This window comes from Prevotella sp. oral taxon 317 str. F0108 (assembly GCF_000162415.1).
GTDB classification, from domain to species: Bacteria; Bacteroidota; Bacteroidia; order Bacteroidales; family Bacteroidaceae; genus Prevotella; species Prevotella conceptionensis.
Window position 1 is genome coordinate 78630 of the sequence record NZ_GG740073.1, and the last position, 57671, is coordinate 136300.

31 protein-coding genes and 2 pseudogenes (1 of these 33 only partly in view) are annotated in these 57671 nt (G+C 48.5%); 19 read left to right on the top strand and 14 right to left on the bottom strand.

All coding sequences use genetic code 11. The annotated features are described in order from the left end of the window. The 7 genes and pseudogenes from HMPREF0670_RS07205 to HMPREF0670_RS07230 all read right to left on the bottom strand — a co-directional run. A partial coding sequence (locus HMPREF0670_RS07205; RefSeq protein ID WP_009230491.1) for an N-acetylneuraminate synthase family protein occupies positions 1-198 on the bottom strand: 198 nt, incomplete at its 3' end. Between the two features lie 10 nt (positions 199-208). Next, positions 209-853, bottom strand: a complete 645-nt coding sequence (locus tag HMPREF0670_RS07210) for an acetyltransferase (RefSeq protein ID WP_009230492.1) — start codon at positions 851-853, stop codon at positions 209-211. Positions 854-2966: 2113 nt separating this feature from the next. Continuing rightward, on the bottom strand, positions 2967-3983 hold the full coding sequence (locus HMPREF0670_RS07215; RefSeq protein WP_044077941.1) for an Acg family FMN-binding oxidoreductase: 1017 nt from the start codon (positions 3981-3983) through the stop codon (positions 2967-2969). 129 nt (positions 3984-4112) lie between these two features. Next, complete coding sequence (locus HMPREF0670_RS07220) at positions 4113-4715, bottom strand: TetR/AcrR family transcriptional regulator (protein WP_009230494.1); 603 nt, start codon at positions 4713-4715, stop codon at positions 4113-4115. Positions 4716-5125: 410 nt separating this feature from the next. Beyond that, a pseudogene (locus HMPREF0670_RS17525) lies at positions 5126-5326 on the bottom strand (AMP-binding enzyme); the annotation flags it as partial. A 222-nt stretch (positions 5327-5548) separates the two neighbouring features. Beyond that, a pseudogene (locus HMPREF0670_RS07225) lies at positions 5549-6451 on the bottom strand (AMP-binding protein); the annotation flags it as partial. Next, entirely contained in the window at positions 6438-6665 is a 228-nt protein-coding gene (locus HMPREF0670_RS07230) for an acyl carrier protein (RefSeq protein WP_009230496.1), read from the bottom strand. The pseudogene HMPREF0670_RS07225 and the gene HMPREF0670_RS07230, both read right to left, overlap by 14 nt. Before the next feature lie 468 nt (positions 6666-7133). Between HMPREF0670_RS07230 and topA the strand changes: the two genes are divergently transcribed. The 11 genes from topA to HMPREF0670_RS07290 all read left to right on the top strand — a co-directional run bounded on the left by topA (position 7134) and on the right by HMPREF0670_RS07290 (position 29599). Next, on the top strand, positions 7134-9488 hold the full coding sequence (gene topA, locus HMPREF0670_RS07235; protein WP_009230497.1) for a type I DNA topoisomerase: 2355 nt from the start codon (positions 7134-7136) through the stop codon (positions 9486-9488). Between the two features lie 46 nt (positions 9489-9534). Further along, positions 9535-10113: a shikimate kinase gene (locus tag HMPREF0670_RS07240; protein WP_044077943.1), complete on the top strand. Its 579-nt coding sequence runs from the start codon at positions 9535-9537 to the stop codon at positions 10111-10113. Between the two features lie 258 nt (positions 10114-10371). Continuing rightward, positions 10372-12264 carry a biosynthetic arginine decarboxylase gene (gene speA / locus HMPREF0670_RS07245; RefSeq protein ID WP_009230499.1) on the top strand — a complete coding sequence of 631 codons (1893 nt, stop codon included), beginning with the start codon at positions 10372-10374 and terminating at the stop codon, positions 12262-12264. 1900 nt (positions 12265-14164) lie between these two features. Further along, positions 14165-16975, top strand: coding sequence for a TonB-dependent receptor domain-containing protein (locus HMPREF0670_RS07255; protein WP_044077945.1), 2811 nt, complete (start codon positions 14165-14167; stop codon positions 16973-16975). 266 nt (positions 16976-17241) lie between these two features. Beyond that, positions 17242-18498, top strand: coding sequence for a hypothetical protein (locus HMPREF0670_RS07260; RefSeq protein WP_044077946.1), 1257 nt, complete (start codon positions 17242-17244; stop codon positions 18496-18498). 874 nt (positions 18499-19372) lie between these two features. Continuing rightward, entirely contained in the window at positions 19373-22468 is a 3096-nt protein-coding gene (locus HMPREF0670_RS07265; RefSeq protein ID WP_009230504.1) for a SusC/RagA family TonB-linked outer membrane protein, read from the top strand. Between the two features lie 44 nt (positions 22469-22512). Continuing rightward, entirely contained in the window at positions 22513-24060 is a 1548-nt protein-coding gene (locus HMPREF0670_RS07270; protein ID WP_009230505.1) for a SusD/RagB family nutrient-binding outer membrane lipoprotein, read from the top strand. A 194-nt stretch (positions 24061-24254) separates the two neighbouring features. Further along, complete coding sequence (locus HMPREF0670_RS07275) at positions 24255-25358, top strand: glycoside hydrolase family 18 (RefSeq protein WP_157579589.1); 1104 nt, start codon at positions 24255-24257, stop codon at positions 25356-25358. A gap of 25 nt (positions 25359-25383) precedes the next feature. Then, positions 25384-26547 (top strand): DUF1735 and LamG domain-containing protein, encoded by a 1164-nt coding sequence (locus HMPREF0670_RS07280; protein ID WP_009230507.1) that lies wholly within the window; start codon positions 25384-25386, stop codon positions 26545-26547. A 297-nt stretch (positions 26548-26844) separates the two neighbouring features. Continuing rightward, complete coding sequence (locus HMPREF0670_RS07285; protein WP_009230508.1) at positions 26845-27831, top strand: discoidin domain-containing protein; 987 nt, start codon at positions 26845-26847, stop codon at positions 27829-27831. A 397-nt stretch (positions 27832-28228) separates the two neighbouring features. Next, positions 28229-29599: a THUMP-like domain-containing protein gene (locus tag HMPREF0670_RS07290; RefSeq protein ID WP_044077947.1), complete on the top strand. Its 1371-nt coding sequence runs from the start codon at positions 28229-28231 to the stop codon at positions 29597-29599. A 241-nt stretch (positions 29600-29840) separates the two neighbouring features. Here HMPREF0670_RS07290 and HMPREF0670_RS07295 read toward each other — a convergent pair whose 3' ends face one another. Beyond that, entirely contained in the window at positions 29841-30149 is a 309-nt protein-coding gene (locus HMPREF0670_RS07295; RefSeq protein WP_009230510.1) for a helix-turn-helix domain-containing protein, read from the bottom strand. A 761-nt stretch (positions 30150-30910) separates the two neighbouring features. On the opposite strand from HMPREF0670_RS07295, the gene HMPREF0670_RS07300 reads away from it, so the two are divergent. From HMPREF0670_RS07300 to HMPREF0670_RS07310, 3 genes are all read left to right on the top strand, one after another. Further along, the gene (locus HMPREF0670_RS07300) at positions 30911-32116 is read left to right on the top strand and encodes a PDZ domain-containing protein (RefSeq protein WP_009230511.1); all 1206 of its coding nucleotides are present in this window, start codon (positions 30911-30913) and stop codon (positions 32114-32116) included. Positions 32117-32160: 44 nt separating this feature from the next. Beyond that, positions 32161-33360, top strand: coding sequence for a PDZ domain-containing protein (locus HMPREF0670_RS07305; RefSeq protein ID WP_009230512.1), 1200 nt, complete (start codon positions 32161-32163; stop codon positions 33358-33360). 348 nt (positions 33361-33708) lie between these two features. Then, on the top strand, positions 33709-35802 hold the full coding sequence (locus HMPREF0670_RS07310; RefSeq protein WP_009230513.1) for a TonB-dependent receptor: 2094 nt from the start codon (positions 33709-33711) through the stop codon (positions 35800-35802). 143 nt (positions 35803-35945) lie between these two features. On the opposite strand, the gene HMPREF0670_RS07315 is transcribed toward HMPREF0670_RS07310, so the two are convergent. Both HMPREF0670_RS07315 and ruvB read right to left on the bottom strand, forming a co-directional pair. Further along, positions 35946-36716 (bottom strand): class I SAM-dependent methyltransferase, encoded by a 771-nt coding sequence (locus HMPREF0670_RS07315; protein WP_009230514.1) that lies wholly within the window; start codon positions 36714-36716, stop codon positions 35946-35948. 1634 nt (positions 36717-38350) lie between these two features. After that, positions 38351-39385, bottom strand: coding sequence for a Holliday junction branch migration DNA helicase RuvB (ruvB, locus tag HMPREF0670_RS07325; RefSeq protein WP_009230515.1), 1035 nt, complete (start codon positions 39383-39385; stop codon positions 38351-38353). Between the two features lie 284 nt (positions 39386-39669). On the opposite strand from ruvB, the gene HMPREF0670_RS07330 reads away from it, so the two are divergent. Beyond that, the gene (locus HMPREF0670_RS07330) at positions 39670-41574 is read left to right on the top strand and encodes a heavy metal translocating P-type ATPase (protein ID WP_009230516.1); all 1905 of its coding nucleotides are present in this window, start codon (positions 39670-39672) and stop codon (positions 41572-41574) included. Between the two features lie 188 nt (positions 41575-41762). Here the strand turns inward: HMPREF0670_RS07330 and HMPREF0670_RS07335 are convergent, their stop codons facing one another. The 4 genes from HMPREF0670_RS07335 to HMPREF0670_RS07350 form a co-directional block, all read right to left on the bottom strand. After that, positions 41763-43877, bottom strand: a complete 2115-nt coding sequence (locus HMPREF0670_RS07335; protein WP_009230517.1) for a S46 family peptidase — start codon at positions 43875-43877, stop codon at positions 41763-41765. 164 nt (positions 43878-44041) lie between these two features. Further along, the gene (locus HMPREF0670_RS07340) at positions 44042-45508 is read right to left on the bottom strand and encodes a lipopolysaccharide biosynthesis protein (protein ID WP_009230518.1); all 1467 of its coding nucleotides are present in this window, start codon (positions 45506-45508) and stop codon (positions 44042-44044) included. 36 nt (positions 45509-45544) lie between these two features. Continuing rightward, positions 45545-46774 (bottom strand): nucleoside recognition domain-containing protein, encoded by a 1230-nt coding sequence (locus tag HMPREF0670_RS07345; protein WP_009230519.1) that lies wholly within the window; start codon positions 46772-46774, stop codon positions 45545-45547. 362 nt (positions 46775-47136) lie between these two features. Next, on the bottom strand, positions 47137-49653 hold the full coding sequence (locus tag HMPREF0670_RS07350) for a zinc-dependent metalloprotease (protein ID WP_009230521.1): 2517 nt from the start codon (positions 49651-49653) through the stop codon (positions 47137-47139). Positions 49654-52604: 2951 nt separating this feature from the next. On the opposite strand from HMPREF0670_RS07350, the gene coaD reads away from it, so the two are divergent. From coaD to mnmG, 4 genes are all read left to right on the top strand, one after another. Then, on the top strand, positions 52605-53060 hold the full coding sequence (gene coaD, locus HMPREF0670_RS07360) for a pantetheine-phosphate adenylyltransferase (protein WP_019187781.1): 456 nt from the start codon (positions 52605-52607) through the stop codon (positions 53058-53060). Positions 53061-53087: 27 nt separating this feature from the next. Next, positions 53088-53510: an rRNA maturation RNase YbeY gene (gene ybeY, locus HMPREF0670_RS07365; RefSeq protein WP_009230523.1), complete on the top strand. Its 423-nt coding sequence runs from the start codon at positions 53088-53090 to the stop codon at positions 53508-53510. Between the two features lie 248 nt (positions 53511-53758). Continuing rightward, a complete protein-coding gene (locus HMPREF0670_RS07370; RefSeq protein ID WP_232213882.1) occupies positions 53759-55825 on the top strand; it encodes a M48 family metalloprotease in 2067 nt (688 codons plus the stop codon). Positions 55826-56334: 509 nt separating this feature from the next. Then, positions 56335-57671 carry the 5' portion of a tRNA uridine-5-carboxymethylaminomethyl(34) synthesis enzyme MnmG gene (gene mnmG, locus HMPREF0670_RS07375; protein WP_009230525.1) on the top strand. 535 nt of this gene lie beyond the right edge of the window, so the window shows 1337 of its 1872 coding nt (coding positions 1-1337); its start codon is at positions 56335-56337; the stop codon falls past the right edge of the window.

Consider the following 57671-nt stretch of genomic DNA (forward strand, 5'->3'; position numbering starts at 1 on the left):
GTTCTCATTCTCACCAGTAGTTTTTTTCTGATAATCTGCCTTCGGAGCATACTTTGAAATCAGTGCAGAAGCCTTGAACGTCTGAAATTTCACCGCATCTACACCGCACGCTTTGGCCTTTTTAACCATTTCTTTTGCAATGGTTGCATCACCACAATGGTTGCAACCTATCTCAGCAATAATATAAACGTGTTCCATTAATCTAATTTTATAAAGAATTGTACTTGACACTATTCGAGGGAATTTCCTTTGCAGGGACACCGACAACTGTCGTATTCGGTCTAACATCACGAATAACTACCGTTCCAGAACCAACTAAAGCCCACGTCCCTATTCTAAGTTGTCCATTAATTATCGCTCCACTACCAACAAAGCCACCTTCTTCAACTATTACATCACCATTAAGCGTTGAATTAGTTGATAAATTAACATGGTCTTGAATGTTACAACCATGCTCAACCAAAGCCCTTGTGTTAACAACACAGTTGTTACCAACACAACATCCATGATTAAGGATTGCAAGCTTACCAACAAAGCAACCTTCTCCCATTGTCGCATGTCTAGAGATAATGGCAGAACTATCTATAACATTAATTAGCGATAAACCATACTGTTTCAATTTATCGAACCATAATTTCCGCTTGGCATTATTTCCTATTGCTACAAAGAAAACGCAATTTTTATAATGTCCTATGTCTTCTACTTTGTTTCCTATTATAGGATATCCCAAGTGCTCTGACCCAATAGGCTTTATGTCATCAAGGAAACCTTCCATTTTAAAGTTCATATAATCTAGAGAGTCTAAAACGGATTTGGCATATCCTCCTGCACCAACAATGATTAAACTTTTCATTAATTTAAATGCTAATATAATTAATATTCAACAAGAACCATGCACTCTATAACAATTAACACCATTCGTATTATGTAAAACAAGACCCATACCCTGGTGATCCTTTTGTTTCTCACAATATGCAAAAGATACAGTTAGTCCATCACCACTCTATTCCCAAAAAAGATTATCTTTTACCTAGACACTTTACTTAATTTCACGACTTTGTTATTGAGCTGCATTATCCATCTCATCATTGTCATAAAAAACGTTCAACGTATAATGAGTTGCAAAATACCACATACTTGGACTTTACACGTCTAGTAATGTGGCTACTGTGACAGGGGGGCTACTTGTCTATGTAAGATATAAACCAATGCAATAACTTTACCCTCAGCTATCAGAAAATCTTATTGCAAAGAGTATTCCCCTCACACAGATCTAGGAGATGTATACACACCTTATCCTCCCTATCCCACAATTAAGGAGTATTGGGACAAGTACTTTTTTCCAACTCTTCTGCAACTACAAAACTCACTTCAGAACACCATTTGTCCGCAAGTTCTCCTTTGTGCATGCTATTTCAACATGCAAAACTATATATTTTTTTTTAAAGGTGCAAATATATCTTGAAATGAGTTATTGGAGAAGAAACAGAAATGAACATTTTCAAGAGGCTTTGGAATACCTTTTCCATCACCTCCTCATCGATTAGCTTTTACAGGCTTTCACTCTGTGGCATACACCTTTACACGTCCAGGACAACAGAACATGGCAAGCGCATATAACTCTCGGAGTATACCTTCGCTTTTATATTCCCAGCCATTCAATTGTTTTCTTGGCCAAATAACGTATTATACCACCTACCAAAAGGCTTATTACCAACAGCAAGACATCTAAGGCCATAGAAAAAGGAACTGAGTGTATTCGACAAAATGCCCTGCAACCGCTCGCACTGGCGGTAGCAAGCTTACATGTTTTCCGTGTCGATACTTATAAACGCGTACACGGCATAATCGCTTTTGTATGGTTTTCAGCAAGAATTTTAACATTATGAATGCCGTTTTTGTTCGCCAAGTGCTCACCGTGTCGCAAAAAATCGATTCTCGCGGTGGTTGGTTTTGATGCAAAAAGGGGGTTGTTGTAAATGCTGGCAAAATGAATTTTTATTTAAAAACACCACCATTTGCACCTCTTTTTGGGCTATTTGTGGCAAAATATAGTGCAATATGCCGCTAAATACAGTGCGTTTTGGTGCAAAATGCAGTGCGTTTTGATGCTAAATGCAGTGCGTTTTGGTGCTAAACGCAAGGTAAAATGGTGCTAAATGCAGTGTTTTTTACCGCTGAATGCAAGGCGAAAAGCATAAATATGCGCTGCGATTGTATAATTAATACCTTCCGTTGCCATGAAAAATATGGCTAAAAGGAGCGAAATGGCCGTTAAAAAGTGGGTTTTTAGGGGCTAAAAGTGGGTTTTTAGGGGCTGAAAGAGGGTTTTGGGGGACGAAAAGATTGTGAGTTGGCGACCATCTAGAAAGGCAAAATGGTGCAAAATGCAGGTTTTGTTCCTGAAAACAGACAAGACAAAAGACGTGAAAGGCAAAAAATAGTGGCTTTTTACCTTCTTTAGAACCTATATTTTCGCTAGAATGGAGTGAAAATTAGAGCGGTATTGTAAAATAAAGAATAACATTTTAAGTTTTTAAGTTGGTGAGTTGATGAGTTGATGAGCTGAGGGGTTAACAAGTTGATAAGTTGACTGGTTAACAAGTTAACCAGTTGACAAGTTAACCAATTTGCAAGTCAACCAGTTGACAAGTTAACCAGTTGGCAAGTTAACCGATTGACAAGTTAACCGATTGACAAGTTAACCAGTTGACAAGCAGATGAGTTGTCGGTTCACAAGTTGACAGGTTCGCAAGTTGACAAGTTAATGAGTTGACAAGTTAATGAGTTAATGAGCGAACGGTCGGACTAATTGCCGCGTTTACTTAATCCATTTCTGATTATCAACTTGCTAGCTAAGTTCTCATTAACTCGTAAACTTGCCAACTAAAACATCGTCGATTCGCCTACTTGTTAACTCGTAAACTTGTCAACTGGTTAACTCGTCAACTCGTCAACTCTTAACATCACATCCTTTCCACCTTTGCCTCTCTTCGCTGCGAATACGGCATCTTCTTGCCATAGCCAATGCGGATTAAGATGGTGGGGCGTTCGTTGGTTAGCCCCAATTTCTGTGCAAGTTCCACAGCCAATGTGGGTTCTTCGTTGGGTTGGTTAAGGTAAGCGTGCGCAATTCCCATCTGCGTAGATCTTAAAAGGATGCGTTCAAGGGTTCGTCCCAAGTTCACCCATTGTTCAATCGTGTTGTCTCGGCTGGTCAGCAACACAAGGTGAGAGGCGGATGCCATGTTCTTGGCGTCGCTCTTGTTCTGCTTTTTCTCGTTGATGGCATTGGCCATTATCGGTTTGGCGATAAACTTGGGAACGTTTGGTGCACCGAATACGGCATAGCTTAACCCGTCTTTCGTTGCATTTTGGTGTTTCTTATTATACCGCATCCACTGCTGCAACTCCGTCTTAAAAGCCTTATTGTGCATTTGCAGTCGGTTGCCGGCATACACCATTTCGGTAATCGTGGTGTATTCTGCCGAACCATTTTTATAGTAATGCACGCCAATGGAAGGCTCTGCGCCGATGTTCTTTAACGAAACAATGCTGTCTTCGGGAACAATTCTGCCATCATAGCGGCTCCTATTGGTCTGCCGTAGGGCAATTTGGGCAAACAAGGGACTTTCCATGTGATGGTTTTGCTTAGTGAGAAACACTTTTATCACGCCTTCGTGGGTAACAGTCACTCTTGTTTCGTAGCCCTTATGGGCGGCTGCAATGCAAAGATTTTCGGCAGCACAGCCAAGACTCACGAACAATTCGCGGTGGTTTGGGTCTACAACTGGCAGCGACTTGGTGAAGTCGGGCAGAATATCTATCTCTCCGTCTGCTATCTTAAACAACCACGGTTGTGTGTTATGGCCCGATGGGGCCTTAACTGCCTGAGCTATCATAAACAGATAGTCGGGTTCTTGGGCAAATACATTACTCATCATTCCTATAAATAAGATAAGTGTTACAAATATTTTTTTCATCGCTGGATAAGTTAATGAGGTTACAAGCTTACAAGTTGACGAGTTAACGAGGGTTTAGGTGGACAGTTTACGAGTTTACCAGTGGATGCGTTGCAAGTTTACGAGTGCACTCGCCCTCTTATCCACTTGTTAACCCGTCAACTGGTTAACTTGCTTTATCCATAAATCAATCATTAAGTCTAGCCCTTTAACAACCTGCTCCCAACCTTCGTTGCTCCGTAAGTTGATGCCGTTATACGTGGGGCTTTGCTCCTCTATCAGCACCAAATAGCTGATAGAGGCAGAGAGGATGGTGGCCAAGGCTGCAACTTCGGTGTGGTGAGAATGGGTAAAACCGCTCACCGCCTTTATCAATTCGCAGCCATTTCGTTCCCTACGGTCGCGCAACAGCTGAATGTTCTCATTGTCGGTGGTAAGTTCCCAACGGCACAATCGCCTCAACGTAACGTCGTTTCGTAGCCGTATTATTTGCTCGCGAAACATCCGTTTAAGGCTTCCTGCAACATCAGCCCCGTCGATAGCGTGTATATCCGTGTTGGCCCAATAGTCTTTGCTCAGCAAGTATTGGGCAATCAAATCGTCTAATCCGCCAAAATAGCGGTATATAAGCATCTTTGAAACGCCTGCTTTTTGGGCTATGACATTGACGCCAAGTCGTTCGAAACCATCGTTGGCAATGATGTCGTCAACCGCTTGGAGTATCTTCTGTTGTGTTAGTTCCCTATCTTTCATTCCGTTTACCTTTTATCATGTTACCAATAAGTAACTACAAAATTAGGTTACTCGTTGGTAACATGCGATAAAGAACTGTTAATTCTTTCGCTTTTACACAAAGTTTAACGGATGAAAGAGGGGTTGACAGACCTCTTTACGCACAAGAAAGCTAGGAAGAGCCGATGTTCGGCGGGCTATTAAATGGCCAATAGCGCATTAAAGCACGTTAACAAAGGTAACGCGCCCACAAGATAACCATCCCTCTGCAAAGGGATAGGGGTAAAGAAGATGTGTTTACTTCGGAAAAGCGTAGGAAGTATGGGTGAGGTTGACTTCACCCCTGCCCTCTCCTAAGCCTATTATGTCTTTCTTAAAGCATGTTCTAAAAATGCCACTTTTATTTCTTTTCTCCTTTTAAAGTTCGCCCTTCACTGTCTTAAAAGATACCGTTTTCGGTCTATCTTTCCGTTAGGGGTTAGTGCTAAGGACTCTACCTGCTCGTAGAAAAGCGGCACTTGGTGGGGTTCAAGCTGTTCTTTCAGTCGGCGTGCCAAGTCTTTGGCGTTAATTTCAACATCACCATCGGCAACAACAAGCAACTTTAACGCTTGGCCCAAAATAGGATGAGGTGTGGCAATGCAAATACAAGCCTTTACTTCGGCCAAGCTGTTGGCCGCGGCCTCCACTTCTTGCGGACTAACCTTAAAGCCGCCTGTATTGATGATGTCGCTGTCCCTACATTTAAATTGCAGACGGCCTTGCTCGTCTATCTCGCCGCAGTCGCAAGTGGTAAAACTCTTCTCCGTCAGCGGCTCATAAGTTGTTTGGTCGCCCATGCGCAGGTATCCGTTCATCAGCGTATCGCCTGCACAACGGATATGGCCTTCGGGCGTAATGTCGAAACGCGCGTTAGGCAAAGCATAGCCCACGCAGCCTGCCAGCTGATGGTGCGTAAACTCGAAGGTTGCCACCACGCCCGTCTCGGTAGAGGCGTAGGTGTTGAATAGGCGTGTATGGGGCAGTTGTTGGTGCAACTCCGCCATTGTGGGCGTGTCTAACGCATCGCCACCTGTCTCGATAAAGGCCAGCTTAATGGCCGCGTCTTCCATTTGCTTACCGCCAAACTTGGTAAGCATACGTATGCACGACGGCACGAGGAAGGCTCCCACGCTCATTTCTTTGCAAGATGCAAGCAGGGAGAAGAACTCGTTGAAGTCGAACTTGGGCATCAGGCAGCACGTTGCCCCCGCTAACATGGTGGCCCAGACCTTAGACAGACAGCCCAAATGGTTGAGTTGGCCCGGCACAACAAACCTAATGTCGTGGCGATAGGCTTGTCCATGCACGATGTTCTCGGCACTGGCAACAATGGCTCGCGTGCCAATAACCACCCCTTTGGGTGCGCCCGTGGTGCCAGTAGTGAAAAGTACATCGGCCGAACCCTCTGGAAAGTAAAACCCTTGCAAGGCTTTCTCCATCCGCACAGTTTGTTCGGGCGTGGCGGCGGCAGGCAAAAGCACGGCCACTGCCCCCGCAACATGCATGGCAAAGTAGCTGATCAGGAAGTCGGCATCGCAACTTGCCCTTAGCACCACGCCTTTTCGCTGCATGCCTTGGTAGTGTTGGGTGCGCAACATCGTGCGTTGGCGAAGTTCTGCATAGGTAAGCTCTTCGCCATTCAGCACCATCGCCACCCTTTCGGGGGCGTTCTGCGCGTGTCTGTCTATGTGCTGTTCAATGCTAAGCATCGGCATTTTGCTTTCGTCTAACCATCTCGGCCAAGGTGTCTAGGCTCTTAAAGTTGGCTGGCGTGGCATCGGTGGCATCCACGTCAATGCCAAAGTTGTCGGCCAAGAGCATCATAATCGTTGTTACGTCCAACGAATCCAGTTCGGCCATCAAGAACTGCGAGTCGAGATCTACCAGTGGTAGTGCCCCTCCAAGTATGTTTCTTATTTTTTCTTTCATTGCTTATGGGTGGTTTAGCATTTGTTGCTTGTACCTTGCGCGAGCGCATAGCCGCTAGGCAAAGTAAAGCACACACAAAATTAATAACAATCGTCCAAACAGCAAGCTTTTTGTTGGGAAAATCCTTCAAGGCATGTTCTAACACACCATGTTGTTGCGCATTTCCAGCCCTTATATCAGCGAACGCGCGAGGTTACTTTACACATGGTGCCTCTGCATGTCGTGTTGTATTGGCCGCCAATTCCTCAATAAGTAAGAAAAGCTGGTCAACGTTTACATCCAACCAATGCCATCCCACAAAAGCTACACGGCCGCTAAGCAAGTCGTTACTCATTAAAAAACGTTAAAGCCTTTATATATAATAAGGTGTATGCAAAAGTTTTATTTACTTTTGCGCGGCAAATGGCATGTGCGCCGTTGGGGTGTACGCCCCTTAGCCGCATGCACAGAACTTAAAATAACAACACCATGCAACAAAACTTAGTGATTGTAGAGAGCCCCGCAAAGGCCAAAACCATAGAAAAGTTCCTTGGAGAAGACTTCAAGGTAATGTCGAGCTACGGACATATCCGTGACTTGAAAAAGACTGGATTGAGCGTAGACCTCGACACCTTTGAGCCTTTCTACGAGATTTCGGACGATAAGAAAAAGGTGGTGACCGACCTGCAAAAGGCTGCGAAAAGCGCCAAGCGCGTGTGGTTGGCAAGTGATGAGGACCGCGAAGGAGAGGCCATTTCATGGCACTTGTGCGAGGTTTTGGGTCTAGACGAAGACAAAACCAACCGCATCGTGTTCCACGAGATTACGAAACCGGCCATTCTTCGTGCCATTGAAGAGCCGCGCCGCGTTGACATGAACCTCGTAGATGCGCAACAAGCACGCCGCGTACTCGACCGAATGGTGGGTTTTATGCTCTCGCCCATACTCTGGCGCAAGGTAAAACCATCGCTCTCGGCTGGTAGAGTGCAGAGTGTTGCCGTGAGATTGGTGGTAGACCGCGAGCGCGAGATTAACGCTTTCAAGCCCGAAACCTTCTATCGCATCGTTGCCATCTTCGCCATTACCAACGACGAGGGCGGCATGACCGAGGTAGATGCCGAACTAGACACGCGATTTAAAACCCACGAAGAGGCGCTGGCTTTCCTCGAAAAGTGCAAAAACGCCGAATTTACCGTCGAAAGTGTCAGCAAAAAGCCCTTGAAACGTTCGCCCGCTCCGCCTTTCACCACCTCTACCCTGCAACAAGAGGCGGCCCGAAAACTGGGGTTCAGCGTGTCGCAAACCATGATGGTGGCCCAACGACTGTACGAAAACGGACGAATTACCTACATGCGTACCGACAGCGTTAACCTCTCTGCACTTTGCATCAATGCCACGAAGGAAGAGGTTACCCGCCTATGGGGCGAGCAATATAGCCTGCCGCGCAACTTCCATACACACGCTAAGGGGGCGCAAGAGGCACACGAGGCCATACGCCCAACCTATATGAACGTCACCAAGATAGACGGAACGCAACAAGAAAAAAAACTGTACGACCTGATTTGGAAACGTACCGCCGCCTCGCAGATGGCCGAAGCGCAACTCGAAAAGACGCGCGTTAACATCAACATATCGGGAACTAGCGAACATTTCGTTGCAACAGGCGAGGTTTTGACCTTCGACGGATTCTTGAAAGTGTACCGCGAATCTACCGACGATGAGGACGAAAACCAGTCAGACTCTTCGCGAATGCTGCCCCCCATCAACGAGGGCGACAAGCTAGAACGCCGAGAAATAACCTCGATAGAACGTTTTACGCAAGGTCCTGCACGCTATACCGAGGCTAGCCTTGTGCATAAGATGGAGGAATTGGGCATCGGTCGTCCGTCTACATACGCCCCAACCATCAGCACCATCCAACATCGCGAGTATGTAACAAGGGGCGACAGCAAGGGCAAAGAACGCCAATACCTGGTAGATACGCTTAAAGGCATCGTGATAACGACTAAGAATAAGAAGGAGAACGTTGGCGGCGACAAGGGCAAACTGTTGCCTACCGACGTAGGCATCGTGGTGAACGACTTCTTGATGGATAGTTTCCCCACCATCATGGACTATAACTTTACGGCGCATGTTGAAGAAGATTTCGACCGCATTGCCGAAGGACAAGAGGAGTGGAAGGCCATGATGAAAGCCTTTTATGCCGACTTCGGCCCTACGGTAGACACGGTGATGAACGCTCGTTCGGAGCATAAGGCCGGCGAACGCGTATTGGGCGAAGACCCAACAACAGGCAAACAGGTGCTTGTAAAGATTGGCCGATTCGGTCCGGTGGCGCAGATTGGCGTTGCAAGCGACGACGAAAAGCCGCGTTTCGCCAACCTCACCGCTGGTTTGAGCATCGAAACCATCACGCTTGAAGAGGCTCTCGAACTGTTTAAGCTGCCTCGTACGGTGGGTGAATTCGAAGGTAAGCCCGTGGTAATTGGCTCGGGAAGGTTCGGCCCGTACATCTTGCACGACAAGAAATACACTTCGTTGCCCAAAACCGAAGACCCACACTCGGTTACACTCGAAACTTCGGTGGCACTTATCGAGCAAAAGCGCATGCAGGAAAAGCAAAAGCACTTGAAATCGTTTGCCGAAGACCCGAAACTAGAAGTGATAAACGGTAAGTTCGGCCCATACCTGGCTTACGACGGCAAGAACTACAAATTGCCCAAAGAGTTGCACGACAAGGCTAGCGAACTTACCTACGAGCAATGTATGGAATTAGTGAAGGCGGCACCCACAAAAGCCAAACGCACCACCAAGGCATCTGCGGCTAGCAAAGCCAAGAAATAAAATTAAAGCCTGCAAAGGCTCCACTAAACAACGCGTTCAGGATAATATGCAAAACGGCTTGCCAAGCACCGCAAGCCCCAATAAGGGCAAAGGCGTGTGCCATCGCATCATACTCATTGGCTATATGGGGGCTGGAAAAACCACCATAGGCAAGGCCTTGGCCGCCGAGTTGGGCCTGCGTTTCTACGACCTGGACTGGTATATCGAGTCGCGCATGCGCAAAACTGTGGCTCAATTGTTTGCCGAAATGGGCGAAGAGGGGTTCCGTCGCATCGAACGAAACATGTTGCACGAGGTAGCCGAGTTCGAAGACGTACTCATTAGCTGTGGTGGTGGCACGCCATGTTTCTTCGACAACATGCAGTACATCAACCAACAAGGCCATACGCTATACCTTAAAGCCTCGCCCGATGTGCTATACAAGCACTTAAAGATGGGCAAGTCGGTGCGTCCCTTGTTGCTGAACAAAACGCCCTACGAGGTGAAAGCCTTCATCAGCGAGCAACTTGCCGCGCGCGAACCCTTCTACCTACTTGCTCATCACACCCTCGACGTAAGTCTGATGGACAACTTCGAGAAGATTAAGCTGTCCGTGACACAAGCAAAAGAGGTGTTGGGCGTGTAGTTAGTGGATTAGTTAACGAGTTGACAAGTTGACGAGATGGTGAGTTGACCAGTTGACTAGTCAATGAGTTAACGAGGTGACGAGTAGACAAGATGGTGGGTTGACGAGAGGACAAGTTGATGGGCGCAGCCATCTTTTCACCTTTTCACCCTTTCACCTTTTCACTTTTAAATGCCTTTTCACCTTTAAATGCCTTTCCGCCTTTAACTCGCCTTTCCAGGTAACAAACATTAATATAAAGAACCCAATATAGCAGAAATGAAGAAATGGACTATTGAAGATTCGAAGGAACTGTACAACATCAACGGTTGGGGCACTTCGTTTTTTGGCGTTAACGATAAGGGCGACATTTATGTGTCGCCATGTAAGGACAACACCGAGATTGACTTGCGCGACGTGATGGACGAGCTGGCTCTGCGCGACGTTACGTCGCCAGTACTGCTGCGCTTTCCCGACATCCTCGACAGTCGAATCGAGAAAACAGCCAGCTGTTTTAGGCAGGCAGCCGAGGAATACGGTTACAAAGGCGAAAACTTTGTTATCTATCCCATCAAGGTTAACCAAATGCAACCCGTGGTAGAAGAGATTATCTCGCACGGCCGCAAGTTTAACCTGGGGCTTGAGGCAGGCTCCAAACCCGAACTGCACGCCGTTATCGCCGTGCAATGCCAAAGCGATTCGCTCATCATCTGCAACGGATATAAAGACCAAAGCTACATCGAACTGGCCCTATTGGCACAAAAGATGGGCAAGCGCATATTCCTTGTTATCGAAAAACTGAACGAGTTGGAACTCATCGCTCGTGCTGCGAAGAAACTAAATGTGCGCCCAAACTTGGGCATTCGCATTAAGTTGGCCTCGTCGGGTTCGGGTAAATGGGAAGAAAGTGGCGGCGATGCAAGCAAGTTTGGCCTAACAAGTAGCGAACTGTTACAGGCGCTCGAACTGCTCGACCAAAAGGGATTGCGCGACTGCCTGAAACTGATACACTTCCACATCGGCTCGCAAATAACCAAGATACGCCGCATACAAACCGCCCTACGCGAGGCATCGCAATTCTATGTGCAGCTGCATAAGATGGGCTACGACGTAGATTTCGTGGATTGCGGTGGCGGACTGGGCGTGGACTACGACGGAACGCGTTCGCCAAGCAGCGAAAGTTCGGTAAACTACTCGATACAAGAATACGTTAACGACTGTATCTACACCTTTGTAGATGCAGCCAACAAGAACGGCATCGAGCACCCCAACATCATTACCGAAAGCGGACGCTCGCTAACGGCTCACCATAGTGTGCTGGTTATCGACGTGTTGGAAACGGCCACGCTACCCGAAATGAAGGAAGAATTTGAGCCTTCGGAAAACGAACACCAACTGGTAAAAGACCTCTACGACATTTGGGACAACATCAACTCGCGCTCGATGTTAGAAGATTGGCACGATGCAGAGCAAATTCGCGAAGAGGCCCTCGACCTCTTTGCGCACGGCCTGGTCGACCTACGTACGCGGGCAGAAATAGAAAGCATGTATTGGAGTGTGTGCCGAGAAATCAACACCATAGCCAAAGGCTTAAAACATGTTCCTGAAGAATTACGAAACATGGACAAGCTATTGGCCGACAAATACTTCTGCAACTTCTCGCTTTTCCAATCGCTGCCCGACAGCTGGGCTATCGACCAGCTTTTCCCCATCGTTCCCATACAAAGGCTAGACGAAAGACCCACACGCAACGCCACGTTGCAAGACATTACGTGCGACAGCGACGGCAAAATCGCCAACTTTGTTACTAATCGCCACATCTCGCATGTGTTGCCTGTGCACACGCTACGCAAAAACGAACCATATTATTTAGGTGTTTTCCTCGTTGGCGCTTATCAAGAGATACTGGGAGATATGCACAACCTGTTTGGCGATACCAACGCCGTGCACGTGTCGGTTAAGGATGGCAAGTACCACATCGACCAAATCTTCGATGGCGAAACGGTTGAAGAGGTTCTCGACTATGTGCAATATAACCCCAAGAAACTGGTTCGACAACTCGAAATTTGGGTTACTAAGAGCGTTAAGCAAGGCAAAATCTCGCTCGAAGAGGGTAAAGAGTTCCTCTCAAATTACCGCTCTGGGTTGTACGGATATACATATTTGGAGTAAACTATTGAGGGGGATGCGCATACATCCCCCCAACTTTTTTGTTTGAATGTTGGGATGTCCCCCGAAATCGCCCGCCAAGGTTCGGTCGGCATGCTCGGCCGACCTCGTCTTAACCCCAATCGGTTCATTAGAGCCGCTTAGATTTCGTTTAGTTGCTAACCATATTATCTGGCTTATTCTTGAAGGAGCAGCATACTACGTCGAAAGAATAAGACACACAAGATGCCGACAAGCAAACGAAAGACGAGCAGAAAGCGATGGAAACAACCTGAAATAATTGATAAGCGGTATAACCACCGATTGGGATTTAACGCTTTACCTACAAGTTGAAAACTGGCTGCTAATGGCAGATGGTTCCTGTATTTCCAGCAGATGATTTCGGAGTTTCCAGCAGATGGTTTCGGTGTTTCCAGCAGATGATTTCGGTGTTTCCAGCAGATGGTTTCGGTGTTTCCATGATGCTGTCTTCGTTAGCCGCGAACAGCATGCCCTTCAACCGCTCGCACTGGTGTTCGTAAGCGTACGTGTTTTATGCGCCATTGCCCATACACGCGTACGCACCACAATCGCCATTGTCCAGTTTTCGGCAAGAATTTTAACACACTGACTGCCCTTTTTGCGCACCAACCGCCCGCCTCGCCGCAAATAATCGATTCTCGCGAAGGTTGGTTTTGATGCCAAAAGGGCTTAGTTTTAAATGCCACCAAAATGTATTTTTATTTAAAAGCACCGCAATTTGCACCAGTTTTTGGGCTATTTGTAGCAAAATGCAGTGCAATATGCGGCAAAACGCAGTGCATTTTGGTGCTAAATACCAGGTAAAATGCCGCAAAACGCAGTGCGTTTTGATGCTAAATGCAGTGTGTTTTGATGCTAAACGCAAGGCAAAATGCTGCAAAATACAAAACGACAAGCATAAAAATACGCTGCAATGGTATAAACATAACCTTTTAGAACCACAAGAAACACGGCTAGAATGGGCAAAATAACCCTCAAAATGTGGGATTTTGGGGGTAAAAAGTGCGTATTTGGACCCGAGAAATGATGGGTTGGCAACCAAAATAGAAAGGCTAAATGGTGCAAAATGCAGGTTATACTCTTAAAAACAGACAAAACAAAAGACGTGAAAGGTTAAAAACAGTAGTGGTTTGCCTACTTTTAGGCCAACATTCTTGCTAGAACGGAGTGGAAAATAGCGAGCTGTTGTAAAGATTTAAGTCGGCAAGTTTGTCCGTTGATGAGTGGATGAGTGGGTAAGTTGGCGAGCCTGTGAGTTGAGAAGTTGGCGGATGTGAGCTGAGAAGTTGGCGAGGTTTTGAGTTGACGAGTTGGTGAGTTGGTGGGGTTTTAAGTTTGTGAGTTGATACGTTTATGAATGGTTAAGTTTGTGAGTTTGTGAGTTGATGCGTTTGTGCGTTGATAGAGCCAGCATGCAACCAGACAAGAAACGATACGAATACTTGCAGCCAAAGGCCAGTTTTACACCCTTCGCGGCATGCCCAGATACAGACAACGGAAGAAACAACGAGGGAGCAGAAACCTTATATGGCATGTGCTAAATAATCGCCTTTATCTCGTTTTTAGCGTAGAGCTAAGCAGATTTGGCTTACTTCTTGAAGGGACATAGTGGACTATACGACTGAAAGGGTAAGCCAAAGATGCCAGACAAAAGCAAAAAAGGGGGTGAAGAGCGAAACAAGGAACAACCAATGAACCTTAGCGGCCATTTATTTTAAACAAGCCACACATCATGCTGCTGCGCTGCGCCTGCACCCATCGGCAGCACCGCCCCCACACCAGCGCGCACAGATAACGGCATTTACTTATTTCTAGGTATTGCCGAGGGTTAACAATTGTTTTAACTTTGCAGACGTTTTTAAAAATCACATTATTCGTATTCATGATAACTTTCAAAAGAGTTCTTTTGCTCTGTACCCTTTCAGCCGCATGTGGCGGGGCGTTTGCGCAAAAGGTGGCGTCGGGCGTGGTGCTAGATGCCGAAACAAAAGAACCCCTCATTGGCGCCGTGGTGTGCACATCCAATGGACAGAAGGTGGTTTCCGACCTGAACGGAGAGTTTAACATCAGTGTAAATCCAGGCGAACGGCTCAGCGTTTCGTATGTTGGCTATGAAAACAAGCAACTGCCCATAGCCGACACTCAACAGCGAACGGTGGTGAAACTGAACCGCGGGCTAACCCTTCAAGAGGTGAACGTGGTGGCCAGTATTGCCAGTGCGCGCAACAAGAAGGCCGTGGGAGCCGACGTTGCCCACCTGGATGCCGCCAAACTGCTGGCCAAAGGGCAAGCCGCGAACCTGAGCGACCTGCTGGACGGCCGTGTTAGCGGCATGCAAATGTTTCAAAGCAACGGCAAGGTGGGCATGCCCATCCGCTTTAACATGCGCAGCGGAGCCACACTCAGCATGGACCGCGACCCCATCATCTACATCGACGGCGTGCGCTACAACAACTCGCACACGTCGGACATCAACACCTCGCAAGACGCACTGAGCGCACTGAACGACCTACCGATGGACGACATTGCCTCGATAGACGTTATTAAAGGACCTGCCGCTGCTGCATCGTATGGCGCAGAAGCCGCCAACGGGGTTATCGTCATCACCACCAAGCGCCAAAGCGGCTCCACACTTGAACGTGGAAAGCTTGCTGCAACAGCGAAAATATCGGCGGGATGGAGCAACAAGGCTAGGGAATACACCCAGTTTGTTAACAACACCGACATCAACAATTTCTTCGTTACAGGGCATAACGTCAGCGCATACGCCAGTTTCACAAAGAATTTCACCCCCGGCAACCAACTCTTTTTCTCGTTCAACGAAAGCCACAACGGCGGTATCGTGCCCGGGAACAAAGACGTGCGCCACTCGCTGCGCGCCGCCTACGACATGAAACAAGGCCCATTTACGCTGAATTTCACCGTGGGATACGTCAACGGCGACATCAGCATACCGCAAACGGCACAAGGAAGAAATGATGCCATCTGGAACCTTATGCGTGCCCAAAAGCCGTGGGAATATGTTTCGGAACGTACCTGGCGCGCCATGAAGTGGAAATACGACAACGACCGACTAACCGCCGCCTTGCGCATGGCCTACGTTCTGCCCTACGACATTAAGTTGGAAACACAACTGGGCTTGGACCTCAACCACATCGACGGACTTTACACCCTGCCCTACGGCTACCTGCTGGGCACTAACGACGAGGGCGAGAAAAGCATCTCGAACCGCCGCAACCAAAACCTTACCTGGGACTGGAAAGCCAGTAGGCGGTTCGACCTTGGCCACAAGCTGCACCTAACAGGCACGCTGCTCTCGCAAATCGTGCAACGCCGCGAGACGATGGATAAGACCTCAGCCTCGATATTCCCCGCCGATGTAGACAACATTGCGGCAGCTGCCCAACGATCGGTGCTGGAAACGAGTTTTGAACAACGCACGTGGGGGCTTTATGGCGAGGCCTTTCTCAACTACGACAACCGCCTTTTCGTTAACGCAGGCCTACGCCGCGATGCCTCAAACCTTATCGGCCGAAACGTGGCCAGCATCTATTACCCCTCGCTAAGCGTGGCTTACAACATGGAGAAGGCCAAACTACGCGCGGCTTATGGCGAGTCGGGCAGGCTGCCTTACCCCACCGATGCCTTCACTTACTACGAGGTGAAGGGTATGTCGGCCTATGGGCCGCTGCTTGTTCCTGGGAAGAAAGGCAACGACAACATCCGCCCCGAACGCATGCGCGAGATAGAAGCAGGACTTGACTGGACTCCGGCGCGCCACCAAATAGGCCTTACCGCCTACGCACAGTTCACCACTGATGCCATCATCTATACGCCCCTACTGAGCAGCAACGGATGGGTGGGCGACGAACCGCACAACGTGGGTCGCGTTAATGGCTGGGGCGTGGAACTTAGTTGGAACTGGAAAGCATGGCAAAACCCAGCCCGCACGGCCGACCTTAACCTCTTTGTAACGGCCAACTATCAGGGCAACCGCGTGATAGATACGGGCGGCGCAGACATCGAAAACCTGCCCAACGTGCTTAAAGAGGGGCAACCGGCCTACGCCTTCTATTATAAAGAGGTGACGGGGGCAAACTACGATGCCACAGGCAAATATCTTGGAGCGAAAGAAACCGACGAATATCACTATCTAGGCAAACCCTTCCCCGACTTCAACGGTGCCTTCGGGTTCGACCTCCGCCTGCTGTCCAACCTCACGCTTAGCACCAAATTCAACTGGGCCGTTGGGGCTTCGGTCTACAACCAAAGTTTCTACAACGTGGCCGGACTGGGCGACAACCTTAAGAAACGCGAAGAACTACGCGCACAACTGGCTGCCGAAACGGTGGGGACAGATGCTTACCGCAACGTGGCCGAGAAACTGGCGCGCACCGAACGCAACCGCGCCAACTACATCGAGAAGGCCGACTTCCTCAGGCTCTCGTCCATCTCGTTGGGCTACGATGCCAGTTCTTTTGCCAAGCGGCTCACATCGGACGTGTTGAAAGGTGCCCGACTGATGCTCACCGCCCAGAACCTGTTTCTTGTTACCAATTATAGCGGCATCGAACCGCAAGTTGAGGCCAACGGCGGAACACGGCAAACACGTGGCATGGGCAGCCTTTCGCGCGACATCACCAATGCTCCCTCGGCCCGAACATTTACAGCAACGTTGGCGGTAGAATTTTAGAAATGGGAAAGAAGCCTCACCCCCATCCCCTCTCCAAAGGGCGAGGGGAGTGATTAGCTTTATGAGTTGACAAGTTGACGAGATGACGAGTTAACAAGGTAAGTAGCCACCAGGTAACAAAAGCATACGGCTTAACTCCATAACTCCTTAACTTCATAACTCCTTAACTCCTTACTCCTTTACAGCAACCCTATCAATTAACAAGGCCATTCACTCCCCTCGCCCTTTGGAGAGGGGTTGGGGGTGAGGCCATTTTTAAAATGAAAATGAAATCAAAACATATATCAATAGCCGTGTTGGCCGTGGCCACTGCCCTATCATCGTGCGACGGTTGGATAGACAATGCCAAGACACCTAACAACATGCTCACCACCGAACAGATAACAACACCGAGCATGTTGGCCACCATTCGCACAGAAAACATAAAAGACGGGGCGATGATTGCCAATGTAAAGACCTTGGCCGGTGTGGCAGCCTCGGCCGCCTTCCTTACATCGGGCGCAATGACAGACGAGGTTGAACCGACAGCCAAACCCAATTTCCTTATCTATAAGCAGCTTAAAAGCGACGACGTTAAACCCAACAGCGATGTGGCCGACACATGGAACAAGCTGCAAAACTTTCGTGCAAGAGCCGAAGAGGTGCTACAAGTGGAGGCGAAACTAAGCAACGACGGCACGGAAAACTTTGATGCCGTACGCGCATACGCCCGCTACACTGGGCACCTGTACGCTGGTTTGGCCTATCAGCTGCTTGGAAAGATGTTCTCGAAAAGCACAGAGAGTGCCGAGGGCGTGCGCGTAAACAACCAAATGGTAAGCAACGAAGAACTGCTAGACAAGGCCCAACAACACTATTCGCAGGCCTTAGACGAGGCTAAGGGCAAACTCCTGGCCAATAAGAAGGGCGTGTTTGTGGCCACAACAGCCGTTAAGCAGGTGCGCATGGTCATGGTGAAGCTTGCCATGCAAAGGCAACGATATGCAGAAGCCGCTGCCCTGTGGAACGATGCCTATGCCAACAACATGCAGGTGGATGTGGTTTACAACATCAATGGCAACGCCAACCCCTTGTATTCGGCCGTAGGACTGCCTGCGATTAATGTACAGGTGGATGCCTCGTTGGTGGCTTCGCTTAAAGGGACGGCAGAGCAAAAGGCCATCAACACGGCTATAAACAAGGATGGACACCGATACCTAACGTGGCTGGAAAAATACGCCCCACTGGTTATCATCGACGAAAAGGAGATGAAACTTATCCAGGCCGAACTCATTGTGAGGGGCTTGATGCAGGGCGATGCCGCGCAATGTGTCAATGAGGTGCTTGCCCTTTATTCCACAGGGCAGACAATAACCGCCGCGCCAACGCTTAAAGAGTTGGCACATCTTCGGCACGTGTTCCTCTTCTTACATGGTTGTCGCATCGACGACCTGCGCCGGGCAATGGTAGATGGAGAGCCACAAGCCGCATGGAACGCCCGAAAGGTTAAGTACATACCCATGCCTGAGTCTGAATACAAGTAACAGGCGCATTCTTTTTCCGCAGACCCATTGAGGTTCGTTTACAATAGCCGCTATATGCAAAGCTTTTGTAAATGAACCTCAATGCTTTTTGGCAGAGCAAAAACTGAACTTCACTTCACAAAACGCTTATACGCAAAAGCACTGGTCTCAACACTTCTTTGCCATAATCAAGTTTGCACATATCTGCATTAGAAACCATCATCAGGCACTGATACCTGCACGCATCTCACCCAATCAAACACCATAATAAAAGTTAATTTATCGCTAAAAATTGTTTTATATCAAGGATAACTATAACTTTGCACTCGAAAAAAGGTAAAAGCATAGCTGAGAATGCCACTGCGACAACACTGCAAACAGCGTGTTCGTAGAAGGCAATAACTTTACTGACGGCCTAACCGCCCCCCAATTTACTTAACAAATGAACTAAAAATAAGGTTAAGGCCACTATATATTAGGTCGAATTATCTGCTTAACATCTCTGCCGAAGGACTTTTCTACAAGCCTCAACGCAATTAATTCAATTTGGAACTCGTGTTTTCTAACATTAGGAACAAACAGCAAAACAAGACAGACCAGCTAGCACTGAGCCACACTACGTTGCTCGGCCAACTAGGCACACCCTAGCCTTTGCTAAAAGCAAGTAAGTTCTCTCCCCCGCAAATGGGGCGGGAGAAACACTTTGCGCCTACGCCAATAAAGCAGGGTGCAATGCCTTACGTGCTTACACAAGGCAAGCAGTTACCTAGTCTGCACATGCGCTTACGCATTGCGCAACAAATAGGCGGCTACCGCTATTCGCACCCCAACCCAAAGGTGCTTGCCCCCACAACAAAGAAACATCAATTTTCAAAAGTCATTCAAAATAACATCTATGAACAAGGAAAGAATCCTATCAACGGCAGTCTTTCTTGTCGGCATCGGCACTGGCGTAATGGCCAGCAATGCCTATCCCAACAACAACGGGACGGCACTTGCCAAACAGCTTACAGAAAGGACTGGGGCCTCAACGCCCAACAATCTACAACAAAAGCACAACGAGGTGAAGGTTACGGGAACAGTGTTCGACAGCATGAACGAACCCGTTATCGGCGCCACCGTGCGCGTTAAGGGCGAACAAACAGCCACCGTTACCGACATCGACGGTAACTTTACGCTTAACGCCCATGCTGGCGCAACACTCGTTATTAGCTACTTGGGCCACCAGACACAAGAAGTGGCCGTGCCTGCGAATGGCAATGTAACGGTTACATTGAAGTCGGAATCGCGACAAATCGACGAGGTTGTGGTTACGGCCTTGGGTATTCGCCGTTCTGAAAAGGCACTGAGCTACAACGTACAGAAGGTGGGAACAGACGAACTGACCACGGTGAAGAACACCAACTTCATGAACTCGCTCAACGGTAAGGTGGCCGGTATCAACATCAACGCCTCTTCGGCGGGTATGGGTGGTGCAACGCGCGTGGTGATGCGCGGTCCTAAGAGTATCTCGCAAAGCAACCAGGCACTGTATGTAATAGACGGTGTGCCAATTACCAACACCTCGCATGGCGAAACGGGCAGCATGTACTCGTCGCAACCCGGTTCGGAAGGCATTGCCGACATCAACCCCGAAGACATCGAAAGCATCTCGGTGCTTAGCGGTCCTGCCGCCGCTGCCCTTTATGGTTCGGCTGCCGCACAAGGCGTTGTGATGATTACCACGAAGAAAGGTAAGGAAGGCAAGGTTAGCGTTACCGTTAGCCACAGCACGCAGTTTGCAAACCCCTTCATCATGCCCGAGTTCCAAAACGAGTATGTTAACAAACCCGGAAGTGTTGCCAGCTGGGGCGAGAAAAAGCCGTCGGCGTATGGCAACTACGAGCCCAAGAACTTCTTCAACACGGGTACGAACATACAAAACAACGTAGCCCTTACCGCTGGTAACGACAAGAACCAAACCTACTTGTCGCTGGGTACTACCAATGCAGCCGGCATCTTGCCCAACAACAAGTACAACCGTTACAACTTGACGTTCAGAAACACAACGAACATGCTCGGCGACAAGCTGACACTAGACTTCGGACTGAACTACATTCTTGAAAACGACCGCAACCTTACCGCACAAGGACAATGGTTTAACCCCCTAACGGCCGTTTACCTATTCCCCCGCGGCGAAAGTTTCGATGCCGTTCGCACCTACGAGATATTCGACCCCAACCGCAATGTGTATGTACAGAACTGGAATTATGGCGACGCGCTGAAAATGCAAAACCCCTATTGGGTTACAAACCGCATGGTTCGCGAAAACCACCGCAGCCGTTACATGCTTAGCGGAAGCCTTAAATACAAGATTACCGACTGGCTAGACGTTACGGGAAGATTGCGCTGGGACGATGCTGCCGTTAAACAAGAAGACAAACGCTACGCTTCTACCATCGACCTCTTCGCACATTCGAAGTACGGGTACTACGGACATGCTAAGATTAACGACCAATCGCTATACGGCGACTTGATGGCTAACGTAAACAAGTCGTTCGAAAACTTCTCCATCGGCGCCAACGTGGGCGGTTCGTTCTCGCGAACAAAATACGACAACGAAGGTCATCAGGGCGGTTTGAAGGCGCCATCGAACATCTTCACTCCCAACGCCATCGACTATTCGCTGGTTACAAACGACAACCGCCCCATCTACGACCTGCACAAACACGCCGTGAACTCGCTCTTTGCCAACGTTGAATTGGGATGGAAGAGCATGGTTTACCTAACCCTTACGGGACGTAACGACTGGGATTCGGCACTCGACGGCACCAGCAACGAGTCGTTCTTCTATCCCTCGGTGGGTATGTCGGGCGTTATTTCGCAAATGGTTAAGCTGCCTAAGTTCATCAATTACATGAAGGTTCGCGCCTCGTGGGCATCGGTAGGTAGTGCCATTTCGCCCAACATCACCTCGCGCTGGCGTTACGAATACGTTCCAGCATCGGGCACCTACCGCACCGTTACCTATCGTTTCCCCAAGACATTCTATCCAGAACGCACCGACTCGTGGGAGGCAGGTCTTACCGCGCGTTTCCTTAACAATGCGCTAACGCTCGACCTGACGCTCTACCAGAGCAACACGCGCAAGCAAACCTTCCTGCGCGACGTAACGGCAGGAGGATACGACAAGGAGTATATCCAGCTGGGTAACGTGCGCAACAGGGGTATAGAACTGTCGCTTGGCTACAATCACCGCTTTGGCGACTTGGATTGGAACTCCTCGTTCACGTTCAGCTCCAACCAAAACAAGATTGTTAAGCTGTTCGACGACGACAGAGAAGTGTCGAAGAAGGGCGGACTTAGCGGCGCAGAAATCATCTTGAAGAAGGGTGGCACGATGGGCGACATCTACATGTCTACCGACTTCCTTCGCGATAACGAAGGCAACATCGCTACCGACAACACGGGCAGCGTGCTGCAACGCAACCTAGACAACCCCGAATACCGCGGTTCGGTATTGCCTAAGGCCAACATCGGTTTCTCTAACGAGTTCGCTTGGAAGGGTTTCAACTTCGGTTTCCTCATCACAGCTCGCTTTGGCGGCATCGTTCTATCGCAAACGCAAGCCATTCTCGACGCGTGGGGTGTTTCGAAAGCATCGGCAGACGCTCGCAACAACGGCGGCATCAACCTCAATGGCGGTAAGATTAGTGCCGAGAACTACTACCGCATCGTAGGTGGCGACAACCCCATTTGGAGCGAATACATTTACAGTGCCACCAATGCACGCGTACAAGAGGCGCATTTGGGCTATACGCTGCCCAAGAAGTGGCTCAAAGGTATGGAACTGTCGCTGGGACTAACTGCGAACAACCTATTCTTCATTTACAACAAGGCTCCATTCGACCCCGAAGCCGTTGCCTCGACAGGTACCTACTATCAGGGTTTCGACTACTTTATGCAGCCTAGCTTGCGCTCGTTGGGTTTCAACGTAAAACTGAAATTCTAACGCACAAGCATACATTTTATATATTCAACACAAAGAATACAACGATGAATAACAAACATATATTGAAGTCGATGGCATTGGGAGCCCTGCTAGTAGGCGGCTTAGCCATGCAAACGGCTTGCACCGCTGGTTTCGAAGAGGCCAACCGCCCCGGCCATAAGGTATCGGCAGATGAGCTGGACCGCGACAACTACTCCACCAGTTCGTTCCTTACCCAATTGGTAAACGAGGCTTTCCCCGAACAAGAGAACACGTATCAGATGACCGAAGACCTCATCGGCAACTATCTGGGCCGCTATATGACCTACGCCAACAATGGTTTCAGCGACAAGAACTTCGCCCGTTTCAATGCGCCCAATGGCTGGGTGAGCTGGCCATTCAACAATTCACTGCCCAAAGCAACGTCGGCTTTCAAAGCCATCGCTGCCAAAACGGGTCGCGAAGGCGTGCTCTACGCTCAGGCCTTGGTACTCCGTGCACAGGTTTACCAACGCTATGTTGACATGTATGGCGCATTGCCCGTGGGATTGGAGCAAGACGACGACGCTGCCTACTCTTCGCAAGAAGACGTGTATAAGCTGCTCGTTGCCAACCTAGACACGGCCGCATTGCTGCTTAAACCTTTCAACAGCTCAACGGTAAACGACGAGAACGACAAGGTTTATGAGGGCAAAGTGTCTAAATGGTATAAGTTGGCCAACTCCTTAAAGTTGAGAATGGCCATACGTATGCGCTATGCCGACCCCGCATTCGCAAAGAAAACGGGTGAGGCAGCCGTTGCTGCTGGCGTCATTACGAGCAACGACGACAATTGCGCCGTTACCTATGTACCCAACGGACAATATAAAACTTCTATTGAATGGGGCGACAGCCGCGCTTGTGCCGACTTGGAATGTTTCCTCACGGGTTATGCCGACCCACGCCTTAGAACGTACTTCAAGCCTGCACAAAAAACATCGGGACGTGCCATCGTGGGCTGTCTGGCTGGTGCAAAGATTGAGAATAAGAAGAAAGCCAACGAGATTTATTCGGCTGCCAACGTGGGTCAGAACACTCGTGGCGTGTGGCTAACTGCCGCTGAAATGGCTTTCTGCCGCGCAGAAGGCGTGCTAGCCGGTTGGAGCGGCATGGGTGGAACGGCCAAAGACCTGTACGAAGAGGGCGTAAAACTATCGTTCGAACAATGGGGAGCAGGCAGTGCTGCAAGCTATCTCGAAAACAGCACGGCCAAACAAGCCGACTATACTGATGCCGAAGGAGGTTTCGGACAGTCGCAAGCTGCCGTTAGCACCATCACCATCAAATGGAATGACGGCGCAACGGCCGAGGAAAAGCTCGAACGACTGATGACACAAAAGTGGATTGCACTCTTCCCCGATGGACAAGAGGCTTGGAGCGAGCTGCGCCGAACGGGTTATCCCAAAGTGTTCCCCGTGGCTCAAAGCACATCTGGATACAGCTTAAAGGTGCCCAACCGCATTCCTTTCGCCGTAGACGAACTTACTAAAAACCCCACCAACTATCGCAAAGCGGTGCAACTTATCGGCGGTACCGACGATTACGCAACGAAGATGTGGTGGCAAAAGAAGTAAAGGAATAAATGCTAAGGAGTAAAGGAGTGAAGGGATAAAGAGGAGTTATGGAGTTGCGCCCAGCCGCGATACGGCTATGGCTAATGGCTTTTAAGCCCACCAACTCCACCTCTCCTTGTTAACTGGTAAACTTGTTAACGACCCAACTAGTAAACTAGTAACTCGTTAACCCAACATTATAAAATTAGATTTCGATGAATATTAAGAATAAAACCCTGCTGTGGCTTGCGGCTGCTACGATGTCGCTCACGGCATGCAGCGACTGGACCGAGACGGAAATAAAGAACCCAACCGACTTGACCACCACTAACAAAAGCGAAGCCTATTATGCCAAGCTGCGCGAATACAAGAACAGCGACCATCCCAAAGCGTTCGGATGGTTTGGCAACTGGACTGGCGATGCAGCCATGCTCAACAACTCGATCAAAGGTCTTCCCGACAGTGTAGACTTCGTTTCGCTTTGGGGAAACTGGAGAAACCTAAACGACAAACAAAAGAGAGACCTGCAATTTGTTCAGCAGGTAAAAGGAACGAAGGTGCTGATGTGCTTTATCGTGATGGACATTGGCGACCAAATGACGCCGCCTTTACCCGCAGACAAGGCCAAAGCCGGAACCACGTGGAAAGAATGGAGGAAGGAATTCTGGGGCTGGGGCGACTCTAATGAGTCGAGAATTGCCGCAGCCCAGAAGTATGCCAACGCCATTTGCGACAGCATCGACAAGTACGGCTACGACGGATTCGACATCGATGCCGAACCCAACTTCGCACAACCTTTCGCTACCGACAAGGAGATGTGGAACGAACAGGGCGTGATGACGGCTTTCGTTCAAACCCTAAGCAAGCGTATCGGCCCCAAATCGGGTACCAATAAGATGCTCGTTGTTGACGGTGAGCCCGATGCACTACCCGAATCGCTGGGCGACCACTTCGACTACTTCATCCTGCAAGCCTACAACACCAGCAGCGACGAACAGCTAAACAGCCGTTTGAGAACGCAAATTGAACACTTCAAGAATACACTCACCCCCGAACAGGTGGCAAAGAAAATCATCGTTTGCGAAAACTTTGAGAACTATGCCGCAATGGGTGGCGTAGACTTCCGCACAAAACAGGGCAATGTTATACCCTCGCTCCTCGGCATGGCCTACTGGCAACCCACCTATAACGGACAAACCTTCCAGAAGGGTGGCGTAGGTTCGTATCACATGGAGTACGAATACGGGCAGTCTTCGGCGCAAACCACATACCCCTGGTTGCGCAAGGCCATACAGATTATGAACCCTTCTTTGAAGTAAAACCACACTTAATCATTACGCAAAAATGAAAAGATACAGCATAACCATTAAGGCTGCTGCAATGGCCATTGCAGCCCTTTCGTTGGCCGCATGCAACAATGCCGAATATAGCGAACTCGCCAATCAGGCCTATTTCGAGCAAACGCGCACCAACGCCAACACATCTATGAAGATTACGGTGGGCGAAGACAACGTGCAACAGAACTTCTACGTTAGGCTATCATCGCCTGCCGAGCAAGCCAGCACTTTCGAAGTGTCGGTAGACGAGGCTGCCCTGAACGAGTATAACGCACGCAATGCCACCCACTACGTGGCCTTGCCCACTAGCGAATACGAGCTTACCAACACCGAAGCCACGGTTAACGTTGGCGGCGTAAGCTCTACACCTGTGCAACTTACGGTGAAACCGCTATCCAACGAGGTGAAAAACTCGGGTAAGAAGTATGCCGTGGCCTTAAAGTTGAAAAGCAAAAACGGCGTAAACGACGTGCTCGAACCTGGCAGTAAGCTTGTGTGCATCATCGATCAAGTTGTTCGTCAAGACGTTCCCGTCATCAATTCGGCCGCACGCATCACCTTCAACATGCGCCAAGAGTATGCACTAACGGCATGGACGGTAGAAATGAACGTTAACATCGACAGGCTTGGCAAGGCCATCGGCGAACTAAACAACCAGATGCTCTTCGGTGCATGGGCACCTTCGGGCAAGGACGGCGAGATATACACGCGCTTTGGCGACGCTCCCATCGAAGGAAACCGCTTGCAAATCAAGACCCAAGGCTCGCAACTTAACAGCAACCAACTCTTCGAGGCTGGCAAGTGGTACCACTTGGCCTTTGTTTGCGAAGGCACAAAGCTATCGCTCTACGTTAACGGAAAACTCGATTCGCAGATGGATTTGCCCGGAAAGGTTGTCAACCTAGGCAACACCATGCTCTTTGGAGCCACCGATTACCTCAAAGCTAACGTACAAGTGAGCGAGCTGCGTTTCTGGACTAAGGCTCGTACGCAAAACGAAGTGGCCAACGACATGTACGTTTGCGACCCTGCAAGCGATGGATTAGAGGCCTACTGGAAGATGAACGAAGGCAGTGGCGACACCTTTAAGGATGCCACAGGCCACGGCAACAACGGTAAGGCCGCTACGCTTCCCGCATGGATTCCTAACGTGCGCATCGACGGCAAATAACTAATCGTATAAGGCAGGTTCTAAAAATTACCTTTACTGTATTTTTAGCTTTTAGCTGAGCAGGTTTTGCTTACTTCTTGAAGGAGCATAGTGAACTATGCGACTGAAAGAGTAAGCGAAAGATGCCAGATAAAAGCAAAAAGACAGCAAAGAGCAAAACAAGGAACAACAATTGAACCTTTGCGGGGAATTTTTAGAACATGCCATAAGCCCTGCTTGCCCAAGGCCGACAAAGCCTTGGGGACAAGGTGGGCAAATACTTTCCAAACCTAACACATTCAGACGAAGATTATCAATATGAAATCAATCTTAAAGATAACATTGCCGGCCCTCGTGGGGCTTGCCACATTGTTTACTGCCTGCCAAAGCGAACCCGAAGTGGGCACTAAACTCTACGATAAGGGCGAAACAAGCAACTTGCCTAAGCTGTACATACACGACTTGGGCAACCAAGGCAACAAGGGTGCGCTGGAAGTTGTAAACGCCAATGGCGAACTTATAGCTAAAAAAGACACCGTTAAGTTTTATGTACGCCTCTCTTCTCCACTCGACCACGACCTAGAAGTGAGCGTTGCCGAGAATCCTTCTGCCACCAAGCAGGCTGGCGCTACGGCTTTGGAAAAGGGCGCAGTTAATATTCTTACACCTACTGTTACCATTGCTAAGGGCGCTACCGTATCGGCAGAACCCATTAAGGTGGTTGCGCAATTGGGCAACGCACTCGACACGCTGATGTCTACCCGCACAAACGGCGCAGTTACGCTTACACTGAACCCAGCACAAGGTGTAGATGTGGCTAGCAACTACGGCAATATGAACATCACCGTTAACTACAAGGAAAGCAATATTGTTGATAATGGCAACACCGATGGACTTACGGCTATGGACCTCGGCGACTACTTAGTATACGACGACCAGAACAATAAGCTTGAGAAACTATACGACGGCAACCTGTCAACCGTGTGGTTTAAGCCTTCCAACGAAGGGCCATTTACTTTCGTCATCACAGTGTCCGAAAACACCAAAGTTACTGCTCTCTCACTCGTTCCTAGCGCAAGATATGTCAACTGGGTGGCTAAGAGTATGACTGTTGAGACCAGTGAGGACTGGAACACATGGACGAACCAAGGAGAGATTACGAGAACAGACAACAGCATCAGCAATGGAGAACCTTTCGTTGTTCGCTTTACCAAGCCCGTTAAATGTAACTACATAAGGCTCTCCAACGTACGTTCAGCCTCATCAAGATACCTTGTTATCGGCGAAATGAAGTTCTACAAGTAAAGCCTGTGGCGTTAAGGTCAACAGCATTTCGCACCCGTACGCCCTCCGTGGCACATACGTTGGCTATGCTTAAAAGCCCCCGCGCCGCACTACTAACACCATAACCAACGCCCCCATTGGCCTTCATACGCCTTTGGGGGCGTTTCTGTGTCCTATGCCGAGAAAGCTGACTTGCGTGCAATCTATCCCTTCCACATAATAAACAACACCTTTTCGCGTTTTCAAAGAACTTTGAACTGGTTTTCAACGATACTTAGGCTTAGTTTTCAAAGAAGCTTTGGCTTGGCAAACATAGGCGCGCACCAACCATCCCACGCAGCAAATGGCAGTGCCTTTGCTCACACCACTGCTCTCCTCAAGCCCACCAATCCCCTACTCCATAACGCCCCACAACAACATGTACATCAACAACGACACCCTACGCTTTATCGCAGAACATAGAAACGACAACGTGCCACAGCTGGCTCTCGCCGCCCATAACTCACCAAACGTAGACCTTCCCTTTGCTCTCGACCAAATTGCAGGATGGCAAACCGCTTGCCGAAAGCTGCCTTCGTGGGCCAAGAACCCCAATATCGTTTATCCGCCACATCTTTCTATGGAGCAATGCTCGTCGCAAACCACGGCCGAATATAAGGCTAACGTGGCGTGGCGGCTTGTAAACGATATACAACAAGCCACACCTAACAACAGCGAAGGAGGGAAAGGAAATTGTGATAAGAAACAGGTAGGCGAATGCGAACACACTTCGTTAGCAGACCTTACAGGCGGATTCGGCGTAGATTTTGTCTTTATGGCGCCCCATTTCGCCCAAGCCACCTATGTGGAACGTCAATCCAAGCTTTGCCAATTGGTGCAAAACAACCTCAATGCCCTTGATATAGGGCATGCCGAGGTGGTGTGTGCCGAGGCCGAAAGCCACCTCAAAACAATGGAAAGGGTGTCGTGCATCTACCTAGACCCTGCACGTAGAGATAAGAATGGGGGCAAAACGGTGCTTATCGAACACTGTTCGCCCGATATTCTCCAACTTTTGCCCATGCTCTTAGCCAAATGTGGCTTGCTCATGGTTAAACTCTCGCCCATGTTGCATTGGCAACTGGCCATTGCGCAGCTGCAAGAACATGGCGCATGGGTAAGCCAACTGCACATCGTATCTGCAAAGAACGAGTGCAAAGAGTTGCTCTTCCTTATCACCGATAGGCAAAACCACGCACAATGCCTAAGCCAGGCTGCCGCGCAAAGCGGGCAATTACACCCCACTCCACTAGAAAACCCAACACCACAACAAGCCACAGGCACCGCCAACAGCACGCACATTACATGCTATAACGATGGCAACAGCTTTCAATACAGTCTTGCCGAGGCCGATGCAACCCCACAAACCATCTTGCAAACGCCTCCACAAGCAGGCATGTACCTTTTCGAACCCAACGCCTCCATCATGAAAGCAGGTTGTTTCGGCATGCTATGCAGCAGACTAGGTGTACAAGCCATTGCCCCAAACTCGCATCTCTTTGTGGCCAACAACGACCTGCCCGACTTCCCTGGCCGACGGTTTAAACTCGTTGCAACTACCTCTTTTAACAAGCGCCACCTAAAAGCTGCGCTGCAAGGCATCAGCAAAGCCAACATCGCCACGCGCAACTTCCCCCTCAAACCCGAGGCCTTACGCAAGAAACTAAGACTAAAAGACGGCGGCGAACACTTCCTTTTCGCCACAACCGATGCCCAAGGCAAGCATTGGCTGCTGGTGGCTAAGGGCTAAACAGACTACATTCATGGCCGTTTAACCACACTTTACAGGCCTATTGTGGCCACGCGCCCCCTCTTTCGGCAAGCATCATATAGCACTAACAAGCAACAACAAACTGTTTGTAAAGCACATATTGGGGTTGTAACGCTTACTTTAAAAACTTTTCTACCATTGCTTTCAGCTGTTCGGCGGTAAGCTGGGCTAAGCAAACCCTTTCTATCATAGTGCTTAACAACTTTACCATTCGCACCAATTACTTAGTATGTCTAATGCGTTGCGCCTTCTTTTCATCCCTACGCACAAGATAAGGAGAGGGAGGCAACTCTGGCAAAAGGTTGTCTAACGAGTTGATTTGACCAACAACTTTAAGCAAAAGCACGAATGTGGATAGCGACAAGTTGCCGGCGCTGCCATTCTCAAACTTGTGAATGGTGGTCAGTCCAACCCCCGATCGTTCGGCAACCTCTTTTTGAGTGAGGTTGCAACGCAGCCTATACTCCTTGAAACGCGTACCCAAAAGGCGTACAAGTTCAGGCGTGGAATATTCATATAAATCGACCATGACGCTATGTTTTTAATTATCATTATAGTGAAACTTATATGCCATTTTGGCCATTTATCTTCAATATAATGAAGTTTATAACTGCAAATCCACATCATTTTTTTGAATTAAAGCGCCCTTCTTCGATAAAAAATAATGGCCAGTTGCATCACATTGAACGATTATCGTTTGGCACACAAACCGAAATAATGGAAGTGCTGCCACCCCAAAACACATGAATCGAATGGTTTTGCAAAGCGCTTATACCTTTCTCAGACTTTTAAAAAAGAAATCTCGTTGATTTGCTCAACCAGAAGTTACCCCCCAATCGGCCGTCAGAGCCGCTTTGGTTTTGTTTGCTTGTGGAGCATCTTAGCTGTTTTATTCTTGAAGGCGTAGCGGGCCACGTCGAGAGAATAAGGCAGACAAGATGCTCCACAAGCAAACGAAAGACCAATAGAAAACGATGTAAACAACCTAAAATGATTGATGAGCGGCACAACGAACGATTGGGGTTAAAACAAAGTACGAATTGCACTTTACAAAATAATTCACTACATTTGCACATGCGGATTAACCTAACATCCCCCATTTTAGGCAAGGTTAAGCCCAACAAGCATCGGCACCAAGGCATGTGCCAATGCCGAACGTATGCAGCATTAACGATGTGTTTGCGCACAAACAACCCTGCCTACTGCCTGAGAACCCATCCCAGACCTCGACAAACGACAATCACAACCACCTATAATCTCACAACATTCTAAACTAAAAAAACGCCGACAATGAAAAGAAAAACAACATTGACAATGCTCTTTGCCACCTTTATCCTGATGGCTAGTGCGCAAAAAGGGCCACTCGACTCTAAGTGGGAGAGCAACGACTCAATCCCATTCACATGGGATGAGGGCATCTACTTGCCTGCAACTATCAACAATAAATACCCTGCCAACATCTTGTTTACCACAAATGCCAACCGCCAATTGGTGGTAGATACCACGTATCTTAAAGAAAAGTGTTGGCAACCGCCAAAGATAGAAAAAGGTTTAATACTGAGAGAAACAGATACACTGCGCCTAAAAGCATCGAACACAAAGCACGAGGTGAAGTTTGGTAACATCGCAGCAAACTTCCCTTACATGCTCATAACCGACATAAGAAACGTGTTGGGCAAGCATGCCGACGGCATCATGTGGGATACTTTCTTTGAATACTCTCCATTTGAGGTGAACTTTCAGCAGAAATTCTTACGCACACTAACGGCCATACCCGATTCCGTTAAACGCAACTACCGCTGTTTGCCGCTCACGGTTAGGGATTCTAAGTTTATGATTGAAGCATACGTGTGGTTCAACAACAAGCGCATTGGGGGCCTTTATCAGCTATGGCTTGGAGGCAATGACGACATTCTTTTCACCAGCTACATAGTAAAGCGGCACAACCTAATGGCATACAAGGGCAAAACTCGGCAGTTACTGGCTCAGTACACGAACATAGGCGACACAACAACCACTACAACGACCTTCGCACTAGCCGACTCGGTCCGCCTTGGACTGCAAAACATTGGCCCTGTTGTCGTGTCTATACCTATGCCAGAGGCCTCATCCCACTCGCGAATGTACAATGCAGGCTATATCGGGGCAGGTATTCTTAGCAGCTATAATTTAGTATTCGACCCCGCCCACAACAAACTCTACTATCGTCCCTACAAGGAACACACACCTGAAAAAAGAACGTGGGGTTTCTCGTGGATAAACCGAACCGACATCGGTAAGGGATGGATTGTGCGCTCAATATATAAAGGCGGCGCAGCAGAAAAAGCAGGAATAAGGCTTGGCGACACCATCTTAAAGGTGAATGGAAAGAAGGTGGAGAACTATTCGTGGGAGGAGGAACGAGCGCTTTCAAACGATTCAACCATCACGCTTTTGCTTAAAACAGAACAGGGCATGCGAAAAGTAACCCTCAAAACAGAGCCACTTTACGAGTAAGCCCACTTTCAAAGACTTAAAAGCATATTCTAAAAATACCAACAATGAAAAGAAAAACAACATTGACAATGCTCTTTGCCTTCTTTATCCTGATGGCTAGTGCGCAGAAAAAGGCAAGCCAACAAGTGAAGGTGTGCGAAGAACCCATTTCTTTTATCAAGGATGGGCACATCTATTTGCCGTCAATCATCGACAGCACACACCACGCCAACATGATATTCGATACGGGGGCAAGCGGACAACTGCTGGTTGACACGGTGTACTTGAAAGAACAAGGCTGGACTGTTAATACGTCGATGTGGGGCAGATTGCGTGGTACGAACGGATATTCGCGCGTTAAGGTGTCGCAGAAAAGGCACAAGGTAGAACATGGGAAAGCGTCGGAAACTTTCCCCTACATGGTCTTAGGCAACCTTAGGAGTGTGTTGGGGAAACACGCGGATGGCATATTTGGGAGCAACGACTTTGAAAGATTGCCCCTTGAAATTAATTATCAGCAACGTTTTATTCGTAAACTGAACACCATACCCGACTCGGTAAAGCGCAACTACCAATGTTTGCCACTTACATTTAAGGATAAGGACTGCCTGATTAAGGCCACCATCTGGTTTAACGGACAAGCCATTGAAGGGCTTTATATCATTGACACGGGGTCGGGAAACGACGTTTTCTTCACCGAAGCGACGACGAAACAGTATAACCTAGAAAGCTATAGGGGGGAAAAACGCGTTGGACATGGCCTTGACATGGGCCTTGGCGATGGTGGAGTTAGCACATGGATAGACGCATACGCCGACAGCATGCGGATGGGTTCGCTACATATTCCGCAGCCAGAAATATCAATGTTGCCCGAAGGTAAGGGAGCTTTCAAAGAGAACATCTATGTGGGGAACATCGGCGCAGGTGTTCTTGGATGTTACAACTTGGTGATAGACATCCCTAATGGCAAGCTATATTGCCGCCAATTTAAGGAATATCGGTCTGGCGGAACCACATGGGGGTTTGGTTGGATAAACCGAACCGACATCGGAAAAGGCTGGATTGTGCGCTCAATATACGATGGAAGTGCGGCTGATAAGGCAGGAATGAAACTGGGCGACATCGTCGTTGAGGTGAATGGCAGAAAGGTTGAGCATTTTTCGTGGGAGGAAGAACGAGCTCTTTCAAACGATTCAACCGTCACACTCTTGCTTAAAACAGAACAGGGCATGCGAAAAGTAACCCTCGAAGAAGAGGAGTATTAGGCTGGTTCTTAACGCTCCACGCTGTTTTTCCATCACATTCAAAGTGCCGCGCTTGGCCAACTTTTAGCAAAGTGAGGAGCTACATCGCGGTTCGACGACACGTTAACAGGGTTACCAGTTGGCCTGTTAACGTGTCGTCAAATCGTCAAGACACAAGGCCATTCTCTCCCCTCTCCTATTGAGGAGGGGCTGTGAATAAGGCCTTTCCCACCTATTTCCACACAAATAAGGATTGCGGTTTTTCATACATTTGCATACTTTTGCACTTTTAAAACGTGTAAAGCGTGCGCCGACTGGCTGCGAAGTGAGCGGCGGAACGGCTTTGCCGAAATACAAAAACATTCGAAAATGAAAATTATCGCAACACTAACAGCCGTCGCATTTGCGGCAACAGCGAACGCCACAGTAGAAGATTCGGCCACCATTGGCGGAATGATTAACGAGGTTTCGGTGGTGGGATTTAAACAAGACAGAGCCGCCATATCGCCCGTTTCGCAACAAGGGGTAGGCGAACGCTACATCGAAAACAACCAACTTGTGGGTCTTCGCGACCTTAGTGGCATGTTAGCCAATTTCTACATGCCCGACTATGGCTCGCGACAATATTCACCCATCTACATTCGCGGCATCGGCTCGAAGGTTAATTCGCCTTCGGTAGGCGTGTATGTAGACGGCATTCCCTACTTCGACAGAACCGTATTAGACATGGACCTCTTTGGCGTAAGCAAGGTTGAAGTGCTGCGCGGTCCGCAAGGAACGCTCTTCGGGCGTAACGCATCGGCTGGTTTGATAAACGTTTTCACGCGTTCGCCACTCGATTACCAAGGCACAATGGCCAAAGTTTCGTATGGTTCGTACAACGATTGGCTCGTGGCCGCATCCGCCTATCATAAACTGAACCAAAGATTTGGCCTTTCGTTGGCTGCCAATTATCACCATAACGACGGTTTTCAGACCAATACTTTTCTCAACAACAAGGCCGACCGCATCGGCAATGGCACCATTAGGCTGGGCGCAACGTGGAAACCAGCAGACCAATGGACTGCAAGATTTACGGCTGCACTAGACCTTACCCAACAAAACGGCTACCCCTATGCGCCTTACAACCCGCAAACGGGCGTGCTACAACCCATTGCCTACAATCGCGAAAGCACTTACCGCAGGCTGGTTGGTACACTGGGCATGAGTTGGCGATACGATGCCGAGGGCTGGAGTATGAACAGTCAGACCGCATTTCAACACAATGATGGTAGCGTAGAAGTAGACCAAGACTATTCGCCACGCGACATCTTCGCCGTTAAAATGCCGCATTGGCAGAACCAAGTGAGCCAAGAATTCACCTTCCGCTCTACCAACGAAAGCCGATATCAATGGATTGTGGGTGCATTTGGTTTCCATCAACACGAACATTACACCGTAAACACATCGCGCATAGCGGCCAAATTGTACGAAGTGAGCCAGAACAAACTGCCCACAACGGGGTTCGCACTCTATCATGTCAGCACGTTCAACATCGTAAAGGGCTTGTGGGCATCGGCTGGTGTCCGGTTGGATTGGGAGAGAAACAAAATAAACAACAACAAAGCCAAGGTAAAATGGATGGGACAAGACGCCCCACCCATGTTCAATCCCGTAGACCCGAAGGGCGGATGGCAAGCAACAGACTTTGATGCAAGCAGGATTGACAAGCAGATAACACCCAAGTTTACGCTTAAATACCAGTTTACGCCCTTCCGTATGATATACGCCACCGTAGCGAAAGGCTATAAAGCGGGCGGCTTTAACGCCGTTCGCCAAACCGACGAAGACTATACTTACAAGCCCGAACACACGTGGAACTACGAGGTTGGAGCCAAATGGAGTTTCCTTAAAGGCCTGTTGGCGTTAGAGGCTAGCGCCTTTTACATCGACTGGCGGCACCAACAACTCTCCATCACCGTGCCTGCACTGGGCAATGTTGTGCGCAATGTGGGGCACAGCAACAGCAAGGGGGTAGAACTTACGCTTAATGCCACGCCCTTACCCGCACTTTCGTTACAGGCTAGTTACGGATACACTTACGCCAAGATGCTGGAAGGGCGCATGGGGATGGGGCGCGACTACTCTGGCAATATGTTGCCATTGGTTCCGCGCCACACTTATTCGTTCAATGCCAACTATGTAGTAAACAACCTCGGCCGTATTGCCAACAAGTTGATGTTTAATGCCAACCTCACGGGCGTTGGCCCGCTCTATTGGCGCGAAGACAATGCGGTTAAACAGCCATTCTACACCCTTCTCAACCTGAAAACAGCCATAACGCGCGGCATTTTTACCTTAGAGCTATGGTCGCGCAACACGCTTGCAACCAATTATCTGGCCTATTACTTCGTTGCCTCAACGCCTATGGCACAAAAAGGTAAGCCCTTCACCGTTGGTACAACGCTGATGGTAAAGTGGTGACGTAAGGCGGTAAGGCTATGATGTTGCAAGTTGTTGCGCCAAAAGGCCTATAAAGAACAAAGTACACCCCAAGCCTTTCTCCATTTGGAGAGGGACTTGGGGTGTGGCTTTTCAGCTTTGAAAAGGAGACTTGGCGAAACTTCCTACTCAAGTATGTAAAAGCAAGAAGTGGTAAAAAAGTTGCGCACATGCCGCATTCTGGCCAAGCGAGGCCACAGCAAACGGGGGCGCAGATCAAACTTTATCTCGTAATGGGGGTTGATGAAAAAAAGCGTGCGGTTGCGTATGGCAAAGTGTTGCGCGGCCAAACCTTCGAACAGCTCTATCGTGCAACGCGTCTGTTTGATGTCAAGCAGTTCGTCTGTAATGCCTGGCTTCTCGTGGAAGGCCTTCAATATGGCCGCATATACATCTTCTGGCAAGAGGTGAAACCAAGGCAAATGCGAGAGGAACTTACTTCGGCAAATCTGCTGATGACCGCCGAAGGGCATCTGCCAAGCAGGAAAAGACATGAAAACAACACCTCCCAGTCGTAAGAACTTGCGCAACTTGGGCAAGAAAGAGGCCTTATCCATAATGTGTTCGATTACGTCGTGGCAGATAATTAGGTCGAAATGGTGTTCAATACCCTTCATTTCGAACACGTCTGATGCGATAAACCGCCCCTTAGCACCCGCCTCCTCGAAAAATCGCTTGGCATCGTTTATCCTACATTCGGCCAGGTCTACCCCCACAACCTCGCACCCACGCTCGCTGAAAGGCAACAGGTTGCCTCCATCGCCACAGCCTATCTCCAACACGTTCATGCCCTGTTCGATGGGCAGATAACGTTCTATGTAGGGCAAAAAGTACTTCCAGCTAGTTGCAGAAAGCTCGTTAAAATATAGTTTTCGGTCTTTTTGTCGATGCTGCATAATAAAAAGGTACAAAGTTAGAAAGCTGTAAAAATGAAAAACAACTTAAAGACAAGAGGATTAAAGCGTGGAGACATCGTCCTTCGCCTTTTAATCCCCTCCTCCTAGTTCGTTAATTACTCCGATTGTCTGTGCACAAAAATACAACAAATTGATCTAACAAGAGAAAAAACAAACCTCTTTTTCATTGAAAATCACAATTTCTAGGTATTGTTCACATACGTAAATCCTTGCATTGCACACTGTTTCTAAGACGTAATGGCAGGTTATAACGAGGTGATGAGTTGACCAGTTAATGAGTTGGCGAGGTGATGAGGTGACCAGTTGACCTGTAGACCTGTTAACAAGTTAACGAGGTGACAGGTTAACGAGGTGACGAGGTGACGAGGTGATGAGTTGACAATTTGACGAGTATAGGGGTTGACAAGAGTACAAGTTTAGAAGTTGGTTGGCGCAGCCTTTTTTTTCATCTTTTCAACTTTTCACCCTTTCACCTTTAAAGGGCGTGAGCCATTTTTTCACCTTTTCACCCTTTCACCCTTTCACCTTTAAAGGGCGCAGCCATCTTTTCACTTTTTCTCCTTTAAACGCCTTTTCACCTTTAAACGCCTTTACATCTTCTTCCCTTAACAAGTTGCCAAGCCAGCATAACCTAACAAAGCACATCACTCCCCTCTCCCCTTGGAGAGGGGTTGGGGGTGAGGCCGGTAGCGGACGATCTCTTTTCAACCATTTTGTCCAGTTTTCAGCAAGAAATTTAACATTAAAAGAGCCCTTTCCATCCACCAATCGCCAACCTTGCTGCAAAAAATCGATTCTCGCGAAGGTTTGTTTTGAGGCAGAAGGGGGTTAGTTACAAATACTGGCAAAATGAATATTTATTTCAAAAACAAGCCATTAACACTGTTTTAGGGGCTATTTGCGGCAAAATGCAATGCAATATGCCGCTAAATGCAGTGCGTTTTGGTGCAAAATGCAGTGCGTTTTGGTGCTAAACGCAACGTAAAATGGTGCTAAATGCAGAGCGAAATGGTGCTAAATGCAAGGTAAAAAGCATAAACATCCACACCAAAATGGTATAAATAAAACCTTTTAGGACCCCTAAACCATAGCCTGGAAGGACAAAACAGCCGCTAAAAAGTGGGTTTTTAGGGGCTAAAAGTGGGTAATTGGGCTTGAAAAATCATGAGCTTGCAACCAAACTAGAAAGGCTAAATGGTGCAAAATGCAGGTTCTTCTCTTAAAAATGGACAATGAGGAGGACGAAAAAGGTTATAAAAAAGTGATATTTACCCACTTTTTAACCTATTTTCTCGCTAGAACGGAACAAAATTAGAGCAGTATTGTAAAATAAAATTTAAACTTGTAGTTGAAAGGTTTCACACAAAACAGCTACTGGCCTTACCCACTACCAGCCTCACCCCCAACCCCTCTCCAAAGGGAGAGGGGAGTAATATGCCTTGTAGTTGACAAGGGAACAAGAGTTCGAGTTAACAAACTAATGGGCGTGAGCCATTTTTTCACCTTTTCACTCTTTCACCTTTTCACCCTTAAAGGGCGTGAGCCATTTTTTCACCCTTTCACCTTTTCACCCTTTCACCCTTAAACGCCTTTAAACGCCACCTCGCCTCTCCTTAATCAAACAATCCAGGCTCTTTTGCGTTGCTTGTATAGATGTTTCTACCCAGATGTTGGTAAGCCAATTCGGTTACCATACGCCCTCGTTGGGTACGTTTAATAAACCCTTCCATGATAAGATAAGGCTCATATACCTCTTCTAAGGTGCCTGCGTCTTCGCCTATGGCCGTTGCAATGGTGCTTACTCCCACTGGTCCTCCCTTAAACTTATCTATAATTGTGAGCAAAATCCGATTGTCTATCTCGTCTAAACCATACTGGTCGATGTTCAATGCCGTGAGCGACAGGCGTGCAATAACCGTATCAATGCTACCATTACCCTTCACTTGGGCGAAGTCGCGCACACGCCTTAGCAGCGCGTTGGCGATACGGGGCGTTCCACGCGAACGCCTTGAAATCTCCATTGCAGCCTCATCGTCGATGGGAACGTTCAATATCCGAGCCGAACGCTTGATGATACGCGCCAGCGTTTGCGGGTCGTAATACTCCAAATGCAGGTTAATACCAAACCGCGCACGCAACGGGGCAGTAAGCAAACCGCTGCGCGTGGTGGCCCCGATGAGCGTAAAGGGGTTGAGGTCTATCTGTATCGACCGCGCCGAAGGCCCTTTATCTATCATGATGTCTATGCGATAGTCTTCCATAGCCGAGTAAAGATACTCTTCAACCACGGGCGAAAGGCGGTGTATCTCGTCGATGAACAGCACGTCGTTGATTTCTAACGAAGTGAGAATGCCGGCCAAATCGCCAGGTTTGTCAAGCACAGGACCGCTAGTTATCTTAAACCCCACCCCCAATTCGTTGGCAATGATGTTGCTCAAAGTGGTCTTTCCCAATCCCGGAGGACCGTGTAAGAGGGTGTGGTCGAGTGGTTCGCCGCGATATTTTGCCGCCTCAACAAACACTTCTAGGTTTTCTACCACCTTACTTTGGCCGCTGAAATCTTGGAATTTCGGCGGTCTGAGGGCGTTTTCAAACTCTCGTTCGCTGGGCGTTGTGCGTTCGTCTCTGATGTCAAAGTCTTCTGTCATAATGCAAAGATACTAAAAATTGCAACTTGGTTGCACGTTTTAACGCCTAACTTTGCAGTACGAACATTACTTTATGGTTAAGGAAATGAATGTGCGGAGAACGAGAAACGGCATTTGAAGGCCTGCGAACTAGTAGCTGGGAAATTTTAAAAACCGATAAAACCTGGTGAAAATGGAATAACTAGTAAGCCCGAAATACCCAGAAGAACTAGGCAACTTGGACAGGCTAGACAACTTGCAAACTCGTAAACTCGTAATCTTGTAAACTTAAAAAACAACATATTATGTGTGAACATCATCACGAAGAAGAAACAAAATTGTGGCAACCCATACTGTCGGGTGTGCTGCTAGCGGCTGGAATAGCCTTTACATGGATGGGCTGCGGATGGTTTTCGCAACCTTGGGTGCAACTGGTTTGGTACATTGCAGCCTACCTTCCCGTTGGGTTTGGCGTAATGCACGAGGCCGTGGAAGAAGCGATGAAAGGGGATGTTTTTAGCGAATTCATGCTGATGAGCGTGGCTTGCGTTGGTGCTTTCGCCATTGGCGAATATCCTGAGGCCGTAGCCGTGATGTGGCTTTACTGCATGGGCGAGGCTCTTCAACATCGCGCAGTGCATAAAGCACGGCATAGCATATCGAGCCTAACCCATTATCGCCCCGAACTAGCACGTCTTATGCGATGGAATGGCGAAAAAAACGCCATGGAACAGTTACTTGTTAAGCCCGAAATGGTAAGTGTGGGCGATGTGATAGAGGTACTTCCAGGCGAACGCGTGCCGCTAGACGGCGTGCTACTTCTACCCGACGGCGAGCACGATGCCCTTGTTAACTTCGACACAGCCGCGCTTACGGGCGAGAGCATGCCCCGACAAGTGGGCGTGGAAGGCGAAGTTTTGGCCGGCATGATTGCCTTAGAGCGTGCCGCAAGCCTACGCGTTACGCGTACACAAAGCGAAAGTGCGCTTACACGAATACTAAAAATGGTGGAAGAGGCCACCGAACGAAAGGCACCCACCGAGTTGTTTATCCGTCGTTTTGCACGCATCTACACGCCCATCGTTATTCTTTTGGCCACGCTTACGGTGGTTCTGCCTTGGGCTTATACGCTGGTTTCGCCTTCGTTCCATTACCATTTCTCCGCGTGGTTGCATCGCGCATTGGTGTTCTTGGTTATCTCTTGCCCCTGCGCATTGGTCATCAGTGTGCCATTAAGCTACTTTGCAGGCATCGGCAGAGCATCGCGCATGGGCGTACTTTTCAAGGGAGGAAACAGCCTAGATGCACTAACGGGCGTGGATGCGGTGGTGTTCGACAAAACAGGAACGCTTACCACAGGAGCGTTTGGCGTGCAGCAAACCTTGCATCTATCGCCCGAAGAACTGCAAACGGTGGTGGCGATGGAACGCAGCAGCACGCATCCCATTGCCAAAGCTATTGTTAAAGTGTATGGCGACGGCGAAAAGATTAATGCCGAGAACATGCCCGGATTGGGGCTTCGGGCCGAAATTGGAGGCGAAACATGGCTTGCAGGTACGCTTAGGTTGCTTGAAAAGCAGGGCGTGAGCTATCCCGAAGAACTGCAAACCATACCCGACACCATCGTGGCTTGTGCCAAAAACGGCCGTTTCATCGGCTGTATCTTACTCTCCGACACACTAAAACCCGATGCCGCGGATGCCATTTCGATGCTGCGGAAGGTGGGTATTACGCACGTTGAGATGCTATCGGGCGACAAACAAGCATTGGTTGACAAGGTGGCCGAGGAACTAAAACTGGAACAAGCCCTAGGCGACTTACTGCCACAACATAAGGCAGAGCGCATTGAAACCTTGCAAAAACAGGGACGGAAGGTGGCTTTCGTGGGCGATGGCATCAACGATGCGCCCGTGTTGGCTTTGAGCAACGTGGGCATTGCGATGGGTGGAGCTGGTGCAGACATGGCTATCGAGACGGCCGATGTGGTGTTACAGACCGACCAACCCTCGCGGTTGACACAAGCCTTACGCCTCGCCCGAAAGACGCGAACCATCGTTTGGCAAAACATTGCCTTTGCCATTGGCGTGAAGGTGGTGGTTATGGCGCTTGGACTAATGGGCATTGCAACACTCTGGGAGGCCGTTTTCGCCGATAGTGGCGTGGCGCTTTTGGCCGTAGTTAATGCCATGAGGATAATGAGAGGGAAGTGAAAGGATGCAAAAAAGGACGTTTTCATCGAGAAAACGTCCTTTTTTGTTCATAACGGCTAACGAGTAAGCAAGTAGGAAAAGCCACTCACCTAGGGCTGATTAGTTAACAAGTGAGGGCTGATTAAAGAATTTAAGTTCATCTGTTTCCACCTTAACTTAGGATCAGATGAACCTAAATCCTCACAATCTTACAAGCCCATTTCCTTTAACAATCTATCGGCATGCCCCCACTTATCCATCATAAAGAGCATGTAACGGATGTCTACGCCGATGCAACGAGCAAGGAGCGAATCGAAAAGAATGTCGCTAGAAAGACTGTCCCAGTTGCCATCGAAGGCCAAACCAATAAGCCTACCCTTGCCGTCGAACATGGGCGAGCCACTGTTTCCACCCGTAATGTCGTTGTTGGTGAGGAAACAAAGGTGCAGGTTATTCGTGGATTTGTCGGTGAAACGGCCGAAATCATTCGACGAAAGCAACTGGCGCATGATGGGTTCTGCCTCGTAGTCAACGTTGCTTTTGGCACGATCCATCTTCTCAACGATGCTTTCGGGCGTGGTGTAATAACCCAATTCCTTGCCGCCAAGCGAGAAACCCTTTACCTGACCGTAGCTAAGACGCATGGTAAAATTGGCATCCGAGTAGTGGGGCATGTCCTCTTCCATACGCAACTTGGCCGCACAGAGATAGCGTTCTTGCGCCTCGATGGAATCGTTAATTGCGCCCATTCCTTCGGTTAGGTCGTAATAGATGTCCATCACGTCTTGTCCGAAACGCACACCTGGGTCTTCTTTATACGCCTTGGTATTGTAAAACAGCTTTGCACCCTTCTTCATGATGATGGAACGGGCATAAAGGTCGTCTACAAAACGCTGGTAATCGCCGCCGAAACGTTGGTCGATGGTGGTGTAGAACTTGGGCAGGTAGCGGTTTCCAACATGCTCGCGATAGTTCTTGAGCAGCACGGCAAGCACCTCCTTATCCAGTGCCGCATCCCATTCGTTGCTGTTGTCGGCAAACTCGTGGTATTGCTTTGATGCGGGCTTCTTAGGACCTTTCACTTCCATGCCGCCCATTGCAAGACGCATGGCGCGTGTAGCCAATTCGTTGGTGCGGCGGAAAGTTTCCATCCAATAATAGCGTGTGCGCACGCGGTCGAAACGTTTTTCGTAGTAAGCGCCCAGCTTATCAAAGTCGAGTTTTCCTTTAAGAAAGCCCGTTGAGTCTTGCCATTGGCGCAAGCGTGCCTCGTAATCGCGCTTTTGTTGCACTAAGCCGATGGAATCGATACATTTGTTCATTCCCAAAGAGTTCTTCCAATAGTTGGCACTTTGGGCGAACTTAGAGTCGTACTTGATACGCACAGCCTCGTTGGCACGCATGTGTCGGCGCATCACCTCTTGCTTAACGCCTCGCACTTGGGCGCGTGGCGTGTTCTCGCAATCGCGTCTTTCGATGATGCCGTAGCTTGAAATGTAACGGCTGGTGCTGCCTGGATAGCCCATTGTCATGGAGAAATCGCCCTCTTTATAGCCATCGAGCGAGATGGGTGCCCAATGTTGCGGACGATAAGGTACATTGTTCTTAGAATAAGCGGCAGGCCCATTGGTAGTTGGGTCGGCATAGATACGGAAGACGGAGAAATCGCATGTCTGTCGCGGCCACATCCAGTTGTCCGTTTCACCGCCGAACTTACCCATCGACTTGGGAACGGTGAAAACGAGTCGCAAGTCGGTGAAATCTTGGTAAACGGTGGCATAGAAACTGTTGCTCTCGTAGAATGGGTCGATAGAAACACGAAGGGTTTTATCTACTTTGCGCACCGAGTCGGTGAGTACCGTCTGCAACGAGTCGATAAGAAAATCCTTCTGTCGCTTGCTGGCCGTGGCATATCCCCTGCCCATCAGTCGGGCAGTAACATCTTGTTGCGACTTCATAAAGCTCACGAACATGTCGCTGTTGGGCAGTTCTTCCTCGTAGGTCTTGGCATAAAAGCCGTTTAGCATGTAGTCGTGTTCAACGGTTGAATGTCTACGAATGGCCTCGAAACCGCAATGATGGTTGGTAAATACCAATCCGTTGGGCGAAACCACCACGCCCGAACAATAGCCCGAGAAGTTAACGACAGCGTTTTTAACGGCATCTTTACTTTGATAGATGTCGGCGTATGGCAGTTTAAAGCCTTCGGCCTGCATCTGTTGGTACACTGCCTGCGGCAGATTGTACAGTGTCCACATGCCTTCGTCGGCCTTTGCCGTTCCGAATGCCATGAGGGCAGCTAAGATGAATGTAATTTTCTTCATATTTATTTGAATTGATGTATTGGTTTATTAGTAGTAAAGGAGTAAGGAGTAAAGAAGTAAGTTAAGGGGTTAAGTCGTATGCTTTTGATGCACAATAGTAAGCATTTCTGTTTATTTTGCGACTGGCGTAAGCCATCTTTTCACCTTTTCACCCTTTCACCTTTTCACCCTTTCCCTCTCTTCAAATCCCACTTCCATATATGTCCGATGAAAAGGAGGATAAATACAGTATTCACACCCAATGCAACAGGTACGGAGAAATGCGTGTTGGCGTAATTAATGCACAAGTAAAAAAGAACTGTGATGCCAACGTACACACCGATACTTGTCAGCGGATAGGCGATGGGATATTTGCGTTGACCCACGATGTAACTAAGAATCATGGCCGTGGCATAACCTGCAAAGCCTGCCCAAGCACAGGCCATGTAGCCATAACGCGGAACAAACAACACGTTGACGGCGATGAGCACGGCGCAACCGATGCCCGAAAAGTAAGCACCCCAAATGGTTTTGTCGATGAGCTTGTACCAAAACGAGAGGTTAAAGTAGATGCCCATCATGATTTCGGCAGCCATAACGATGGGCACGACACGCAATCCCTCCCAGTAATCGCGCCCGATGAGACGGCAGAAAATGTCGATATAACCCATCACAACGAGGAAAGCCAGCAGGGTGAAGATAATGAAATACTTCATGGCCTTGGCGTAAGTGTCGCGATTGTCCTTGTCTTTCGACTTGCCAAAGACAAAAGGTTCGTAGGCATAACGGAAGGCTTGCGTTATCATGGCCATTATCATGGCTATCTTACTTGCCGCTCCGTAGATGCCCAACTGCGTGTGCGCATCATTTCCTTTATATATATAAGGGAACAATATCTTGTCGGCCGTTTGGTTAAGTATGCCTGCAATGCCCAATACCAATATGGGCCAGCTATAAGAAAGCATACGTTTAAGCAGGGCTTTATCGAAAACGTAGGCGAAACCGCGCAACTCTTTATAGAAACAAAAGGTGATGCAAGCCGTACAAACGAGGTTGATGTAGAAGGCGTAACCTGCACCAACGTTTGGCGAATAAATAAGGCTCACCCACTGATGCCCGCCTTCGTAAAGGGCTGGTAACAGCAGATAGTAAATCAAATTGAGCGAAATGTTGCTGCCAACGAAGAGCAATTTGAGGGTGGCAAACTTGATGGGACGCTTTTGATAGCGAAGGTATGCAAAGGGAATGCATTGGAATGCGTCGATGGCTACCGTCGCTGCCATCACCCAAATGTAAGAGGGATGGTCGGCATAGCCCATTGCTTGCGCGATGGGATGCAAGAAAAGCACCACCATGGCGATGAAAAGGGCGGAAGTGAAACCCACGGAGAGCAGGATGGTGGAATATACCCGCTGTGGATTTTCGTCGCTCTTATTGGCGAAACGGAAAAAGGTGGTCTCCATTCCGTAAGTCAATAGCACCAAGAAAAGAGCCGTATAGGCGTACAAATTGGTGATAACACCATAACCACCACTTGCCGCTGAAATCTTAATCGTATAGAGCGGCACAAGCAGATAGTTGAGAAAACGGCCCACAATACTACTTAATCCGTAGATGGCCGTGTCTTTAACCAAAGATTTTAAATTACTCATTGCTAAAAGTGAAAAGGTGAAAAAGTGACTGCGCCCTTAAAAAAATAGGTAACATATTAATATCGCTGCCACCACTCCTGCTAAGTCCGCGAGCAGTCCGCAAGCCACAGCGTGGCGCGTATAGCGGATGCCGACACTGCCAAAGTAAACGGCGAGGACGTAAAAGGTGGTGTCGGTGCTGCCTTGGAAGATGCAACTGAGTCGGCCAACGAACGAGTCGGCACCGTAAGTAGACATCGTATCAATCATGATTCCACGCGCACCAGCCCCCGAAAGGGGTTTCATCAGTGCGGTTGGCAATGCCTCGATGAAATCGGTGTTTATGCCTAGCAAGCCCACCAACCAACGAATACCATCTACAAGGAGGTCCATTGCGCCCGATGCACGAAACACGGCCACGCCCACAAGTATGGCAACGAGGTATGGAATGATGCGCACGGCAGTTTGGAAACCATCTTTCGCCCCCTCGATAAAAGTGTCGTAGACATTGACACGCTTACATACGCCAGCCACAATAAATGCAACGATGATGCCCATCAGCAGGATGTTGGCCGTGGTGGTGCTGAAAGTGTTCATCGTTTCCTTATCCATCCTACCGAATCCCCAAATGATGGAGCCGACGATGGCACAGGCAACGAAAAGCCCTAAGAAGGTTTTAGGACTGAGCAAGTTTATCTTTTGATATATGCTGGTGATGATGATACCTGCCAAAGTGGAAAAGAATGTGGCCAAGAGTATGGGTATAAACACATCGGTGGGCTGCGATGCACCAAGCTGAGCGCGATAGGCCATGATGCTTACGGGTATCAGCGTGAGTCCCGAAGTGTTGAGTACGAGGAACATAATCATGGGGTTCGAGGCCGTGTCCTTCTTCGGGTTGAGCGTTTGCAGCTGCTCCATTGCCTTCAATCCCAAAGGAGTGGCGGCGTTATCAAGACCCAACATGTTGGCGGCAATGTTCATAAAGATGCTCCCCGTTACGGGATGACCCTTGGGAATGTCGGGGAAAAGACGGGTGAACACAGGACTTAGCGCACGAGCCAAGGCGTTAACTACGCCTCCGCGTTCGCCAATCTTCATCACACCAAGCCATAAAGCGAGGATGCCTGTTAGCCCTAACGATATTTCAAAGGCTTTTTTAGACATGTCGAAGGTGCTGTCCATCATGGCAGGGAACACCGTAGCATCGCCCATAAAGATGAGTTTTGCCGCAGCAACCACGAAGGCCACGAGGAAGAAGGATATCCAAATGTAGTTTAAAACCATGTTTCTACTAGATGTTTTCGGTTTTTTGAATTATGGGTTCGCATGCCTTTTATGGCCATTTGCTTACCCGTTTGAAGGGTGTTCGGCCGTTGGAATGGCCGTTTTCGGTATCGTTCGCGTTGCAATAGATGAGCGGCAGCACCATCATGACGGCTCATGAAAAGCGGACTGACGAGCTGTTACCTGCGGCAGATGCAGACAAGACAGACCACAGTTAATGCCCTACGCCCTCGTTCCTAGCAACAAACGGCAAAGTAACTTGCCCCAAATGCGATGCAATGGGGCAAAAAGCAAGATTGCCTATGCCGACAAATGCCACACCAACGACGGCTCATGTCGGGCCATCGCTGGTGAAAAGCAGGCTAACGCACGTTTCGTCCGCGTTCGCGCACCGTCTTTATCTGGTTTACTTGGCGTGCCAAGTCGGCATAATGCAAAGCATTGATGCCCGTGGCCGTTTGCATTTCGGCTTTCAGATAGTTGTCGAGCTTGTCGAGATGCTGGGCAACAAATAGCAGCGCATCGGTGTTGAAAGCGGGCGCAGTGGCCCCAACCTTATCCTTATCGTCGGGATTAAGCATGGTGTTTAGCCGCTCCACATAGTTGCGTTGCAGGGTTCGGCGACTGCTGTTCTTCAAATCTTGCGCGGCATCGAGCGGAGTCCACACCGCGGCGAAGAGGTCGTCGAGGTAGTTTTCCAAGCGATAGGCCGTGCTCGATTCTTGCGAATTGTTGTAGATGGCGTTGAGAAGGTTCAACGAGAACGTGGCGTTAAGCGCCGATGCCTGCATCTTGGCTATTTCGGCAGTGGCATTAACACCTGTCTTGGATGTTATTTCGACAGGGTAGAGCCACAAAGGGGCATCGAATACCTGACGGGCAAAATAGCCGAGAGCGGCCTTTTGCCTTTCGGCAGGCACTAGTTCGTAAGGCGTTTTGCCCGGCATGTTGTTGATATAACGCCCACCGATGTTCTTGGCTACGTGCCCGAAGTAGCGCACAAACTGCTGTCGCGCGCTGTTATACATCTCGCGCAGGTCTACATACTGGTCGTTGGCCTGGCGCGTCCATTGGGGAAGGTTCTTGATAAGCCGTTGAAGGTTCTTCACGCCATAGTCGCTAGCCTTCACATTATCGTCGCCTAGGTCCTCGCGTTGTGCCCTTGGGTCTTCGTTGGTGCCCTCTCCGCCAAACCAAAGTCGGGGATTTTTGGCCAAAACAGCGGTGGTTTCGTCCATCAGCTTGTCTTTCTCCGCTAGCTCGTCTTTAAACTCTGGCCGATATTGATAGCCCCATTTGATGGCCCATTTGTCATAATCGTTTACGCGAGGAAACAGTCCGCGCTCGCCGACATTGTCTTCGGGCTGGGCCACATAGTTAAATCGCGCATAGTCCATGATGGATGCCGTGTGGCCATGTTTCTCTACCCATGCCTTGTCGCGCAGCTTTTCAACAGGCGTTGCATAGCTTGCGCCCATGTTATGGCGCAGTCCGAGGGTGTGGCCAACCTCGTGCGAAGAGACGAAACGTATCAGTTCGCCCATCAACCGGTCGTCGAAGTTCATCGTGCGAGCACGTTTGTCGAGCGGTCCGCACTGTGTCATGTACCATTTGGTGAGCAAATTCATCACGTTATGGAACCAACAGATGTGACTTTCGATGATTTCACCGCTGCGGGGGTCCTTTACATGTGGGCCGTAAGCATTCTCGGCCTCCGAGGGAAGATAGCGCAACACGTTGAAACGGGCATCGTCAAGACTCATCGTCGGGTCGTTGGTGGGCCACTCCTTGCCTTGAATGGCATTCTTAAAGCCTGCCGCCTCGAAGGCAACATTCCAGTCGTTGATTCCTTTAATAAGGTAAGGCACCCATTTCTTGGGCGTTGCGGGGTCGATATAAAACACGATTGGCTTGATGGGTTCTACCAATTCACCGCGTTGATAGCGTTTTACGTCTTTGGGAACGAGCCTGAAACGCGAGATAAACTGTTCGCGTTGGCTCTTGTGTTGCTCGTCCGAGAAGATGGTGTAGGGATAGGCAAAGAAACCAACGCGGTTGTCCCAAATGCGCTTGCGCATGGGTATTTTGGGCAATTCAACGATAGATGTGTTGAGTGCAAGTGTTACTGCGCCCGTGCCCGACGCCCTTATGGTGCTAGGCGATGCGGCATAAGTGCGCGTTGTAAGCACTTCTATGTTGATGGGATAGGTCTTAATGGTGTCGATAAATGTACGATCGGCCTGCTGTCCGCCAATCTTAGTCTTCTCGAAAAAGGTGCGGTTGATGCCCACAATGTTGTTGTCGCGAGCAAAAAAGCCCGTTACATCGAAGAGGTTCATGCCTTTTTGGGTGTTTCCCGCCACGATGGGAAAGGCTGCAACAATGGGGTCGGCAGTGCTTTGTTTCAGTGAAAGGTATATGCGGTCTTTCTCATTGGCCTCTTGTGTGCGAACGAATGTGCGCAAAAGCATGGTTTTGGCGTCGCGTTTCTCAAAGTAGATGGCATCTTCATTGACCATTTCACCACTGAACTTGCCAAATCCTTGGGGTACGCCAGCAAAGCGAGTAACGGCCATAAAGTAACGGGCAACAAGACTGTCGTGCATCTCAAAGTACCATTTGTCTTTGATGTGCCGCACGGTGAAGAGGCCTTTCATCACCGTTCCGCTGTCTTTCATCAGCCTGTCGTAGTCGGTTTCTTTCTTCTTTGGCTCGGCTTTCACGTCCTTCCCATTAGGCGTTTGCACCTTGGCCGTGTCGGTTTTGGCGGTTTGCGTAGTGTCTTTCTGCACTTTTACGGCAAATGCCACCTTTGCCTGAGCCGAATAGCCCAAAGCCACGGCAGCCAAGAGGCAACCAATCCTGTTATTTACACCCATAATTGCTTTGTCTGTTTTGTATGTATATGTTCACGTTACAATCGGACGAACAACCTGCGTTGCCCGTCCGATTTCGTTCTACAAAGATAGTGCTTTTTGTACAAATACGCGCTCGATGCCGTGCTTATCAAGGCGTTACACAAAGACAGCACACCGCAACGAAGGTGTTCGGGGAACACGGATTGTTGGCAAACGAAATGAGAACATACCGATGAATTGGCGCAATTTTAATGCTCGCCTTCGCGAGAGGATGGCCAAACATAGCTTTGGCGTAAACAATATTTAACCTTTTGTGCGTATTGAATTAACACAAGACGTAAGTGCACACAGGGAGATACGCCGCTATGAAGGGCTGATTGGGGTCGGTTAAGCGGCTTATAGCAGGCAAAGAATGGCTTTAAGGCTGGTTCTAAAGAATTGAAGTTGTATTGACTTTTATAGTCAAACAGAATTGGATATGTAAAGCCATAGCTGCATCGTAAGCAAACAAAAGTCCCTCCATTTCCTCTGCGCAAGGGGTTATCGATGTTGTGCAACGCACGTCTTGCATTCTTCTAACAACTATTTTCCAAATGCAATTCTGTTTCACTATAGTATTTCCACAAACTGAGAGGGGGTTTATGTCTTGTGCTGTAAAACCAAGATAACCCCCCACTGGTGTACGAAGTGCCAGACAAGGGCACGGTGAAATCTGAAATTTTGCACCATTTGTCTGTGGCAAAACGTGGCTATGACTTAAAAAAAAGATCGGGTGGAAGTTATTCAATGCGGTCTCCTCACAAGCAGAAAACCACTTGGCAAAGGCCAATTACTTCTGTGTTTGCATGATGCTGTTCTCGTTACGCATAAGCGAGATGCCTTGTAACCGCTCGCACTGGCCGTTGCAAGCGTACAGGTTTTGCGTACCGTTGGCCCCTTGCGCGTGTTTACAGCATAATCGGTTTTGTCTGGTTTTCAGCAAAGAATTTAACATTATGAGTGTCATTTTCGTCACCAATCGCCCACCTTGCCGCAAAAAATCGATTCTCGCGAGGGTTTGTTCCACTGCAAATAGGGGTTAGTTCGCGGATGAGGAAGAATGAATATTTATTACAACAAACCGCCATTTACACTAGGTTTCGGGCCATTTTTAGCTAAATGTGGTGCAATATGCCGCTAATTGGAGTGCGTTTTGGTGCAAAATAGAGTGCGTTTTGGTACAAAATAGAGTGCGTTTTGGTGCTAAACGCAAGGTAAAATGGTGCTAATTACAGTGTAAAATGCCGCTAAATGCGAGACGATTAAGCATAAACATGCACCACAATGGTATAAATAAACCTTTTTGAGCCATGAATAATAGGACTGAAAGGGGCAAAATAACCCTTAAAAAGTGGCATTTTGGAGCCTTAAAGCGTGTAATTGGGGGTAAACAATAATGAGTTTGCAACTAAACTAGAAAGGCAAAATGGTGCAAAATGCACGTTACATTCTTAAAAATAGACAGAACAAAGAATACGAAAGGGTAAAAATAGTAGATATTTACATACTTTTTGACCTAGATTTTTGCTAGAACGGAGCAAAAACGAGAGCAATATTGTAAAATAAAAGATAGGGGTTTAAGGTTTTGGGTTGATGAGCTTGTGATTTGAAGAGTTGATGAATTGATGAGTTTGTAAACTTGCGAATTAGTAAGTTGGCGAGTTTGTGAGTTTGTGAGTTTGTGAGTTTGTGAATTGGCGAGTTGGTGAGTTGGCGAATTGGCGAGAGTGAGTTAGTGAACTGGTGGGTTTGTGAGTTTGTGAACCGGCGAGACTGAGTTAGTGAACTGGCGGGTTTGTGAGTTTGTGAACTGGCGAGTTAGTGAGTTGGCGAGTTGGTGTCTTCGAGAGTTGTTGGGCATTAGTGAGTTTATAAGCCAGTGAGTTAACTTGTCTGGCACTTCCCCTTAATTTGTAGAGATATTAAAAGTAAGCACAACTTCATTGCCTTTGTCGGCATTTTAGGTTTGATTTGGTAGAGAATCGGCTTGCATTCTGAGGGAGCATCGTGGACTATACTGCCGAAAAATGCAAGTGAAAGATCATCAGATAAAACAATAGTGACGGCAAGGAGCGGCCTTTAAATCATGATGCAACGGTAACTATTCAGCAATAACGAACGTTGATTATCAATAACTTATAAACGTTATATTGTGGCAAAAAGGCTCGAAACGACATTACTTTACCAGAATTTATAGGTGTTTGTTTGTGTAACTTATTGATAATCAATAATAGTTTATACGCCTTATCGCTGAATAGTTACGATGCAACGACAACGCGGAGGTTATAAAACAGGCCTTAAACGACACCCCTGCCAACCGGTTTGTTAGCAACGTGCCAGTACTATGCGGCTTGTAGTGGGGCCACAAGCACCATGTTGTGGTAGTACAAGCCACCTTGCAGCGACAGTACAAGCACCTTGCGGTACTAATGGCACTAAAAACTAAAAGGTTTACTAAACACAATAACCACCCACTTAAACCACTCTCTTAAAGCCTTACCTACACAAAATACGGCCAAATTATACCCAACATCCCGCAAAAACAGACCATCAGAACATGTTTTTCAACATGAAAATAAGCAACAAACCCGCCAAAACAACTTTGCGCAAGCAAGACGAAAAATAAACGATGGAATGGTAAAAATAAACTGGTGAAGGTCAAAAGCAGCATGATAAGGAAATAAAAATAAAGGAATACAGAACAATAAATGTTCCAAAATGATTACAATAAAAACGCCCTAAAAATTTGGTTTTCAGTGGGAAATAGTATATTTTTGCAGTTAGTAGGTTACTACCAGAACTTGGTTTAGCCATTAAACTCGTCAATGTGTCGACCAACAAAAGCACGTTTTCGAGTACGCTCCCATCGCTGTCTTGAACAGCAGCGTGGGGGCGAACAACAAACAAAAATGTAACTGCCACTTGAATTGCGCATGAAAACAGGTCTATTCACAGGAAGTTTCGACCCATTTACCATTGGGCACCAATCAATAGTGGCGCGTGTGCTGCCGCTGTTCGATAAGATTGTTATCGGCGTTGGCGTAAACGAACGCAAGAAATACATGTACAGTGCCGAGGTTAGGGTGAAGGAGATTGCCGAACTCTATGCCGACAACCCCAAGGTAGAGGTGCGCGCGTTCAACGATTTGGCGGTAGATTTCGCCCACAGAGAGGGCGCTTGGTTCTTCGTTAAGGGCGTGAGAAGTGTGAAAGACTTCGAGTACGAACGCGAACAAGCCGACATCAACCGCATGATGGGAGGCATAGAAACACTTTTGGTGTTTGCCGAACCGCAGCACGCAAGCGTTAGTTCGTCGCTCGTGAGGGAGCTGATACACTTCGGCAAGAATGCCGAGATGTTCTTGCCTAAGCGCAAGAACAAGAAGTGAGCTGAGCCCCGAAACAGAAAACAACTTATGATTACATACAATGCAGACGGCGTGAAAATGCCGAAAATTAAAAGGAAAGACACCACGGCATGGATAAAGGCTGTGGCGCAATCCTATGGAAAGAAAGTCGGAGAAGTGGGATACATGTTCGTGAACGACGAGAAAATCCTGGAAATAAACAATGAATACCTGGGACACGATTACTACACGGACGTTATCACCTTCGACTATGATGAAGACGACGTCGTTAACGGCGACATCGTTATCTCTCTCGACACCGTTAGAACAAACGCTGAACTGTTCGACAAGGCGTTCGAAGATGAACTCTACCGTGTTATCATACACGGGATACTTCACCTATGCGGACTCAATGACAAGGGTCCGGGGGAAAGGGAAATCATGGAAAAGGCCGAAAACAAAGCCTTGGAAATGAGAAATGGCGCTTTCTGATACCTAAAAAAACGCCGATGAAATGGGGGAAACCCCAGCGGGAAAACAATCCCGTAACCAACAGATTGCGCATGTATGCGCAAGAAAAAGCGACATAAGGCGGAACACAACTAAACGTAACTAATCCTTTTAAACCGCTCCGCCCCCTGCGCTTTGGCGCAAATGTGTTTCCTTGAACGCGCCACAAGGAAATTTATCTAAACTACGTGTTACACGAAACACGCCTAAACCATTTAATGATTAAACGCATGAGAGAAAACAATGCAATAAGAGCATTGGGAAAAACGGTACTCTACCGAATAGCCCTTTTCGTGCTTGTCTACCTCTCTCTGGTTGCCTTTGGCCTCACTCTGCTCTACATTGGCTACAAATGGGCAACATTTTGGGGAATAGATATGCTGCAACGTGCCTTCGATGGCACCAACAGCGGATTTGTCATGCTGATACTTCTGGGAGCCTACCTTGGTGTTATAGCACTCTGCCTGATGTTCGGACTCTTCCTCGTGAAGTTTATCTTCACCCGACTTAATGCGGAAGAAGAGGGCAGAATACAGGTAAAAGAGAGCGATTGCCCACAACTGTTCGAACTTATACGCCATGTGGCCAGGGCTACAAAGTGCCCGATGCCCCACAAAGTGTTCCTCTTTACTGAAATTAATGCTTGTGTTTACTTCAACACCACTTTCTGGTCGATGTTCTTTCCCGTTCGGAAAAACCTTGTTTTGGGCGTAGGACTGTTCGCCACAACAAGCACAGAGGAGATTAAAGGCATTCTTGCTCACGAGTTCGGACATTTCTCGCAAGATAGCATGAAGATTAGCTCGGTGGTTTATACCGCCAACATCGTGATGGGAAACCTCGTGTATGGCGAAGATGCTTGGGACAGATGGGTAGACCGCTGGAGCCATTTCGGCTGGAGCCCCTTCTCTATCTTCGGCCTGCTTACTCGTTTCTTCACTGTTAGGGTGCGTCTTCTGCTGCAATGCTTATATAGGTATGTGAACATCGCTTATCGCGAATTGTCGAGACAGATGGAATACGATGCCGACAGCATAGCATGCAAGGTGGTGGGAAAGGCCGTGATGGCATCGTCGTTCTACAAAACTACGGTGCTGATGCAATGCAGTTCTAACACGCATGTTGCCTTGGTTCGACTGGCAGAAACGTCGAAAAAGGCCGATCCATTCGAGGTTTTGGAGCTGCTCGCACAAATTAAATCGCGCGAAGAAGGCAAGACTATCGAGGCAACAGCGTTGCTGCAAGCGGAGGTAAAGACCAACGATGAACCCACGGCGAGGTTTTCTTGTGATGACCTGTGGAACTCGCACCCATCGGATAAAGACCGCATTCAGCACTTACCCAACATCCCTACACAATGCAATGAGCCGCTGGTTTCGGCATGGAGCATTCTTCCCGCCGACCTTCGACAAAGTGTGGGCGAGCTGCTGAGGTTTGATAAGTCGGCAAAATCGGGCATGCCACAAATGCTAACTGGCGAAGAATTGCGCCAATGGTTGGAAAAAGAACTCGTAACCGAGCTGCTTGACATGCGTTTCCGCCGGTTCTTTGTGGAATGCGGATGTATCGATTTGTTCAATCCAATGGAGGAAATGCCGGCCGAAACGGTTACTTATCCCTTTACCAAACGTAACAGGAACATCGTAACGGCCTATATCCGAGCCTACGAAGATGCCGAACAAATGATTGAAATCATTAACGGCAACCGCGAGGTTAGCGCCGCTTACTATAAGGGGAAAAGCTATGCGCCAAACGATTTGCCAACCATTGAACACAGCCATTATATGGAACGGATGCTGCCGAAGGTAAAGAATGTGTATCGAGAGATTTACACGTACTTGCGTAATGGCAGCCACGGAACGGAGGTTCAAGGGCTATACGAACGCCTTTTTGCGCTCAACAAACGCATTGAGGCCTATCAGCAGGCTATCATTAAGCCGGCAGAAAAGATGGTGGAAAAGTGGAACAGCAGCCATAAGGAAGACAAGGACGAGGCACAGCTCTTGCAAGAATACGGGCGTTTGCTAACTGAATTGCACGACATGATGCCTTCAACGCTGCGTATGTTAAGTGAAGAATTGCATGCAGACGATACTTGTGCAGACCTATACAGGCTGTCGGTACAAGCAGCGGCACCTAGTAAAGGACTTGATAGCGACTCGCAAATGAAGGAAATTAACACGTGTTTGTCGCTGCTCTCGCCCTTCCTAGAACTGCTGCAACAGCAGTATGCCGAGCTTAAACTCGCCATTGGGAGAATTGCACAAGCAGAAGAGGAACTGGAATTGGCGCAGTAGAAAGGGGGAGAACGTTACCACCTTTTCCTTTCTTTCGCTGACACCTTATTCCTAAGCATATTATAATCTTTGGCGCAACTTTGCTGTACGCCATACCATAAAATGCACTACTGAGGTAGAAGGATGGCTCCGGCCATCCTTTTTTGTCGCTGTTAATTTGCATATATGGTTTCTATACCCTAACTTTGTAAGTCCTTTGTGGCTCTCACGGCCTATTAAATTACAAGCCATAACGCCACAAGTACTTGATTTTAAGAACATTAAGCATCGCAAAAGAATATTGCGAGCACCATATATATAACGATAGAAAGAGGCCATACTATGACCTCTTGTTTGTGCATGCACGTACAAATCGAGACGTGTAAGCAACAAAAGGCGATTTAGATAAGGCAAAATAGGCTAGGGATAGCCAGGCTGAAACGGGTACAACTGGCAAGCTATCACCCCATCAACTCGCCAAATAAAACTCCGTAAACTCATAAAATCAAGTACATACAGCAAATAATAATATGATATTCAGATACGATGTCCTCGTCATTGGGGGCGGTCATGCGGGTTGCGAGGCAGCCTGTGCCGCAGCAAAACTTGGTGCCAAGACCTGCCTTGTCACAATGGACATGAACAAAATAGCGCAAATGAGCTGCAACCCGGCCGTGGGCGGCATTGCCAAAGGGCAGATAGTGCGCGAAGTTGACGCGCTGGGCGGTGAAATGGGAATTATTACCGACTCTACGTCTATACAGTTCCGCATGCTCAATAAAGGCAAAGGGCCGGCCGTATGGAGTCCGCGGGCGCAATGCGATAGGGCTAAATTCATCACTAAATGGCGCGAAACGCTCGATTCGACCGAAGGATTGGACATCTGGCAAGACCAAGCCGACGAGCTGCTTGTAGAAGATGGCATGGCCGTTGGCGTGCGAACGCTCTGGGGTGCGGAGTTTCGGGCCAAGAGCATTGTGGTAACGGCTGGGACATTCCTTAACGGACTAATGCACGTTGGCAAAGTGCAGATACCCGGCGGCAGATGTGCCGAACCTGCTGTTTACAGATTCAGCGAAAGTATCGCGCGACATGGCATCACCGTAGACCGAATGAAGACGGGCACGCCTGTAAGAATTGATGCGCGCACGGTGCACTTTGAAGAGATGGAAAGGCAAGACGGAGAGATTGATTTCCACCAATTCAGCTACATGCCCACGCCCAGAACACTAACGCAGTTGCCCTGCTGGACTTTCTATACCACGCAAGAGGCGCACCAAGCATTGCAAGCGGGCATTGCAGATTCGCCCCTTTTCAACGGACAAATCCAAAGCACGGGACCGCGTTATTGCCCTAGCATCGAGACAAAGCTCGTTACCTTCCCCGACAAGGAGCAACATCCGCTCTTTCTTGAACCCGAAGGTGAGAACACAGCAGAGATGTATCTCAATGGCTTTTCGTCGAGCATGCCCCTTGATGTGCAGCTAAACGCCCTGCGAAAGATACCTGCACTACGCGATGCCAAGGCTTACAGGCCGGGTTATGCCATAGAATACGATTACTTCGACCCCACGCTACTACACGCATCCCTCGAATCGAAAGTAGTAAAGGGCCTATTCCTTGCGGGGCAAGTTAATGGGACAACGGGTTACGAGGAAGCTGCGGGGCAAGGTCTTGTGGCAGGAATTAACGCCGCAATTGCTTGCAGCAGGGGCGAACCTTTCGTGATGAAACGGGACGAAAGCTACATTGGCGTATTGATAGACGACCTTACAACGAAGGGTGTCGATGAGCCTTATCGCATGTTTACCTCGCGCGCAGAATACCGAATACTACTCCGTCAAGACGACGCCGACGCGAGATTAAC

What these genes read in the sequence shown, in the direction of transcription:
- HMPREF0670_RS07210 (WP_009230492.1), bottom strand. Translation starts at nt 853, where the DNA reads ATGAAAAGTTTAATCATTGTTGGTGCAGGAGGATATGCCAAATCCGTT.
- HMPREF0670_RS07215 (WP_044077941.1), bottom strand. Translation starts at nt 3,983, where the DNA reads ATGAAAAAAATATTTGTAACACTTATCTTATTTATAGGAATGATGAGT.
- HMPREF0670_RS07220 (WP_009230494.1), bottom strand. Translation starts at nt 4,715, where the DNA reads ATGAAAGATAGGGAACTAACACAACAGAAGATACTCCAAGCGGTTGAC.
- HMPREF0670_RS07230 (WP_009230496.1), bottom strand. Translation starts at nt 6,665, where the DNA reads ATGAAAGAAAAAATAAGAAACATACTTGGAGGGGCACTACCACTGGTA.
- topA (WP_009230497.1), top strand. Translation starts at nt 7,134, where the DNA reads ATGCAACAAAACTTAGTGATTGTAGAGAGCCCCGCAAAGGCCAAAACC.
- HMPREF0670_RS07240 (WP_044077943.1), top strand. Translation starts at nt 9,535, where the DNA reads ATGCAAAACGGCTTGCCAAGCACCGCAAGCCCCAATAAGGGCAAAGGC.
- speA (WP_009230499.1), top strand. Translation starts at nt 10,372, where the DNA reads ATGAAGAAATGGACTATTGAAGATTCGAAGGAACTGTACAACATCAAC.
- HMPREF0670_RS07255 (WP_044077945.1), top strand. Translation starts at nt 14,165, where the DNA reads ATGATAACTTTCAAAAGAGTTCTTTTGCTCTGTACCCTTTCAGCCGCA.
- HMPREF0670_RS07260 (WP_044077946.1), top strand. Translation starts at nt 17,242, where the DNA reads ATGAAATCAAAACATATATCAATAGCCGTGTTGGCCGTGGCCACTGCC.
- HMPREF0670_RS07265 (WP_009230504.1), top strand. Translation starts at nt 19,373, where the DNA reads ATGAACAAGGAAAGAATCCTATCAACGGCAGTCTTTCTTGTCGGCATC.
- HMPREF0670_RS07270 (WP_009230505.1), top strand. Translation starts at nt 22,513, where the DNA reads ATGAATAACAAACATATATTGAAGTCGATGGCATTGGGAGCCCTGCTA.
- HMPREF0670_RS07275 (WP_157579589.1), top strand. Translation starts at nt 24,255, where the DNA reads ATGAATATTAAGAATAAAACCCTGCTGTGGCTTGCGGCTGCTACGATG.
- HMPREF0670_RS07280 (WP_009230507.1), top strand. Translation starts at nt 25,384, where the DNA reads ATGAAAAGATACAGCATAACCATTAAGGCTGCTGCAATGGCCATTGCA.
- HMPREF0670_RS07285 (WP_009230508.1), top strand. Translation starts at nt 26,845, where the DNA reads ATGAAATCAATCTTAAAGATAACATTGCCGGCCCTCGTGGGGCTTGCC.
- HMPREF0670_RS07290 (WP_044077947.1), top strand. Translation starts at nt 28,229, where the DNA reads ATGTACATCAACAACGACACCCTACGCTTTATCGCAGAACATAGAAAC.
- HMPREF0670_RS07295 (WP_009230510.1), bottom strand. Translation starts at nt 30,149, where the DNA reads ATGGTCGATTTATATGAATATTCCACGCCTGAACTTGTACGCCTTTTG.
- HMPREF0670_RS07300 (WP_009230511.1), top strand. Translation starts at nt 30,911, where the DNA reads ATGAAAAGAAAAACAACATTGACAATGCTCTTTGCCACCTTTATCCTG.
- HMPREF0670_RS07305 (WP_009230512.1), top strand. Translation starts at nt 32,161, where the DNA reads ATGAAAAGAAAAACAACATTGACAATGCTCTTTGCCTTCTTTATCCTG.
- HMPREF0670_RS07310 (WP_009230513.1), top strand. Translation starts at nt 33,709, where the DNA reads ATGAAAATTATCGCAACACTAACAGCCGTCGCATTTGCGGCAACAGCG.
- HMPREF0670_RS07315 (WP_009230514.1), bottom strand. Translation starts at nt 36,716, where the DNA reads ATGCAGCATCGACAAAAAGACCGAAAACTATATTTTAACGAGCTTTCT.
- ruvB (WP_009230515.1), bottom strand. Translation starts at nt 39,385, where the DNA reads ATGACAGAAGACTTTGACATCAGAGACGAACGCACAACGCCCAGCGAA.
- HMPREF0670_RS07330 (WP_009230516.1), top strand. Translation starts at nt 39,670, where the DNA reads ATGTGTGAACATCATCACGAAGAAGAAACAAAATTGTGGCAACCCATA.
- HMPREF0670_RS07335 (WP_009230517.1), bottom strand. Translation starts at nt 43,877, where the DNA reads ATGAAGAAAATTACATTCATCTTAGCTGCCCTCATGGCATTCGGAACG.
- HMPREF0670_RS07340 (WP_009230518.1), bottom strand. Translation starts at nt 45,508, where the DNA reads ATGAGTAATTTAAAATCTTTGGTTAAAGACACGGCCATCTACGGATTA.
- HMPREF0670_RS07345 (WP_009230519.1), bottom strand. Translation starts at nt 46,774, where the DNA reads ATGGTTTTAAACTACATTTGGATATCCTTCTTCCTCGTGGCCTTCGTG.
- HMPREF0670_RS07350 (WP_009230521.1), bottom strand. Translation starts at nt 49,653, where the DNA reads ATGGGTGTAAATAACAGGATTGGTTGCCTCTTGGCTGCCGTGGCTTTG.
- coaD (WP_019187781.1), top strand. Translation starts at nt 52,605, where the DNA reads ATGAAAACAGGTCTATTCACAGGAAGTTTCGACCCATTTACCATTGGG.
- ybeY (WP_009230523.1), top strand. Translation starts at nt 53,088, where the DNA reads ATGATTACATACAATGCAGACGGCGTGAAAATGCCGAAAATTAAAAGG.
- HMPREF0670_RS07370 (WP_232213882.1), top strand. Translation starts at nt 53,759, where the DNA reads ATGAGAGAAAACAATGCAATAAGAGCATTGGGAAAAACGGTACTCTAC.